At 64.3% G+C, this 57671-nt stretch carries 49 protein-coding genes (2 of these 49 only partly in view); 20 read left to right on the top strand and 29 right to left on the bottom strand.

Annotation, left to right across the window (positions count from 1 at the left end; translation table 11 throughout):
- Positions 1-341, bottom strand: partial view of a gamma-glutamyltransferase family protein gene (locus tag CFB41_RS34565; protein WP_089459720.1) — the start only. It extends 1645 nt beyond the left edge of the window; the window shows 341 of its 1986 coding nt (coding positions 1-341); the start codon lies at positions 339-341; the stop codon falls past the left edge of the window.
- 222 nt (positions 342-563) lie between these two features.
- Positions 564-1520 (bottom strand): LysR family transcriptional regulator, encoded by a 957-nt coding sequence (locus CFB41_RS34560; protein WP_089459719.1) that lies wholly within the window; start codon positions 1518-1520, stop codon positions 564-566.
- Between the two features lie 102 nt (positions 1521-1622).
- On the opposite strand from CFB41_RS34560, the gene CFB41_RS34555 reads away from it, so the two are divergent.
- The 4 genes from CFB41_RS34555 to CFB41_RS34540 all read left to right on the top strand — a co-directional run bounded on the left by CFB41_RS34555 (position 1623) and on the right by CFB41_RS34540 (position 5979).
- Positions 1623-2747, top strand: a complete 1125-nt coding sequence (locus CFB41_RS34555; protein WP_089459718.1) for an aryl-sulfate sulfotransferase — start codon at positions 1623-1625, stop codon at positions 2745-2747.
- Between the two features lie 58 nt (positions 2748-2805).
- Positions 2806-4161 carry a uracil-xanthine permease family protein gene (locus CFB41_RS34550; protein WP_089459717.1) on the top strand — a complete coding sequence of 452 codons (1356 nt, stop codon included), beginning with the start codon at positions 2806-2808 and terminating at the stop codon, positions 4159-4161.
- A 285-nt stretch (positions 4162-4446) separates the two neighbouring features.
- A complete protein-coding gene (locus CFB41_RS34545; RefSeq protein ID WP_089459716.1) occupies positions 4447-4959 on the top strand; it encodes a DUF2165 family protein in 513 nt (170 codons plus the stop codon).
- Between the two features lie 81 nt (positions 4960-5040).
- Positions 5041-5979 carry a tyrosine-type recombinase/integrase gene (locus CFB41_RS34540; RefSeq protein WP_089459715.1) on the top strand — a complete coding sequence of 313 codons (939 nt, stop codon included), beginning with the start codon at positions 5041-5043 and terminating at the stop codon, positions 5977-5979.
- Positions 5980-6020: 41 nt separating this feature from the next.
- Here CFB41_RS34540 and CFB41_RS34535 read toward each other — a convergent pair whose 3' ends face one another.
- From CFB41_RS34535 to CFB41_RS34520, 4 genes are all read right to left on the bottom strand, one after another.
- On the bottom strand, positions 6021-6500 hold the full coding sequence (locus CFB41_RS34535) for an RES family NAD+ phosphorylase (protein WP_089444625.1): 480 nt from the start codon (positions 6498-6500) through the stop codon (positions 6021-6023).
- Complete coding sequence (locus CFB41_RS34530) at positions 6497-6952, bottom strand: antitoxin Xre/MbcA/ParS toxin-binding domain-containing protein (RefSeq protein ID WP_089444624.1); 456 nt, start codon at positions 6950-6952, stop codon at positions 6497-6499. Before CFB41_RS34530 ends, CFB41_RS34535 begins: the two co-directional genes overlap by 4 nt.
- Before the next feature lie 362 nt (positions 6953-7314).
- The gene (locus CFB41_RS34525) at positions 7315-7518 is read right to left on the bottom strand and encodes a DUF1289 domain-containing protein (protein ID WP_089459714.1); all 204 of its coding nucleotides are present in this window, start codon (positions 7516-7518) and stop codon (positions 7315-7317) included.
- Between the two features lie 393 nt (positions 7519-7911).
- Positions 7912-8553 carry an HD domain-containing protein gene (locus CFB41_RS34520; RefSeq protein WP_011349307.1) on the bottom strand — a complete coding sequence of 214 codons (642 nt, stop codon included), beginning with the start codon at positions 8551-8553 and terminating at the stop codon, positions 7912-7914.
- A 214-nt stretch (positions 8554-8767) separates the two neighbouring features.
- On the opposite strand from CFB41_RS34520, the gene CFB41_RS34515 reads away from it, so the two are divergent.
- The 4 genes from CFB41_RS34515 to CFB41_RS34500 all read left to right on the top strand — a co-directional run bounded on the left by CFB41_RS34515 (position 8768) and on the right by CFB41_RS34500 (position 12844).
- Positions 8768-9733: a GlxA family transcriptional regulator gene (locus CFB41_RS34515; protein ID WP_089459713.1), complete on the top strand. Its 966-nt coding sequence runs from the start codon at positions 8768-8770 to the stop codon at positions 9731-9733.
- A gap of 319 nt (positions 9734-10052) precedes the next feature.
- Entirely contained in the window at positions 10053-10364 is a 312-nt protein-coding gene (locus CFB41_RS34510) for a DUF4148 domain-containing protein (protein ID WP_219847010.1), read from the top strand.
- Positions 10365-10687: 323 nt separating this feature from the next.
- Positions 10688-11401: a dienelactone hydrolase family protein gene (locus tag CFB41_RS34505; RefSeq protein ID WP_089459711.1), complete on the top strand. Its 714-nt coding sequence runs from the start codon at positions 10688-10690 to the stop codon at positions 11399-11401.
- Positions 11402-12001: 600 nt separating this feature from the next.
- Positions 12002-12844, top strand: a complete 843-nt coding sequence (locus CFB41_RS34500) for a hypothetical protein (RefSeq protein ID WP_089459710.1) — start codon at positions 12002-12004, stop codon at positions 12842-12844.
- Between the two features lie 113 nt (positions 12845-12957).
- On the opposite strand, the gene CFB41_RS34495 is transcribed toward CFB41_RS34500, so the two are convergent.
- The 4 genes from CFB41_RS34495 to CFB41_RS34475 form a co-directional block, all read right to left on the bottom strand.
- Positions 12958-14301, bottom strand: a complete 1344-nt coding sequence (locus tag CFB41_RS34495; RefSeq protein ID WP_089459709.1) for a hypothetical protein — start codon at positions 14299-14301, stop codon at positions 12958-12960.
- Between the two features lie 101 nt (positions 14302-14402).
- A complete protein-coding gene (locus CFB41_RS34490) occupies positions 14403-15683 on the bottom strand; it encodes a hypothetical protein (RefSeq protein WP_089459708.1) in 1281 nt (426 codons plus the stop codon).
- A gap of 564 nt (positions 15684-16247) precedes the next feature.
- A complete protein-coding gene (locus tag CFB41_RS34485; protein WP_089444616.1) occupies positions 16248-17189 on the bottom strand; it encodes a LysR family transcriptional regulator in 942 nt (313 codons plus the stop codon).
- 299 nt (positions 17190-17488) lie between these two features.
- On the bottom strand, positions 17489-18787 hold the full coding sequence (locus tag CFB41_RS34475; protein WP_089459706.1) for an adenylosuccinate synthase: 1299 nt from the start codon (positions 18785-18787) through the stop codon (positions 17489-17491).
- A 139-nt stretch (positions 18788-18926) separates the two neighbouring features.
- Here CFB41_RS34475 and gcvA point away from each other — a divergent pair, with 139 nt between their 5' ends.
- Positions 18927-19832: a transcriptional regulator GcvA gene (gene gcvA / locus CFB41_RS34470; protein ID WP_089444614.1), complete on the top strand. Its 906-nt coding sequence runs from the start codon at positions 18927-18929 to the stop codon at positions 19830-19832.
- A 177-nt stretch (positions 19833-20009) separates the two neighbouring features.
- Here gcvA and CFB41_RS34465 read toward each other — a convergent pair whose 3' ends face one another.
- A complete protein-coding gene (locus CFB41_RS34465) occupies positions 20010-20318 on the bottom strand; it encodes a hypothetical protein (RefSeq protein ID WP_046547226.1) in 309 nt (102 codons plus the stop codon).
- A 2607-nt stretch (positions 20319-22925) separates the two neighbouring features.
- On the opposite strand from CFB41_RS34465, the gene CFB41_RS34460 reads away from it, so the two are divergent.
- Entirely contained in the window at positions 22926-24242 is a 1317-nt protein-coding gene (locus CFB41_RS34460; protein ID WP_039369202.1) for a replication initiation protein, read from the top strand.
- A gap of 94 nt (positions 24243-24336) precedes the next feature.
- On the opposite strand, the gene CFB41_RS34455 is transcribed toward CFB41_RS34460, so the two are convergent.
- The 4 genes from CFB41_RS34455 to CFB41_RS34440 form a co-directional block, all read right to left on the bottom strand.
- The gene (locus CFB41_RS34455; protein WP_089444612.1) at positions 24337-25368 is read right to left on the bottom strand and encodes a ParB/RepB/Spo0J family partition protein; all 1032 of its coding nucleotides are present in this window, start codon (positions 25366-25368) and stop codon (positions 24337-24339) included.
- On the bottom strand, positions 25361-26056 hold the full coding sequence (locus CFB41_RS34450) for a ParA family protein (protein WP_011350423.1): 696 nt from the start codon (positions 26054-26056) through the stop codon (positions 25361-25363). The genes CFB41_RS34455 and CFB41_RS34450 overlap by 8 nt, the downstream gene beginning before the upstream one ends.
- 1680 nt (positions 26057-27736) lie before the next feature.
- Positions 27737-28453 (bottom strand): AraC family transcriptional regulator, encoded by a 717-nt coding sequence (locus tag CFB41_RS34445; RefSeq protein WP_256941366.1) that lies wholly within the window; start codon positions 28451-28453, stop codon positions 27737-27739.
- 9 nt (positions 28454-28462) lie between these two features.
- Entirely contained in the window at positions 28463-29587 is a 1125-nt protein-coding gene (locus CFB41_RS34440) for an MBL fold metallo-hydrolase (RefSeq protein ID WP_089459705.1), read from the bottom strand.
- Between the two features lie 83 nt (positions 29588-29670).
- Between CFB41_RS34440 and CFB41_RS34435 the strand changes: the two genes are divergently transcribed.
- Both CFB41_RS34435 and CFB41_RS34430 read left to right on the top strand, forming a co-directional pair.
- Positions 29671-30324: a TetR/AcrR family transcriptional regulator gene (locus tag CFB41_RS34435; protein ID WP_089459704.1), complete on the top strand. Its 654-nt coding sequence runs from the start codon at positions 29671-29673 to the stop codon at positions 30322-30324.
- A gap of 198 nt (positions 30325-30522) precedes the next feature.
- Positions 30523-31014: a flavodoxin family protein gene (locus CFB41_RS34430; protein ID WP_089459703.1), complete on the top strand. Its 492-nt coding sequence runs from the start codon at positions 30523-30525 to the stop codon at positions 31012-31014.
- 112 nt (positions 31015-31126) lie between these two features.
- On the opposite strand, the gene CFB41_RS34425 is transcribed toward CFB41_RS34430, so the two are convergent.
- Positions 31127-31711: a DUF2889 domain-containing protein gene (locus tag CFB41_RS34425; RefSeq protein WP_089444608.1), complete on the bottom strand. Its 585-nt coding sequence runs from the start codon at positions 31709-31711 to the stop codon at positions 31127-31129.
- 728 nt (positions 31712-32439) lie between these two features.
- Between CFB41_RS34425 and CFB41_RS34420 the strand changes: the two genes are divergently transcribed.
- Positions 32440-33105 (top strand): ProQ/FinO family protein, encoded by a 666-nt coding sequence (locus CFB41_RS34420; protein ID WP_089444607.1) that lies wholly within the window; start codon positions 32440-32442, stop codon positions 33103-33105.
- Positions 33106-33604: 499 nt separating this feature from the next.
- Positions 33605-34666, top strand: coding sequence for a DMT family transporter (locus CFB41_RS34415; protein ID WP_089459702.1), 1062 nt, complete (start codon positions 33605-33607; stop codon positions 34664-34666).
- 205 nt (positions 34667-34871) lie between these two features.
- Here the strand turns inward: CFB41_RS34415 and CFB41_RS34410 are convergent, their stop codons facing one another.
- The 6 genes from CFB41_RS34410 to CFB41_RS34385 all read right to left on the bottom strand — a co-directional run bounded on the left by CFB41_RS34410 (position 34872) and on the right by CFB41_RS34385 (position 40814).
- Positions 34872-35297 carry a molybdopterin-binding protein gene (locus CFB41_RS34410; protein WP_089459701.1) on the bottom strand — a complete coding sequence of 142 codons (426 nt, stop codon included), beginning with the start codon at positions 35295-35297 and terminating at the stop codon, positions 34872-34874.
- A 189-nt stretch (positions 35298-35486) separates the two neighbouring features.
- On the bottom strand, positions 35487-36986 hold the full coding sequence (locus tag CFB41_RS34405) for an efflux transporter outer membrane subunit (RefSeq protein ID WP_089459700.1): 1500 nt from the start codon (positions 36984-36986) through the stop codon (positions 35487-35489).
- Positions 36983-37957: an HlyD family secretion protein gene (locus tag CFB41_RS34400; RefSeq protein ID WP_089444603.1), complete on the bottom strand. Its 975-nt coding sequence runs from the start codon at positions 37955-37957 to the stop codon at positions 36983-36985. The genes CFB41_RS34405 and CFB41_RS34400 overlap by 4 nt, the downstream gene beginning before the upstream one ends.
- A 1-nt stretch (position 37958) precedes the next feature.
- Positions 37959-38171 (bottom strand): DUF1656 domain-containing protein, encoded by a 213-nt coding sequence (locus CFB41_RS34395; protein WP_011350409.1) that lies wholly within the window; start codon positions 38169-38171, stop codon positions 37959-37961.
- A gap of 34 nt (positions 38172-38205) precedes the next feature.
- On the bottom strand, positions 38206-40338 hold the full coding sequence (locus CFB41_RS34390; protein WP_089459699.1) for an FUSC family protein: 2133 nt from the start codon (positions 40336-40338) through the stop codon (positions 38206-38208).
- Positions 40335-40814: a MarR family winged helix-turn-helix transcriptional regulator gene (locus CFB41_RS34385; protein ID WP_089444601.1), complete on the bottom strand. Its 480-nt coding sequence runs from the start codon at positions 40812-40814 to the stop codon at positions 40335-40337. Before CFB41_RS34385 ends, CFB41_RS34390 begins: the two co-directional genes overlap by 4 nt.
- Positions 40815-41128: 314 nt before the next feature.
- Here CFB41_RS34385 and CFB41_RS34380 point away from each other — a divergent pair, with 314 nt between their 5' ends.
- The 3 genes from CFB41_RS34380 to CFB41_RS34370 all read left to right on the top strand — a co-directional run bounded on the left by CFB41_RS34380 (position 41129) and on the right by CFB41_RS34370 (position 43008).
- Complete coding sequence (locus CFB41_RS34380) at positions 41129-41989, top strand: MaoC family dehydratase N-terminal domain-containing protein (protein ID WP_179250290.1); 861 nt, start codon at positions 41129-41131, stop codon at positions 41987-41989.
- A gap of 211 nt (positions 41990-42200) precedes the next feature.
- Positions 42201-42488: a DUF1330 domain-containing protein gene (locus tag CFB41_RS34375; protein WP_039369252.1), complete on the top strand. Its 288-nt coding sequence runs from the start codon at positions 42201-42203 to the stop codon at positions 42486-42488.
- A 58-nt stretch (positions 42489-42546) separates the two neighbouring features.
- On the top strand, positions 42547-43008 hold the full coding sequence (locus tag CFB41_RS34370) for a hypothetical protein (protein WP_144029991.1): 462 nt from the start codon (positions 42547-42549) through the stop codon (positions 43006-43008).
- Positions 43009-43155: 147 nt separating this feature from the next.
- On the opposite strand, the gene CFB41_RS34365 is transcribed toward CFB41_RS34370, so the two are convergent.
- Positions 43156-44856, bottom strand: a complete 1701-nt coding sequence (locus CFB41_RS34365; protein ID WP_089459697.1) for a dihydroxyacetone kinase family protein — start codon at positions 44854-44856, stop codon at positions 43156-43158.
- A 621-nt stretch (positions 44857-45477) separates the two neighbouring features.
- Here CFB41_RS34365 and CFB41_RS34360 point away from each other — a divergent pair.
- Together CFB41_RS34360 and CFB41_RS34355 are read left to right on the top strand one after the other, a co-directional pair.
- Complete coding sequence (locus CFB41_RS34360; RefSeq protein ID WP_089459696.1) at positions 45478-47751, top strand: LamG-like jellyroll fold domain-containing protein; 2274 nt, start codon at positions 45478-45480, stop codon at positions 47749-47751.
- Positions 47752-47897: 146 nt separating this feature from the next.
- On the top strand, positions 47898-50144 hold the full coding sequence (locus CFB41_RS34355) for a dockerin (protein ID WP_256941356.1): 2247 nt from the start codon (positions 47898-47900) through the stop codon (positions 50142-50144).
- A 292-nt stretch (positions 50145-50436) separates the two neighbouring features.
- On the opposite strand, the gene CFB41_RS34350 is transcribed toward CFB41_RS34355, so the two are convergent.
- From CFB41_RS34350 to CFB41_RS34325, 6 genes are all read right to left on the bottom strand, one after another.
- Positions 50437-52506, bottom strand: coding sequence for a phosphocholine-specific phospholipase C (locus tag CFB41_RS34350; protein ID WP_089459694.1), 2070 nt, complete (start codon positions 52504-52506; stop codon positions 50437-50439).
- A 972-nt stretch (positions 52507-53478) separates the two neighbouring features.
- Complete coding sequence (locus CFB41_RS34345; RefSeq protein WP_089459693.1) at positions 53479-54066, bottom strand: hypothetical protein; 588 nt, start codon at positions 54064-54066, stop codon at positions 53479-53481.
- A gap of 86 nt (positions 54067-54152) precedes the next feature.
- Positions 54153-54578, bottom strand: a complete 426-nt coding sequence (locus CFB41_RS34340; RefSeq protein WP_071333800.1) for a nuclear transport factor 2 family protein — start codon at positions 54576-54578, stop codon at positions 54153-54155.
- Between the two features lie 299 nt (positions 54579-54877).
- Entirely contained in the window at positions 54878-55924 is a 1047-nt protein-coding gene (locus tag CFB41_RS34335; RefSeq protein WP_089459691.1) for a DUF3445 domain-containing protein, read from the bottom strand.
- Positions 55925-55936: 12 nt separating this feature from the next.
- Positions 55937-56902, bottom strand: coding sequence for a PDR/VanB family oxidoreductase (locus CFB41_RS34330; protein ID WP_089459690.1), 966 nt, complete (start codon positions 56900-56902; stop codon positions 55937-55939).
- Positions 56899-57501: a dimethylamine monooxygenase subunit DmmA family protein gene (locus CFB41_RS34325; RefSeq protein ID WP_089459689.1), complete on the bottom strand. Its 603-nt coding sequence runs from the start codon at positions 57499-57501 to the stop codon at positions 56899-56901. Before CFB41_RS34325 ends, CFB41_RS34330 begins: the two co-directional genes overlap by 4 nt.
- Between CFB41_RS34325 and CFB41_RS37935 the strand changes: the two genes are divergently transcribed.
- Positions 57500-57671, top strand: the 5' portion of a protein-coding gene (locus CFB41_RS37935) for a hypothetical protein (protein WP_144029990.1). Its footprint extends 59 nt past the window's final position; the window shows 172 of its 231 coding nt (coding positions 1-172); its start codon is at positions 57500-57502; the stop codon falls past the right edge of the window. The genes CFB41_RS34325 and CFB41_RS37935 overlap by 2 nt on opposite strands.

Here is a 57671-nt window from a genome sequence, read left to right as displayed (position 1 = left end):
TGCACGGCGACTGCCGCGTCGGCGGCCGTGCCGCCCTTCTTCAGCACCGCGCAGCCGGCCGCGCTCGCGTACGCGTTCGACGTGGCCACCAGATAGGTCTTCGCATAAACCGGCTTCATCCCGGTGCGATAGCCCGACGACGCTTCCGGCAGCGACGGGTCGCCCGGCTGGTTCGAGCCCACCACGACCGTCGCGCCGCTGTTGTCGACCGCGAGGCAGCTCGCATCGGTGGAAGGTGTCGGCGTGCGGCCTGCTTCGTTCTCGACGTCGCCGCCGCATGCCGTCAACAGGGCGGCCGCGAGCAACGCGGACGCATACGGAAAAATCGCTGTTCTGTTCATTGTCTGCCGATGTTCTCGTAGGTCGTTGCGATGGACATCACGCTGCCCGCGACCCCCTCGGTGCGCCGGCAACGCGTTCGATAGTCCCACGAACAGAATTTTTTCCGCAATAAGGGATTGGCGTCGCGCGGCCGGATGTTGTGTGCGCAACGTCACTGCTTACGCACACGGGTTCGCGTGCTGCACTGCATCGCAGTGCGATGCGCCGCGCGGCCGATGGCGTTACTTTGCTGCCCGACGGCGCTTGCCGGCTGCGCCACCGTCGCGCACGAAGCCGCTCTCCATCGCTTCGATCGCCTCGGAGAAGAACTCGAGAAACATCGTCATCGCAACGGTCGCGCTCATGTCGGCCCGCTGATAGATGCAGCTGAACGAGCGCGCCCCCGCATCGGCAAGCGGCGTCCACGCGAGCCGGCCGGCGGCCACGTCGTCCGCGACGTTCTCGGCGATCAGGAAGCCGACACCCGCGCCTTCGGCCGCGAGGCGCCGCACCATCGGTACCGAGCCCGTCTCGATCAGCGGCCGCACGTTGCGCGGCTGCCGCGCATCGATCTGGTCGAACATTGCGCGCAGTTCCGTGTCGGGCGTCATCAGGATCAGCGGATGCGCGAAACAGTCGCGCAGCCGCACCTTGCCGCCGGCCGCCGCAAGTGGGTGGCCGGGCGCCGTGACGACACCCAGCGGCTGAGCGAATGCGCGCACCTCGACGACGCCCGCCGCCGTGCGCCGGCGCAGCGCATAGCCAATATCGGCCTCGCCTGTCTCGACCCAGCGCACGATGCTCTCGCCGTTTCCCGAACGCACGCTGTACGTGACGCCCGGATAGCGCCGCATCGCAGCGAGGATCGCGTCGGGCACGAGCCTTTCCGCGGTGGATGCGGGCACTGCCAGGTTCACGTGCCCGCGACGCAGCGCACGCAGGTCCTCGACTTGCGTGAGCGCGTTGTCGAAGTCGCGCTGGCCGCGCCGCACGGCCGCGATCACGATCTCGCCGGCGAGCGTCAACTGCATGCCGCGCGGCAGCCGGTCGAACAGCGGCACGCCGACCTGGTCCTCAAGATTGCGGATCTGCTGGTGCACCGCCGCGGCGGTCAGGTACAGCGCGTCGGCCGCCTTGCGAATCGAGCCGCGCCTCGCGACCTCGTCGAAACAGCGGAATGTCTGCGATATCGAACGCATGAAAGGTCCGTTAGATTTTTCCGAACAGGGCGTCAAGAATAATCCAGTTTTACTGACTGTCCGGATCGTCTAGATTCCGCTGCATCCCCGCATCCGATTCGAATGGAGACTGCAGTGACAACCGTCGACCAGATTACCCAGCGCCGCCGTGGCATCGGCCTCATCGCCCACGATCCCGCCCTGTCCGCGGGCGGCTATACGCTCATCGCGCCGCAGACGGCCGACGGGAACGTCTATCTCGTCGGCATCGACGGCGAAGTCGTGCATCAGTGGAAGATGCCCGTGCGCCCCGGCCGCCATGCGGTGATCCTCCCGAACGGCAACCTCGGCTACAACGGCAACCATCCGCAATCCGAATCGCGCTATGCGCCGTGGTCGATGTGGCATGGCGGCGACTTCTACGAAGTCACGCCGCAAGGCGAAACCGTCTGGCGTTACGAGGATCCCGCGCACCACCACGATGCGCAGTGGCTGCCGAACGGCAATCTGCTCTACGCCGCGTGCGAGCCGGTCGACGCCGCGTTCGCGAGGCGCGTGCCGGGCGGCACGCCGCACGGCGACGACGAGGTGATGTATGCGGACGTGATCCGCGAAGTGAACCGGGCCGGGCAGATCGTCTGGGAATGGCATGCGCGCGACCATCTGCGGCCCGAGGATTTCCCGATCGCGGCCGGTTTCGGGCGCTATCACTGGCCGCTCGTCAACGGCCTCGCGGTCGATGCGAACGGCCGCGTGCTGATGAGCCTGCGCACGACCTCGGGCATCATCGGCGTGAATCGCTCGACCGGCCGCGTCGACCTGCGGATCGGGCCCGACGTCGTTTCCCACCAGCATGCGCCGGTGCCGCTTCCGAACGGCAACATCCTCGCGTTCGACAACGGCAATTTCCGCCACGGCGCGCACGTCGTGTTCTCGCGCGTCGTCGAGATCGATCCGGCGACGCAGCGCGTCGTGTGGTCGTATGCGGATGATGTCGTGAACCTGTTCTACACGCCGTTCATGGGCAACGCGCAACGCTTGCCGAACGGCAACACGCACATCACCGAATCGTCGACGGGCCGGCTGTTCGAAGTGACGCCCGCCGGCGAGGTCGTCTGGGAATACGTGATTCCGTGGTTCGCCGAATACCCGGATGAAGCCGCGCGCAAGACCGGCCCCGGGCAGCTCAACAGCGTATTCCAGACGTTCCGCTACAGCGCCGCGCAACTGCCCTGGCTGCGGGCCTGACCGTTCGTTCACCGTCGGTTTCCGGCGCTCGTCGCCGTTCGCTTCGAAGGGGCCTGCCGTGTCGCACGATCCGATCTCAACACCCGTCGACGCACGGCTGCCCGCCTGGCAGCTCGCGCTGTTCGGGCTGCAGCATGTGCTGTCGATGGCCGCGTCCCCGATCACGGCCGTGTTCCTGATTGCAAAAGTGCTCGCGCTGCCGGCGGACCTGACGGTCCAGCTGATCGGCGCGACGTTCTTCGCGTGCGGGATCGGCACGCTGGTCCAATCGCTCGGCGCCGGGCCGATCGGCGCACGCATGCCGTTCGTGATGGTGCCCGGCGGTGCGCCGACGATGCTGTTCGCCGGGATCGCCGCGCAATCGGGCCTGCCGACGGCGGCCGGCTCGGCGTTGCTGGCCAGCGCGTTCTACTGGGTGCTGTTGCCCGTCTTCACGCGCTGCCTGCGGCTCTTTCCGCGCGTCGTCGTCGGCGCGATGCTGCTGCTCGTGTCGGTCAACCTGATCCGGATCTACGCGGCGATCGTCGTCGGCCAGCCCGGTTCGGCCGACTTTGCCCAGCCGCGCGCGCTCGGCCTCGCGCTGGCCACGATCGTCGCTACCGTCGTCGTGGCCGGTACGTTTCGCGGCACGCTCGGGCGTCTCGCGGTGCTGATCGGCCTGATGGCCGGTGCGACGCTCGGCTGGGCGCTCGATGCGATGCCGGCGCTCGCCGACGTGTGGCGGGGCCCGCTGTTCACCCATCCGGTATGGCTGCCGTTCGGGATGCCGCGCTTCGACGTGCTGGCCGCGCTGCCGCTGCTGATCTTCACCGCGATCTCGATGGCCGAGGCCACCGCGCAGACGGTCGCCGTCGGTGAAACGTGCGGCAAGGCAATCTCGCTGTCGCGCGACGTGCCGAAGACGATACGCGGCGATGCGCTGGCGTCGCTCGCCGGCGCGCTGTTCGGCACGCCGTTGATCGTGACCAGCGCCGAGAATATCGGTGTCGTGCAGACGACCGGCGTGCGCTCACGCTACGTGACGGCTGCCGCCGGCGCGATCCTGATCGTCATCGCGCTGTTCGCGCCGCTCGCGCGGCTCGCGTATGCGATTCCGGCCGCCGTGGTCGGCGGCACCGCGCTGGTGGTGTTCGCGATGATCGGCGTGATGGGCATCCGGCTGCTCGCCAGCGTCGACCTGCACGCGCGCGCCAACCAGTACACGCTCGCGGCCGCGCTCGTCGTCGGCCTCGCGCCGATCCTGGTGCCGAACCTGTATCGCCATTTCGGCGCACCGGTGCAGATCGTGCTCGGCAACGGCATGGCGGCCGGCACGCTCGCGGCCATTGCAACGCAACTGGCGTTCGCTGCGCTGGCGCGACTGAGCGGACAGGCGGGAACGGCAGCGGCAACCGCGCCTTCGCGCGACGCCTGACGGCGCCGGCCGGCAGCGCGACACGCGCGCGGGCCCCGCTTGACGGCTCCCGTCGTTCGACCGACAATCCCCGCTCCCTCCTGGCGCGGGCACTCGATCCAGCCGGCGCGTGCGTCTCCTCGACGCCGCCCCGGCTTCAGGTTTTCCAGTCCCGATCTCCGCGCCGCCGTGCCACGCACGCAAACCGCCGGCCCCGCCGGACACGCCCACGCAGGTATCGCCCCGAACGCCGGCTGATCGCCGCGCGGTCGCGCTTTCGCCTGCCCATTCATTTCGGAGTCCATTATGATGGTTCGTCTCTCCAAGTCAGCCATGGTGCTTGCCATGGCCTTTTTCGCCTCGCTCGTCGCGTTCGGCAACCTCACCGACTACGCGACGAATTTCGCGTTCGTGCATCACGTGTTCCTGATGGACACGACGTTCCCCGGCAACGGGATCATGTATCGCGCAATCGGCACGACATGGGTTCATCATGCCGGCTATATCGGCATCATCTCGATGGAAACGCTGACGGCCGTGCTGTGCTGGATCGGCGGTGTCCGCCTGCTGCACGCGCGACGCGCCGGCGATACGGCATTCCGCGCGGCCAAGGCGTATGCGATTGCCGGCCTGACGCTCGGCTTCCTCACGTGGCAAGTCGCCTTCATGTCGGTCGGCGGCGAGTGGTTCGGCATGTGGATGTCGAAACAATGGAACGGCGTGCCGGATGCGTTCCGCTTCTTCATCACGCTGCTGCTCGTGCTGGTCTACCTGACGATGAACAACGACGGCATCGACGACACGCGTACCGCGCACTGACACGTCGCTTGCATCGGGCCGGGCGGCCAATAGGACATCGGGACGATTGCCGGCGTGACCGCGTCCGGCTATAAATCGTGCATGGATACGAATCGCTGGATTCAGGACCCCGTTGGCGCCTTCCGCACGTGGCAGGAAACCGCCGCGACCGGCGCCGATCGCCGGCCGTTCGCGCCGCGATCGGTCGTGCAGCATGTCGCGATGTTCGAACGGTTCCTGCGTTATCTGATCGCACGACGCGTGTCGCTGGCCACGTTCGGCCCCGACCACGTCGCGGCCTTCCTGGCGGAACTCGAGCGCACCTGCGCGCCCGGCACGTCGACCCGCGTGCGCTACGCGAAGCTGATCGACCGGCTGGGCCGGCACCTGGTCGAAATCGGCGTGCGCACGATCCATCCGGCCGGCCGGACGACGCGCGATCTCGCCTGGCCGGAAGGCGAACCGGAGCCGTGCTATCTGCCGCCCGATGCCGACGCGGCGCTGCAGCGCCACGTGCAGCCGCAAGCAAACGACACGCTGACCGACTGCAGGAATCGCGCGATCGTCGCACTGCTGCTTGCGAGCGGCATCACGTCGGCCGAGATACGGGCGGCGACCTGCGACGCGCCCGATCTCGACGCGCAGCCGCCTGCGCTCGCCGTGCCGCGCGATCGGGCGCGGCCGGCGCGTCGAATCACGCTCGCCGAATTTGCGCTGGCGCCGCTCGCCGCATGGCGGACGCGCTCGGCAGACACGCCTCCCTCCGCGTTGCTGTTTCCCGCGCCCCGCGGCGGCGGCGCGATGAACGACATGTTCCTGCTGCTCGTGGTGCGCGACGCGCTGACCGCGATCGGTTTCCACGCGGCGGACATGAGCCCGCGCGTGCTGCGCAATACGTATGCGCGCCGCCAGTTGCTTGCGGGCCACGCGCATGCCGACGTCAGTGCGATGCTCGGTCTCGTCAGCACGCGGACGGTCACGCGTATCCGGCAAACGCTGCCGCCCGATGCGGCCGCGGATCGCGCCGCGCACGAGCGCTGAACCCGCCCGCGCTCGGCGCGGGCCGCGTGACGTTCGACGCCCTATTCGCCCGGCGGCGACTGGATCAGCCGCAGAATCCGCGTGTCGTACGGCGAATGCATGACTTCGGCGATACGGACCTCGGAAGCGGCCGGATGGAGCGGATTCAGCAGGAAGTTGTGCGCGTGCGGCACGACGACGCTCGGCACGCGCAGCAGCGCGCTCGGCTGCGTGTGCAGCCATTCGGTGCCGGCGCTGCGTGTCCAGTCGACGTTGGTTCGCCAGTCGTCCGGCGCGTCGCCCTCCGCGATTTCGGCGATATCGACCGAATCGGCCACCTCGATGCGAAGCAACTGGTATCCGCTCGGCAATTGCGCGACCGTGGCGATTTCGAAATGAACGAGCGTCTCGAGCAGGGCGAGCGCCGGATGCTCGGCGAGATACACGACGGGCTGCCCGGCAAAATGCCAGCGCCCGCCGGCGCGCAACCCGCCGATCCCTTTCAGGTCGGCGAAATTGCTGATCCGCCACAGCGTCGTCAAGCGAAGTACCCCTCGTCGATCTGCGTGAGGGCTTCCTCGACGAGCCGCGCGCCATGCTCGGTGCTCGCCATGTCGAGCGACGTGCGGCCACCGAAGCGCTGAAGCCCGTTGCGCAGCCACGCCATCGCCTTCTCCTGGTCGCCGAACGTGGCGGTCGCCTGCGCGACGATGCGCGCGAGACGGATCGCCTTGTCGGACTCCTCCTGCGACAGGCGTTCGTGCGCCTGACGACGATGGCTCAGCGTGCGACGCGGAATGATGAAGGCCAGCTCGTCGGATTTCAGCCCGCGCTCGGACAGACGGTCGATCACCGAGACGTCGATGCGGGCGCTCGCCAGCTCGGCAAGATCGGCCCCCGATCGGACAGGGATCGCCAGCAGCTGTTCGAGAATCGTGAATTCGGCCTGACGCGGATGCGCGACGCCCGAAGGATGGAAAGCAATGGTGCTCATGACCTCTCCCGGCAATTTGCCCAATCATTATAGGCGTTTTGCCGACAACCTGCGGATGCGGACGAGGGGCGTGCCTGCGGTGCTCGTCGGGTGCCTGCGAGGCGAGGACGACGTGCCCCATCCATATGGATGGCAAGCTTCTGTGGCCGCGAATCGAAGATTCGCCCGGGGGATGGGGTGTAATTATTCAGTATATAAAGTCCAGACAAACGTCGTACGGTTGTCACGTAACAACTTTTTAACTGATTTCGTTTTCTCCAATTTGGCCGGCTCATCCTTCCCGGCAAGGTCGATCGGTTCGATCAGAACAAGTGGACGTTCTTCAAGCGTGCCGCATCACCCGGAACGCCGCCCCCGGCGATTCACCGTCCATCGCGACGGAACCGCATCGCCGTGCACTCGTGCCGGATACGCTCCCATATCGCGCGTTTCTCGTCATCATTCATGAACACCCAGTGCGAGACCTCGTCGGCCGTTCGGCCGCATCCCTTGCAGACATCGTCGAACAACGTCGAGCACACACCGACACAGGGGCTGTCGGGTAAGTCATCAAGTGTGGAATTCATCGGAACGTTCGTATCGGTTGAAAATCCGGCAGCGTTACGAATTACGCTCCCATACACGGGTACCTTTCGGTCCGCGACGCGGCCGATGCCGCAACACGAACCCGCCCCCGCTTGCCTCGACGCCGCCGCCAGCCGAACCTGCGTCGTCGCGATGCCCGCGCCATGAGGATCACTGCGCGATCGCGCCAGACGTCCTGCACCGGTGCGGGGCCGCCCGCGCCGGCTGTCCGAATGATGGCGTTATCGCCGGACGGTGCCGCGTTCACGTGTGCCCGGGTTCGATCGTGCGGTTGCCATATACAGTCGCACGACTTGGCCATTCAGGAGCCCCGATTCACTTTTCGCGCACGACCGCCCCTCAATATCCGGGATCGTGCGCCATACCGCGAGCAATCAGCCGGCCCACGCGGACGACCGGATCACGCTGCAGAAATTGCCTGCGTGGAAATGCGGATCCTTGTCGGCGAGCACGTCGGCCTTCACGTTGCCGAACGTCGTGTCAGGCTTGTGCTTGATCCCGTCGTAGAACGCCTGAATGATGTCTTCCTTGAAGTGCGGCGTACGCGGATGCGCACGAACGACGGCCTCGCGCTCCACATCGCTGTATTCCGGATACGTCAGGCCCAGCACATCCATCTCGACGCCTGCGGTGACGAGCGCGATCACCGGATGCATGTGCTGCGGGATGCCCGGCGTGGTATGCAGCGCGATCGAGGTCCACACGACGTCGATATCCTGCTGCGAAATGCCCTTGCCCTTCAGGAAATCGCGTGCGGCGTTGGCGCCGTCCACCTCGAAACGCTCGCATGCGCTGCTGTGTTTGTGCGTGAGCCCCATGTCGTGGAACATGCAGCCGCAGTAGAGCAGCTCGGGATCGTATTTCAGCCCGCGCCGCTGGCCCGCAAGCGCCGCGAAATAGAACACTCGGCTGGAATGATGGAACAGCAACGGAGACGCGGTATCGCGAACGAGCTCGGTGATTTCGCGCGTCAATTGGCTATCGGGAATGGTGATGCCTGCAACGTTCTCAGTCATGATCGACCTCCATTGAAAACACCCTCGATTCTCCGGCGTCCGACAGCTGTCTCCAATAGACGTGTTACGTCAAATCCTGCCATTTTGCGCGACGAACGGACACGGTGCCCGCGCAGGAGGAAGAACGCCGGAAACAGGTCCGTCTGCGAGCATCGCGCGCCGCTGGCGCCTCTATACTGCTACCCGTCACGTTCGACACGACACACCATCGATCATGCCGAAGGTCGTAGGAATTTTCGCCGTTCCGGGCGTTCAACTGCTCGATGTCTCCGCACCGCTCGACGTCTTCGCGCAAGCGAACGCCGAATGCGGGAAGCCGTTCTATACGTTGCGGATCATCGCCAGCGAGTCCGGTCCGATCCGCAGTTCGTCCGGTGCGCAGTTGCTGCCCGACTGGATCGTTCCCGACATTCCTGAACGCATCGACACGCTGCTGGTCGCCGGCGCGCCGAGCGCCGGCCGGATCGCACTGCGCACCGACGTCCTCGCGTGGCTGCGGGCGGCGGCCGTGCAGAGCAAGCGCTACGGCTCGATCTGCACCGGCGCGTTCATCCTCGCGGCCACCGGCCTGCTGAAAGGCCGCCACCTGACCACGCACTGGGCTGCGGCCGATGCGCTTGCCGAAGCGTATCCGTCGCTCGCCGTCGACGCGGACGCACTGTACGTGCGCGACGGCAAACTGCGCACCGGCGCCGGCGTCACGGCCGGGCTCGATCTCGCACTCGCGCTGGTCGAGGAAGATCTCGGCCGCGAGATCGCGCGGCGCGTCGCCGCACAACTGGTCATGTTCTTCAAGCGCCCGGGCGGACAACTCCAGTTCAGCCGCAGGGGCGAGGCGCGCCCCGCCGGACGTTCGGTACTGCAGGAGGTTCAGCGCTGGATCGCGGCGAATCCGGAACTCGAGCATTCGGTAGCGGAAATGGCGAAGCATGCGGGCATGAGCCCGCGCCACTTCGCACGCCTGTTCCGCGCGGAAGTCGGCATGACGCCGGCCGCATGGGTCGAGGCGACCCGCATTTCGGCCGCCCGCCATTTGCTCGAGAACGGTCACGACACGCCGAAACAGGTCGCCGCGAAATGCGGCTTCGCGAATGTCGATACGCTCAGGCGGTCGTTCACCCGGCACGTCGGCATCACCCCCGCTGAATACCGGAAACGGCAGGCAGTCCTGGTCGAGTGACGCGGCCGTGTGCCACAAATACGGCACGAGCGATAGAAACAGCCTCACGCAAATACTTCGGAATGCGATTTAACTGATCATTTTGTGGCCCCGACCGATCGACGGCATCGCCCCACACATGGCTCCGTCCGCAGTTCCTATCAAGCGCCGGACAGCCTCGCAATCATCAGATGAAATCCCCGCCGCCCCGGATCGTTTACCCAGTTGCAATAATTATTCGCTGGAACGCGTATTTCCGACCGGTAACGCGATCGCTACGATGCAATCAACCGCTGAACGCAACAAGCGAAGCGCGAAATCAATGAAACCGGAGGTCATCATGAAGTCGTTCATCTACGCTGTCGTCGCCGCAATCGCCCTGTCCGCCTCGTACGGCGCGTTGGCACAATCGAATCCGTCGGGCCAGCTGACGCGTGCCCAGGTCCGCGCGGAACTCGTCCAGCTCGAACAGGCCGGCTACAAGCCCGAAGTCTCCGATCAGTATTACCCGCGCGCGCTGCAGACCGCCCAGGCCCGCGTGACGAACGCCGATGAAACCGGCTACGGCGCACAAGCCGCCGCTGGCGTACGCGCCGGCCGCGCGATCGCAGTCAAGCAGGATGGCCGCGACTCCGTGTATTTCGGCCAGTAAGCCGGACACGCGACCGCGTATTCCGATACGCGCGCAGCAAACGAAACACCCCGCTCCCGTTCGTCGGGGCGGGGTGTTTCGTTTTCCGGTCGGCCGCTCCCGAAGCGGATTGCGCGCCCCGATCGATGCGATCTGGCGAGTCGCGTGCCGCGCGGCTTCGTTCACGACGGCAGCCGGTGTTTGCGCATAGAATGGCCGCGTGGTCGGCGCCGGCCGAAACGAACGCGAGCGGAACCACGACGCCCGGCTTGCCCGATCGTCGCCGCGCCCGCAGGCCGGCCCCGATGCCGCACTCATCGCATTTTTCGAAAAGGAGCGGTTTCATGTCTCAAACATCCGGTTCCATGATCACGTTTCGACGCCCGGACGGCCAGGAACTGCAGGGCTATCTCGCCACGCCGGCGAAGACCGAAGGCGCACCCGCGGTCGTCGTCATTCAGGAATGGTGGGGGCTGAACGACCAGATCCGCGGCGTCGCGGATCGCCTCGCGCGCTGCGGCTACTTCGCGCTCGTGCCCGACCTGTATCGCGGCAAGTCGACGGTCGAGGAAGAGGAAGCGCACCACCTGATGACCGGGCTCGATTTCGGTGACGCGGCCTCGCAGGACATTCCGGGCGCCGTGACGCATCTCAAGACGCTTGCCTCTCGTGTCGCGGTGACGGGTTACTGCATGGGCGGCGCACTCACGCTGCTGTCGCTGCAGTTCGCCGATGCGGACGCGGGCGTCACGTGGTACGGCCTCCCGCCGCTCGACTACCTGGATCCGGCGAAGCTCAAGGTGCCGCTGATGGGTCACTGGGGCACGCAGGACGCGTTCTTCGCGATCGACCAGGTCGATGCGCTCGAGAAGAAGCTGACCGATGCGAAGGTCAATGTCGAATTCCATCGCTATCTCGCGCATCACGCATTCGCGAACGAAACGGCTGTCGGCCCCGGCCGCATCGCCGGCACGCAGTTCGATCCGGTGTGGTCGCAAATGGCGTGGGATCGCACGCTGACGTTCTTCGGCCGCACGCTTTGGGAACAGCAGGGGTAACGTAACGCCGCCTCCCACGCGAGCGGCTACGTAGACTGCGGAAAAAGGAAACGGAAACGCCACGGATTTTCATTCGTGGCGTTTTCGTTTTCGCGTCGGGCAACCGCCGCGACCAGGGGCAACGGCTTCCCCCTGCACGTTGTCTTGCTTACCCGTTCGTCGCCGTTGCCGACGCAGGCGCCGGAGCAGCCGGCTGCATCGTGATGCCCGCCCTCCCCGAGCAACGCTTCACGGCTGCACCGGATACCGACGTGCAAACGCCTGCACGACCGATTCATGTCCATCGCAAAGCCGCGAGTCGTGGGGGGTGCTGAAAGCATGCAAAAGTATCGTCGACACGCGCCCCGGGTCATCCAGGCTGCGATCGATCTCTCGGGAGACATACGAAGCGCGCTCTTCCGGTATCGCAACGCACCGTTGCGGACGCCCGACTACAAGAGCGCTGAACGGGCGGCCACGATGAAAATTACGCTTGCCATATTCATACTCCCACTCACAGGCACGCTATGATGTGATCCTAATCAATACGCCGCGCATTCGCCCAAGCGCCCCATCGCCGCATTTTCCGACGCGCCTCCTCATCCCGAGAGAACGAGAAAAATGGACCACGCACAGTACTTCAACCAAAGCTCGATTCAAGCCGCGAATCTTCGGCTGCACTATCTGTCGCAGTTGCTGCGTGAGCAGACTGGCTCGATTGTCCAATACGGCATCCTTCGCGGGTATCCCGTCGGTGTCAGTCAATGGGCGGAGGTTGCGGTCGGCGGCTACCTGCTCGGCACCTACGAGATCGCCATTTGCGCGATTCTCGAAGCACTCGGATCTCCCGAAAAGGTGCTGGTGGACCTGGGGGCGGCCGACGGGATTTTCGGCATCGGCCTGGTCAGAAACAACGTCTTCGCGCGCAGCCTGTGTTTCGAGATGGACGAACAGCGCCGCCAGGCCATCCAGCATCGGGCAGCGGAAATGGGGCTGGCGGACCGGGTCGCCGTCTACGGCCAGGCCGATCGCAACCTGCCGGCGATCCTGGCGGAACACGGCGGCACGCCGGCCGAGCGGGTCATCCTGTGCGATATCGAGGGCGCGGAGTTCGAGCTGTTCGACGATGCGCTGCTGGAACAGCTCTCCGGCAGCCACGTCATCATCGAAATTCACGATTTCCTGCTTTCCGACCCGGAGCAAGCCGCACGGGCGTTCGATGCGTTGTGCCAGCGCGCCGGCGAGCATTTCCACGTGTACGAGATTCGCGACGGGTTGCGCGACATTCGCAACATCCCGTTGCTTCGCCACTGGTCGGACTGGGACGCGTGGCTGATGTGCGTCGAGGCGCGTTACCGGATGATGCGATGGCTCTGGCTCGAGCCGAAAAGCCAGCCGCGACGCTCCAGCCACGACGTCGATCAACTGATCCTCGACTACCAGCGCCGGATTTTCGCCGTCTAACGCACGCGAACCGACGCGCCATTCAAGCGCGTCGGATACCGGTGTGCAACGCGGCCGCCACTCCCGCGGCGCCGGAACCGCGGGAAGCGTGGGCAGGCAGTGCGTCCCGCACCTCAACCACGATTACGACGGTCGATATCCGACGCATCCGATCGCATCACGACTGCGCGGAAGCGATCCGGATAGCCCATGTAGTGAATCATGAAACTGTCCGCATCATAGAGAGACGGATGCGAGTTCAACGAGACGCAGTCCGACAGCGGAATCGTTGCGTTTCCACCCGCGGCCTCCCACGTGGACACAAATGCCATCTGGTCTCCACCCGACGAGTAGACGCCAAGTTTATCGGGCACGGCATCGATGGTCGCTTGAACCCGTTCGAGATACGCGCGACATTCGAGTGTGTTGGAGAAAACCATGAAGCCGCTGTTTAGCCGATGGTTGGAAATGTCCCGCACCAGCGTGAAAGATTGCTTGCTTGTGACTTCGTGAATCGGGTGTTGAGGAGTATGAATCAGAATATCCGCATCGATCCACCCCACCTGCTGGTGGGCATCGAAATGATGAAGCAGCAATGCAGCCTTGTTCCAGTTGCCCGTTACGTTGCGATCCAGATGAGCCGGCGTATCCCGGTAGATGTAGTGCGTGTAGCCGTGACGCCGGCAGTAGGCGGTGATGTTGCGCTCGGAAATGACGGCGTACAGCGAAATGTTCGGCGTATAGCTCGTGATCAACGCGAACGGCTGGCCCGGGTTGACGACTTCGAACGGCGCGCCGGAAACCGGTGTCATGTCGACGTCGTCGTACAGCCGGCCGCCACGTGCCTGGACCGTATTGAGGTAGTCGACAAGGCGGCTCGTGACTCGATCGTCGTGGACGTTCTTGTGTACGCTCGGATTGAGCGACAGCACGAAGGCCGAGTGTTCGGGCAGATGGTGGCCGAAGGGGATGAAGAGCAGGCTGCTCCATGCGGCGCCATCGAGAGGCTGGTCGTATGGTGTTGCCGGAATACCCTCCAGCTCGAAGTGGTTCCAGCGGCTTGCACCATATTCCGCTTCATGGTCGCGCAGCACGTCGAGAACACCGTCGAGCCACTGCAGTGCAGCGGGACCTGCTCGAAGCATGAAGAAGCACCCGTCCGGGCGATTGTGGACCGCACATTGGGCAATCCAGTACGTCGCGTCACCGATCACGCGATCCGCGGCAAGCGGCTCGTACATGACCGCCGAATCGTCGGCAAAGATCAGCAGCGTATCGGCTCGCGCCGCGACCACCGCCTTTCTCGCCAGGCTGTACTTGTATAAAAGACGGATGCGATCGCTATTGCCCGGACTGCCGATCGCATGCGCCGTGTGCGTATATCCATGCCGTGCGCAGTAAGCGCGATGATTGTCGAGTACGGCATCGGCCGGGTGAGCCAACAGAATCGAATGAAAGGAAATGTGATCGCAACTCATGCGGTAGATCCGGAACTTGTACGACGGGGCAGGTTTGGTGTCTTCATCGCGTCATCCCAGCCGCCCCGACACCTGATGTGCCAATGCCCTTCGTTGCGACATCATGCGTTCGCCTCCCGCATCACGATATCCCATGCGGCATGACACGCCTGCCCGGGCAGCGAGCGCGCACTCAGCGCCACCCGATCGTTCTGCTTCACGTCGAACTTGAAACTGTGAGGCAGTGCCAGCGGCTGCATTTCGCCGTTGTGTTCGATCCAGGCGCACATGGCCGACGGCTGTCCGGTCAGGTGCGACAGGCTGACGTCGATTTCCGCCCGCTCGCACGTCACCGCGAACTCGACCCGGTGGGGCGCCCACGCATTGAGTGAGCAGCCGTGCGGATTCCGGAACGAGACGCCTGCGGCAAGACGCGGCAGGTTCGGCAGCACGTCCTCGTGCGCGGCGACGAGCGCCAGCCCGATCGCGGCGAAACGCTCGACGTGCGGCGCATCGAGCGCGGCCGGTTGTTCCCGGGCGTCGGCTTCGAGCGCCAGCGCAAACGCCTGCCCGAGTTCCATCGCGCGCTGCGCATCGCGGCTCAGATAGCGCCAGCGGTTCAGGTAACGGATGTCTCCGGTCATGTGCAGGCCGCGAATGCGCGCGCCGCGATGCTCGAGCACGACCTCCCCCGTATCGAGATCGTGCCGCTCGTGAAGCCCCCACTTCGTGACGAAGTTGTGCTCGCAACCCACGAGCCGAACATGACCGAGCCCGCCCCATAAATGCAGGAACGTCGTATCGAGCCCGTAGATCGCGGCAAAGTCCTGGCCGATCTTTCCCGCCTGTTCGTGAACGTGCTGCGCGAACCGCGCCCAGGCCACGCGGCCGCCCACGACGAGCCCCGCCTGCAGCGGATGCTTCAGCCGGTCGAGTACGTCCTGAATGCATTGGCGCTTCAACGCCTCCTTCCGCTCGCCGACGATCGGGCTCGTCACGAATTCGCAGAAGTGTGCGTCGGGCGCGACATGCAGGTGATCGTCGTCGGGGACGACGTCGAAGATGTCGAAGTGCGGTCCGGGAAACCAGATGTCGGCGTCGTAGAGTGCGAGCGTGCGCAGCTCGGGGCTCGTGTCGAAGACCGCGGCCGCCGAGATGTAGCGGTCGTAGGGCAACGCGCCCGCCCCGACCCCGGTGTAGACCTCGATACCGTTGTCCAGCAGCCGTTGCTGCTTGTCCGCGGACAGGCCGTAGCCGATGACGCCGATACGGCCCCGGTAGTCGGTCGCGCGCAGCGACACGATGAACGGGATGACCATCTCGTACCAGGCCTGCCTGTTGTCGTCGATCGCCAGGGCGACGAGGTGGCGACGATGCGGCTCACGGTTGTCTGGTGTGCTCATAGGTGTGATCTGGCATCGAGAGCCATGGGTGCCGCGGGCTCCGCGAGGGGTTTTTCGTCGCGAGAAGCGGTGATTTGATTCACGCCGGCGCGCAATTTTGCCGACTGCCCCTCGATAGAATCCTCGGAGGAAATGATTCGAAACCCCGCCCTACGCGCATTTCGGTTGGCGCAGCTTGGCTGATTGTAATGGAGTTCAAATGCACCCGGTGGGGTCGGTGGAACCGACCCCGAACCGGAATGAGTCGCGCTTGGAACGGGAGATTTCCGGCCTGGTTGAATGGTCAGGCGAGGCGGATTCCGTTGCCTGACAGGCGAATTCGGCGGGCGTCATCCGCTGCACTGCGGCAGTGGAGACGATTCTCGTTTTTGAAGTCCACGACGAGTGGCCGTTTCCGACGACAGCTGGCGGCGTTATCGGGAACGCGTTCGGCACGCCGGTCACCCGGGCGTCATTGCCCGGGTCGACCTCGAGGATGCAGCCGATATCCGCGAAAAATACAGGACTACGTATTATTTACGTGATTGATGCGCGACGTCGTACTCACACACCGAAGGTTCGACTTCAGGACTTGCAGGAAGCATGCAGTGCGGCCTCGTCGGTGGCCAGCATTTCGGGCACGCATTCGCGCAGGAAATCGACGAACGTACGGATCTTCGCGTCGAGATACTGCCGCGATGCGTACAGCGTGTAGACCGTCAGCTTCTGCAGCCGGTAGTCGGGCAGCACGCGCACCAGCGAGCCGCTCGCCAGCGCGGGCAATGCCGACGACATCGGCAGCGAACCGATGCCAAGGCCGGCGCGCAGCGCCGCGCCGAGTGCATCGGCGATGTTCACCTGGAAATCCGGCAACGGCAGGTCGAATGTCTCGGGGCCGTCAGGACCGTCGAGGTGCCAGCGGTCGCGCGGAAACACGGGCGTGACGATCTGCAGGCACGCATGGCCGTCGAGCTCGCGCACCGTGCGCGGCGTACCGCGCTCCTTCAGATACGCGGGCGACGCACACAGCACGCTGTGCACCTCGCCGAGCCGCTGCGACACAAGCCCCGAATCGGGCAACTCCGTCGCGCTCAACTGCAGCGACACGTCGTAACCTTCGTCGATGATGTCGGGCACGTGCTGCGATAGCGTCAGCTCGACCGCGACCGATGGATAGCGCTGCCGGTAGCGCACCACCGCGGGCACCACGTAGGCCTGGCCGAAGCTCGTCGTCGCATGGACATGCAGCCGCCCGGACGGCTTTGCCTGTGCGTCGGCCGCCTCGGCTTCCGCTTCGTCGATATAACCGAGGATGCGCTGGCAGCGGTCGAGATAGCGCTGCCCGGCGTCGGTCAGCGCGATGCGGCGCGTGCTGCGGTTGAGCAGGCGCGTGCGCAGGTGCGTTTCGAGCTGCGCGACCGACCGCGATGCGTAAGCCGTCGTGATGTCCAGGCGCTGGGCTGCGCTCGTGAAGCTGCCCTCTTCCGCCACCCGGACGAAAATGCGCATCATCTGTAACGTGTCCATCGACCTGTCCCCGGGATTGAGATCACGTCGCGCCACCGCGCGGCCATGGTGCCGGCAGCGCCGGCGCAGGCCGGTCTGGCGCGAATTGTGCGGAACAGTACAGCAGCAGTGCAGACGTGTCCAGTTCGCCGTATGCGGCGTGATCCGGACGCCGAATCGTGTCGCCGAGCCGCCGCGCGCGCGGTGTCCGGACCGCGCGCATACGCGCTCCGGCGCACCGGCGCACGACCGGCATCGGATCGGCAAAAACTACCCGCCAACCCCGATGCCGCCACGCGATTCACGGCATGTACGACGTATCAGGCCGCGGCGGCCGCATCGAACGGATGACGCAACACGATCGTGTCGTCGCGCTCCGCGCCGGTCGTGATCATCGATACCGGTGCGCCGGCGACCGCTTCGACGCGCGCAATGAAATCCTGCGCGGCGCGCGGGAGCGCCGCACGTTCACGTACCCCCTTCACGGTGCCGCGCCAGCCGTCGAACCGCTCGTACACGGGTTTCGCTCGCGACTGGGCATCGAGGCTCGCCGGCAGGTGATCGACCCGCACGCCATCGAGTTCGTAGCCGACGCACAGCTCGATCGACTCGAAACCGTCGAGCACGTCGAGCTTGGTGAGCGCCAGCGAATCGATGCCGGAGATCCTGACGGCCTGACGCAATTGCGCGGCGTCGAGCCATCCGCAGCGGCGCGGCCGGCCGGTATTCACGCCGAACTCCTGCCCGCGCGCACGCAGCGTTTCGCCGGTCGCGTCGGACAGCTCGGTGAGGAACGGGCCGCCGCCGACCCGCGTCGCATACGCCTTCGTGACGCCCAGCACGTGGCCGAGCTTCGACGCACCAAGCCCGGTACCGGCCGCCGCCGCCGAGGCAACGGTGCCGGACGACGTCACGAACGGGTACGTGCCCCAGTCGATGTCCAGCATCACGGCTTGGGACCCTTCGAACAGGATGCGCTCGCCGCGGTCGGTCGCGTCGTTGAGATCGGCCCAGACGGGGCGCACGAACGGCAGGATCCGCGGCGCAAGGTCGACCAGCGTCGCCAGCATCGCGTCACGGGAATACTCGTCGAGCCCCAGGCCACGGAACCACGCGTTGTGATGGTCGACGAGCACATCCAGTTTGGCGGCGAGCTGGCCTGGTTCCGCGAGATCGCCGACCCGCAGCCCGCGACGCCCGACCTTGTCCTCGTAGGCCGGGCCGATCCCGCGCAGCGTGGTGCCGATCGGCTCGCGGCGCAGACGCTCCTGAGCCTGGTCGATCGCGCGGTGGATCGGCAGCACCAGCGTTGCGTTCTCGGCGATCGACAGGTTGTCCGGCGTCACCGACAGCCCGAGCTCGGCCATCCGCCCGATTTCCGCGAGCAGCGCTTCCGGATCGAGCGCCACGCCGTTGCCGATCACGCCGCGCTTGCCGCGCACGACACCGCTCGGCAGCAGCGCAAGCTTGTACGTCTTGCCGCCCACGACCAGCGTATGACCCGCGTTGTGGCCGCCGTTGTAGCGTGCGACGAGATCGGCCTGTGCCGCCAGCCAGTCCACGACGCGCCCCTTACCTTCGTCGCCCCATTGGGCGCCCACGACCACCACGTTCGGCATGCTCCGCTCTCCATGTGAGAAATTCAGACAATCGTTCGGCCGAGCCGGCCGTTTGTGTGCCATATTGGCGGAGCTTGAGCACCCGATCAAACGATTAAACCTGAACCATTGTGTGAGTAAATATCACACGAAAGATGCAATGGCCCGACGACTCCCTCCGCTGAATTCGCTGCGCGCGTTCGAAGCCGCCGCGCGTCTCGGCAGCTTCACGCTGGCCGCGGACGAACTGTGCGTGACCCACGGCGCGATCAGCCGGCACGTACAACAGCTGGAAGCCTGGCTCGGGCGGCCGCTGTTCGAGCGCCATAACCGGCGGGTCGAGCTGACCGACTCGGGTCGCGCGTATCTCGCCGAGGTCGGCGCGTCGTTCGACCGGATCGCGCTCGCCACCGCGCAGCATTTCGGGCACGCGCAGCAGCGCGTGTTGCGCGTAAGCGCGCCTGCGACGTTTTCGTTGCGCTGGCTGGTGCCGAAGCTGTCGTCGTTCCAGGTCGCCCATCCGGCCATCGAGGTGCGGCTGTCGACGTCGAACGAGCCGATCGACAAACTGCGCGATAAGGTCGACCTGATCGTTCGCGGCGGCCCGCAGGCCATCGACGGTTACGTTGCCGAGGAATTCCTGTCCGAAGTCCGGCTGCCGGTGTGTGCGCCGAAGCTGCTAGAGGGCCGGCCGTTGCATACGCCTGCCGATCTGGCGGCCTTCACGCTGCTGCACGCTGCCACCTATCCCGGCATGTGGCCTGAATGGCTCGCGGCAGCCGGACAGCCGAATCTCGTGCCGCGCCACTCGCTCACGCTCGAGCATTTCTACCTGACGCTGCAAGGCGCACTCGACGGGCTCGGCGTCGCGATGGGTCCGATCGCGCTCGTCGCAGACGACATCGCAGAGGGGCGGCTGGTACAGCCGTTCAGCGAACCGGCACTGCCGCCGTGGCGCTACTTCACGTACGTGGCCTCGGCACGCGCGAACGACGATGCGGTGCGGGCATTCAAGGACTGGTTGAAGGTGGCGGGAAATACGGCCGCGCCGGGCGTGCGGAATTGACTGCGTCGGTGTGCGAAGCGCGCGCCAAGACAGACAGGAATGCGAAACAAATAACGCAGGCGCCTGCATCGCGTTTGCCTTCGTCGATGCCGGGAATGCTGTATTCGATGTGCGCCGCGGAGCCGCGACGCACGCGGCAAGCCGCGGATCGAACCGTGGCTTGCCGCCGGACGGCGCTTACTGGCTAGCGCCGGCGGCTTTCTTCTCCGCGTTCTGCAGGTTCTGCGGATAGTTCGGATCATTGGCCGCGGGCTTGTAACCGGCGTCTTCGAGTTTCTTCAGCTCGGCGTTGTTCTTCGCACGCGCTGCCTTGTGCTCTGCCTTGCGTTGAGCCCGGGCCGCCTTGCGTGCCTGGCTCTTCGCTGCCTTCGCGTCCTGTGCCGCGGGTGCGCTGGCGTCGGTCTGCGCGAACGCAGGAACTGCCGAGCCGAACAGGAACGCGGCTGCGGTAGCAGCCAGCGTGAGTTTTCTGATCTGGATTTGCATCGCTGAACTCTCTTTTCTGGTTTATCACGGATTGAAAGACCATCGAGATACCGCCCCTGCCCCGATCGGTTGTCATGCCGCGTTCGGGACCTGTGCATCATAACCGCGCCGCGAAAAATGTGGCGCCAACGTGAGAACGGAGTTGGGGATACACGTATGGGAGAAAACGTGGATACCGGTCGACGGTCACGGACAGGACGAACTGTGTCGCATGGAGCGATGCGTGTGCCGATCGCGCTACGGCGGCGACAGGAAGCGGTCGATGGAGCCGCGATTCAGCGCGGAGGATGGACCATGTACGCGCGGTACCATGCGAGGCGAGTTATCCACGACTGTTTCACAGGTGGTGTTGCCGGCATGCTCGCGCCTGATGTGACTGTTATCAGGCCAGTCGCGATCACAGCATCAGCAGGCGAACTGTGTGCTGTGTTGCCAATCGATGCGGCTCAAGCGGCGGTTCCTCCCATAAACGGCCACGATTCGGTTTTGCAGCGATCAAGGTATGCACGATTGCATCTCCACGGCGCACAGCATTCGCGATCCGGCAACCAATCGCCGCACTGTGATGCCGAGCGTTACCTGAGCCGGTACAACGCGTCACCGCGTGGTCCTGTGGTCCGTATGACGAATGGTGTGAACTCATTTCGTGCGGTGAAGGCAACGGCGGGATTCGCTTCACGGCTGCGCCGACAGTGCGGCACCCATGTCGCTGCGCTCGTCTGGTGACCGTGGCACGTTGGGTTGCGATGTCGCGGCAACGCTTGTGAGCCGTCCGATTCTGCTCAGGAACGCATCGCGCACGTTGCGCGAGTCACAGGCTTTTCATTCCGCAGCTTGGGTTGCCCGGCGTCCCAGACGGGTGACGGTGCCTGCACAGCATGTCGATTCCTGTGGCCTTGCCTGATTGGTGAGCTTTTACAGGATTCAAAACTGTCGGAAGGTGAGCATGTTCGGGATCATCGCTCGAATTCGATTGCGGTGAGCTTCTTGGTTGCCCACATCTTCACGTTGGTTCGCGGCGTGCCCTGGATCGACCCAGGAGCCGGCGACGCGTGCCGACAGTGCGATCCACCCGGTTCATCTGCGGGAAGCCGTTCCAGGGCCTCTCCTTGTGACCGTGGCGCACAGCATCGAAATTCGGTTGATGGCGCCAAAGGTAGAAAGTTGGAAGACCGCCGAGGCAGACAAGCGAACGACACCTGTTTCCTCCGTACACGGTCCACAGGCTAAATTTGACGAGAGACGCGCGCGGGCGAACGGAAAAACTTGTCCATGGACAGCGAAGCACGAGTGCAAAAAACCCTTCAGCTGCCGTCCCGGATGATTTCAAACTGCTGTGAACGAAACCAGCGAGATTGGTGTTTCCGGATCGCTGATCTGCTTTTCGGGTCGACAACGGACGCAGTGGCGGTCACGGAGCCGCTTTTTGGATCCCATAAATGGGAACCTGTACGTGGAAACGGGGCGTTTCCACCGTTTTTCTCCCATAAGTTTCTACGTTTCAGGCTCATGTGAGTGTGTACTCACCTCTTTTGGAAGCCTTGTCGGGCCTGAAGCCTGTGTAGAACAGGGTGCCAAGTCATTGTTTCCAGGCGCGAATCGAGGGGTTGAGATGCCAGGGACACCATAGACGGCTCCCATTGGTAGCGGTTTATGGGGTTCGTCTTTCTGTGGAAGCACACGTGTGTTTACATCTTTTGTAAACCACGTTTACTTCTTTAACTACTTTTAGACGGCTCACAGCCTTATCTGACAAGGGTTTGAGGGGTGTTCGGTACCCATTTATGGGAGCACAGGTGTAAGGGCTTGGGAGTTAAGGTCTGTGGATTTGGGGATTCGGGTACCGCGTTGTGGGGGATCGGGGTTGTGGATATGGGGCGAGCGTACCCGGTTATGGGAAATCGGCCCGGAAACGCATTGGGTAGTCGTCTATGGGGATGTCGCTGGGTAGCCTTTTATGGGGCGCCTTTTGGGATCCGTGAACGCAGGGTCGTACAGTGATTTTTCTCGGGTAGCCGGTTATGGGGCTCCTCAAAGGTAGCCAGTTATGGGTCACATTTGGGGCGGCTCGATTGCCTTTCTCAAGGATTTCCTGCGGCACGCTCCTACGGACAGGATCGATGGGACAGACAGGTAACCTTTTATGGGGAAAACAATGGGTTGCCGTTTATGGGAGCGATGGTTGCCTTCAAGGCTGAAATCAGCGCAGGCATCGCAGCCGGAACCTGTCGAAAGGTACCCTCCTGTGGGAATCGGTGAAGGTAGCCAGTTATGGGAAGAAACCTGGTCTGTGCTGCGGAGCACCACGAATTCACCCAACGATCCCGATTCTCCACATTTGCTTCCCATGGATGGTTACCTTGCCAAGGGCAAATCTCATGCCGGGTTTCCACGTCCGGGCATGAAAGGTAGCGGCTTGTGGGAAGCATTTTTGTCGAAAGGTAGCTGGATATGGGGTCCCGCACAAATCTTCTGATTGAGAATTTTCCTTTTATATCGGGAGGTTAGCGGAGACAGTGCAAGTAAAGCCGGAACAAGGACGTTGCTCCTCGGCGGGAAAAGGTATAAAGTCCGCTCTCAACAAGGTCACCTTATCCGGACATTACGATGCCGCGCAAGCCCGCAAGCAAAGGCTCAGACAAACAGGTTTCACTGTTTCAGACACCCGAGCCTCCCGACTTGCTGCGCAAGGCGGTCCAGGCGATTCATATCGCGCCCAAGTCCGGAAAGATCGGCCTGCAGCAGCGCAAGATGTTCAGCTCGCTGATCAAGAACGCGCTTCGACAGGAGGCCTTCGAGCCAGGCCGGACGAGCTTCTCGATTTCGCTTGCGTCGCTTTCGCACGAGAGCGGGTTGAACAGCAACAATACGAAGTACGTGAAGGACACGGTCAACTCGCTGATCAGTACCGTCGTCAACTGGGACTATCTGGCCGCGGATCGGTCGACCGTCTGGAAAGCGTCGGGCCTGCTCGCCGGCGCGGAGCTCGAGCAATCGGTGCTGAAGTACAGCTTCTCCGACCAGATTCGCAGCGAGTTGCTCAACCCCGAGATCTACGCACTGATCGATATGCGGATCGCCCGCGAGTTCCGGCGGTCGCACTCGCTCGCGTTGTGGGAAAACACGGTGCGCTACGAGGGGATCGGCATCACCGCGAAGATCCCGCTGCCGAAATTTCGTGACCTCATTCTCGGCCAGGACAAGGCGTCGCAGTCGTACAAGGAATACAAGCTGTTCAAGAGCAAGGTCCTGGTGCCGTGCATTCAGGAGGTGAACGAAGTTTCGGATCACACGCTCGAGTTGATCGAACACAAGTCCGGCCGAAGCGTGGAGGCGGTTCAGTTCAAGGTGACGCGCAAGCAGAGCACCGATACGGTGGAGGATGGCGACGTCAAGAATGAAGCGCTGGTCGAGGAGGTCGCGAAGTTCGGCATCCCGCGCTCGGAAGCGCGCCGGCTGATCACGCAATATGGCGTGCAGCGCATCAAGGCGGCGATCGCCTATACGCTCAATCGGACTACGAAGAAGAATGCGGCCCCGGTCGACAACGTGGCCGCGTATTTCCGCAAGGCGCTGACGCACGGCTACACGCTGTCCGACGGGCAGGGAACGGAGGCGGCGGCTCCGGCGAAGGAATCCGCGCAGAGCAAGCAGGAACAGATTCGCGACAAATATCTGGCGGCGAAGGTCGAGGAAGCCGGCGCGTATTTCCGCGAACTGGAGATCGACGACCAGACCAAGCTGATCGAGCGTTACAACGAGACGGTGGCAGGCTCGAAGGACCTGACGCTGTCGCCGAAGAAGAAGGCGAGCAAGCTCGCGCAGACCAGCTTCTTCCGATGGCTCGCGCTGGATACGTGGGGCGAACCGACCTCGGACGACTTGCTGGAATTCCTGCTGAAAAGCAGTCTCGCCGGCAACTGAACCAGGCCTCGCAGCCGGATGTGCGTCGCGCGCCGGACGTTGTCGTCCGGCTTCGTGGTGCAACGCGGATGCGAGGCCTTCTGCCTTTCGCGCGTTACTGTTGAGTGGTCGTTGCCAGTTCGGCAACGTACGCGTCGATGACGGTCTTGAGCTTGTCGGCGAGCGCTTCCTGATGCGATGCGTCGACGCCCTTGAGTTGCAGATCCAGACGCCCGTCCGGATAGGTTTTCAACTGGCCGATCGCTCGCGATTCGAGCGCGAAGTCATGGCGAACGCTGTAACGCGTACGTCCCGCTTTCTTGCTGCCGTCGCTTTGCGCACGCAGGAAATTCTCCAGATCACGAACCGATTTTTTCCGGTCGATCACGGCCGTTAGCAGCCGGTCGGCAGTCGGCTCGCCCAGGCGTTCGAAGATCAGCTTCAGGAAGTACGCCGCCTGCAGGCCGACCACGTCGTTCGCGCTCGCCATCCGTTCCAGGAGTGTGTTCGGGAGTGCGTTGAGCGACAGCGTCTTGCTGATCGATGCCTTGTCCTTGCCGATCTTTTCCGCCAGCGTGTTCTGGTCGGAAAAGACTTTCTCGTCGAGGAGACGCTTCCACGCGACCGCATCGTCGAAGATCGTCTGGCGTTCGTGGTCGTGGTTCGCGCGATACGCGATCGTGTAGAGCTGCTCAGGCGTGTGATCCGTGCGGAACGTGGCGTTGATGGTTTCATCGCCGTTGATGCTCGTCGCGCGGAGCCGGCGTTGCCCGTCGATCACCACGAGCTTGCCGGGAAACTCCGGGAGCCGCGTAACCTTGATCGGCTCGATCTGCCCTTCCCGTTTCAGCGTCAGGGCGAGCTCGTGCAGGCTCGACTCCGAGTAGAACACGCGCGGGTTGAACGGGTTCGGAATGCAATCCTTGACCAATACCTTCTGAGGCGCGCCAAGATCCGGTGCGCTGGCCGGCGTGGCCGCGGCCGGCCCGACGGCGGGCGCCGTTTCGCCGACGACGTTCGGTGCGGCCGCCGGTTCGGGCAGCCGCGTTTCGAGTGCCGCATTCTCCTGCGCGAGTCCGCGCAACAGGCCGGCTGCGAGATGCAGGTTGCCGGTCGGCTTCTTGTCTTTCGATGTGTCCTTAGCCATGGGCGGCTCCGGTAGCGCGCGTCGACGCGATGTATTGGGCCATTTCCGTGACCAGCTTTTCGATTTCTGCACGGGCTTCTTTCAGGCCCTTCAGATAGCGATTGTGGTGATGGATCGTGGTGCCGAGCGCAAACGTCTGACGGTAGACCTCGCGCTGCGCGATCTGGCTGTCGAGCAGATGCTCCCCTATTTCTTCAGCCCTTAGAATTTTTAAAATTTCTTCACGCATTTTAGTTTTTCCATTAACGCTATTCAGCATTAATGCGGAAGAAAGATTTGGGTTACGGACGGATCGCATCGACTCGATCATGCGGATCATCGCGACCGTGCTGTAGAGATCGGCCGGCGACGGTGACAGCGGCACGAGGCAGAAGTCGGCGACCTCGAGTACGGAGGCGATTCGCGGGTCTTCGAGGTTGCCGGGGCAGTCGACCACGATCACGTCGAAGTTCGCGTCCTGCTTCTTGATCTCGCCGCCGATGCCGCGACCGGCAGGGGCCAGAGAGAGAACCGTCATCGGCAGCGTGTTCTCGCCGCTCGTCACCCACCGGACCGACGTGCCTTGAGGGTCGGCATCGATCAGCGCGACCTTGTTGCCACCGGCTTCGAATGCAGCGGCGATATTGACGGAGATGGTTGTCTTTCCAGTCCCACCTTTTTGATTACTGACGGCGATCTTGAAAGCCATTAAATTCCTCCACGGAGTTTTGCGTAATATATGCAGTTATTGCAAAAATGTCCAGAAAAGCCTTCGACGCGGTGTATGTCTTAAGGATCGATGCGGTTGTCACGTGACAAGTGGGCCGAATGGCTAATGACTCAGTCGTGATTGACGGTCGAGTAAAAATAAAATTGACGACCGAAATTGAAAAGTACGTCCGGGGACTGAGAAGAAATTCGATGAATCTCAATCTCAATGTCAATGGCTGCGTTGGCAAATGGAGACTGGGCGCTGGAGGTCGTGGTGTTTGCGGTAAAAATCACCTCGATTTTCGTTAGTCGGTTCATGGCCGTCGCAAGGGAAACTTGGTTGTCACGTGACAAGTAGCAGGGATTTGCTCCTTCTCGACATAATCCGGCGCCAGGTCATCTCTCCTTCGATTGCACCTAAGGCTATGGGGAGATCATTCGACGCTCGAAATCTGGATTTTGGTTTGGGCATGACTGCGTCTGACGCGATGAGTTGTCACGTGACAATCGGTTCAGAGCGGGAAGTCGCGTCGGTGCCGAATCGCCTCCGGGACGACTTCTCATCGGACTTCATAGAGCATGAGCGTATGGATCGACAAAGAAGAGATTCGCATTGCGGTCCCGTCGCGACATGCAGTTTCTCGGGTGAACTGGCTGGGGCGTTGTCACGTGACAACTGAAGTGTTGTATCGGGGAGATTGCGTGTCGAAGCGGCGGGACGCGCCGCATATCGCGCGGGGCGCCTATGTTGAAGAGCCTTATCATCAATAGGTCTGCAGACACCGAGGACTACATCGCTGACTATTTGCGATCGCGTGCGACAAGGAAGACGCCGGTCAGCTTGCTGCGTTGTGCCCACAAATGAGTATAATGGGCGTCGTCGATATGACCCCATTTATTCAGGATGATCTGTCCGCCATAGAGAGTGTGCTGTTCGGAAGGGGAGGGGTTAGGGCTTTGCCGCGGGGATCCCTGAGTTGCGTGACTAGTGCAGCCGAGAGCTTCGGCGCTGCAGCTATGCAAATGAGGCTCAGATTTGCAGCGAACTCGATGGATGACCACATAACAACTCAAACGGGCCGGATCGTGAAACATTTTCCAGAAATTCGGTGTTCGCGGAAATCCTTATCTGGCAATGGGTTGCGCTATATTCTTCATGTTGTTTCACGCAAAATCACCGAGATCAGCCCCGTAAATAGGGGCGAATGGTGAATTCGCATCACTCGAGCCAGAGGCGGTGCGAATACGGGTCATTGTGTAGTTAATGATACGTAAAATGTTGTATTTAAAACGTAGCCGGTCGATTTTGATGCCGAGATAAGCCGAACTGAGGCGAATCAGATGCATCTGGGCAGGGCATCGAGCGCCTTCTTAGGCGCCTGCGCGGATCTAGCTGCGAGAGTTGTCACGTGACAACGCACACTCTCACCGCGCAAATCGAGGGTTCGCAGCGTGGCGCGAGACTCCAAGCGCTGGAGCGTTTATGGACGAGCGTCCGGAGGGTACTAAGACGACTTGGTTGCGGAGACGGCATAGTCCTCATCAGTTCATGAACTCGATATGAGACGACTTGCCTCTAGCCGATGAACACATGCGATTGCGGATACAGGTCCGACGCCGCGAGGCGCCCACGCACCGCTCGATACTTAGTTTGAATTCGCGGAGGGCTGTCGAGCAATCAATCCGGAGTTGGCAACAAGTGCGCATCTCGCTGCGCTCGGCTCAAGTGTGTCGCCCCTTCACGCGTGAAGGGGCGACACAAGCATTCCTCGGATACCTGCGCCGCCAGATCGTCGACCCGAAGCGACTCGTCGTAATGGGTCCGCAACCGCTGGATCGCCCGCGGCACACGGTTGTCCTGACTGCCGGCGGACGCAATCTGACGCAGAAGGGCACCCTGGTCGCTCGTCAACAGCGGGTAATAGATTTCCCGCTCGACGTACGGAGCGAGAACTGCGATGGCGTTCGGGTCATCCAGCAACGCCAGCAAGCGGTTCACCGCGTCGTAGAGCAGTTCGTTCATATCGCCGACGACGAGGCCGCGGCCTGCCGGGGTTTCCTCGTGATCCGCTGCGACCAGCGCCATCAGTTCAGCCGTGACGCGAAAATCAAGCTTGAGCCCGATTCCGAGAAATAGCCTTTCGCGGCTGGCTTCGATGACCTGTGTCGAACCGGGCAAGTCGAGGGACGTGATCAGAAAGCGGTTGGCGTCGCAGAGATACACGTCGCCGCTCTGAGTGGGCCGCATCGTGCCCTGGACGACGAGACCGAAGCTCGGCTCGACCATGCAGTTCATCGGCTGCGTTGTCGCCTCCCGTCGATGTGCGGGTACGCCGGCAACGCGCCTGCCGGAGTCGCGGCCTTGCCGCGCTCCGAGGAAAAAATGGCCGACGATCGGCGGGTTCTACTTCGTGGCCTGCGACGCGCAAAGCGTCCAGCGGCGCGATTTCGTCGCAACCGACGTCACGCGCTCGTCGACCGTGCGCCACCACCGCTCGCCGCGATGCGGTTCGTCGAGTGCGAGGCGCTCGCCCATCCTGGGCGTCGACAGATCGACGCCTCGCACGATCGCCAGTGCCGTGACGCGCTCGAACGGCTCCTGCCAGCGATGCATCGCGAGATCGAACGTGCCGTTGTGAATCGGGACCAGCCAGCGTCCGCGCAAATCGATGTGCGCCTGCACGGTCTCTTCCGGCTGCATGTGCACATACGGCCATTGCGCGTCGTATGCGCCTGTTTCGATCAGCGTGACATCGAACGGCCCGAGGCGCTCGCCGATCGTCCGGAAACCGTCGAAGTAACCGGTGTCGCCGCTGAAGAACACGCGCAAGTCGTCGTCGACGATCACCCAGGACGCCCACAGCGTGCTGTTGCCGTCGAACAGGCTGCGTCCGGAAAAGTGCTGGGCAGGGGTCGCGGTCAACGTCAGGCCGGCTACGTCGACGCTTTGCCACCAGTCGAGCTGGCGAACTTTCTTCGCGTCGATGCCCCATTCGATCAGGCGGTCGCCGACCCCCAGCGTCGTCACGAACACGCCGGTGGTGGCCGCAAGCGCGAGCACCGTGTCACGGTCGAGATGATCGTAGTGATCGTGCGACAGGATCACGCCGCGCAGCGGCGGGAGATCTTCAAGCGCGATCGGCGGCGCATGAAAGCGCTTCGGGCCGACGCGCCGAAACGGCGACGCGCGCTCGGCAAACACGGGATCGGTCAGCCAGAATTCGCCGCGCAGCTTGAGCAGCAGCGTCGAATGGCCAAGCCGGTACAGGCTGCGATCGGGGGCCGCGTCGAGCGCCGCGCGCGTCAACGAATCGACGGGTAACAGCCCTGTGGGCACGGTATTGCGCGGCTTGTTGAACAACATGTTCCAGGCGATCCCGAGCGTTTTGCCCAACCCCTCGACCGGACGGGGCGCGACATTGCTGAAGCGCTCGCCATTGTGCTGCGGCGAGCCGCCGGACAGCGCGCGGCCGCGCCGGGCGGCCGCCAAACCCAGAATGCGATGAATCAAAACGAGAGGCGATGCCATGTCGGTTCGTCCGGAAGATAAAGTACACTAAACAGTGTAGTTTATTTCTGGGATAAGTAAACTACCCGGTGTAAAATTTCTGAATGGATCCCAGTACTCCCCCTCAGCGCCTGACCGATCGAAAGCGCGCGGCCATCGTCGATGCGGCCATCGAGGAATTTCTCGCGTCCGGTTACGACGCGACCAGCATGGACCGCATCGCTGCGCGTGCGGACGTGTCGAAGCGCACGGTCTATAACCACTTCCCGGGCAAGGAAGCGCTGTTCGCCGCCATCCTGCAAAAATTGTGGGATGCGACGCGGACAGGCAGTGCGCCAATCTATCGTGCCGATGTGCCGCTGCGCGAGCAATTGCTCGCATTGCTGGATCGCAAAATGCGCCTGCTCAGCGACGAGGCATTTCTGTCGCTCGCACGCGTCGCGATCGGCGCGGCGATCCATTCGCCGGAACGTGCGCGTGACATGGTCGAGCGCCTCGGCGAACGCGAGGAAGACATGACGGTCTGGGTGCGGACGGCCGCGGCGGCCGGACGCCTGTCCGTCACCGATCCCGTATTTGCCGCGCATCAGTTGCACGGTGTCGTGAAAGCATTCGCGTTCTGGCCACAGATAACGATGGGCCAGCCGCCGCTCGCGGAGCCGGAGCAACAAAAAGTCGTTGAATCCGCCGCCGACATGTTTCTCGCGTACTACGCGCAGCCGGAACATGCCGACGCATCGCGCGGCGTAACGGACTGACCGTATGTGTATCCGGTCGAACTTGCGCGAATCGAACCTGGCGCAACGCGCATGATCGATGCGTGCCTCGCACCGGCGAACGGGCAAGTCGGCAGATCCTCGGCTGCGAACACTGGGTTGCCTCATCGGACCTCTGGCCATTCCGCGGAAATCGGCGAAGCCGTCAGCGCACCTGAAACCGAACGTGAGTCACGACGAATGAAGACGCTGTTGATCGTCTATCACACGATGACCGGAGGCACGCAACAGATGGCCGAAGCGGCCGCCGGCGCTGCGCGCGAGCAAACCGGCGTCGACGTGAGGCTGCTGCGCGCCGATGCGACGAGCGCGGACGACGTACTGGCCGCCGACGCCTATCTGTTCGCAACGCCGGAGAATCTCGCGGCAATGTCCGGGCTGATGAAGGATTTCTTCGACCGCTGCTACTACGCGGCGCTCGATCGCGTGAACGGCCGCCCGTATGCGGTGATGATCTGCGCGGGAAGCGATGGGCAGAACGCGCTGCGCCAGATCGACCGGATCGCGACCGGATGGCGGTTGAAGAACGTGGCGCCGGGCCTGATCGTCTGTACCCACGCGCAGACGCCGGAACGCATCCTCGCGGCGAAGACGATCGACGGCGACGATCTCGCGCGCTGCGCGGAATTGGGCGCCGGGCTTGCAGCGGGGCTCTCACTGGGCGTTTTTTGATCGCCGGCGCTGCAACTGCGATGGCCGGTCGACGCACGATCATGCATGCGACGTGCGCGTCCTCGAGCGGCAACGACCGTATGGTGCGCGGGACTGGCCGAATGCCCGGCCCTTAGCTGCCCTTTGCCGCCTCGGAAGGCCGGTGATATTCGGGCCAAAGACGTTTCACGAGATCGCGCGATGCGCCATAGGCATGGCAGCTGTCGATCTTGAGCGGTTTTCCGTCGCTGTCGCGCGCCTCGAGCGACGACTTCCGCATGCCGACCATCGTCTGATAGGCCGTGGTGGCGATCGGGCCGAGCAACTCCTTCAGGTGCGTGCACGTATCGCAGGACGGCAGGCGCTTGCGAATCTCGCTGTTCCAGCCCGCGCCGATGCTCAATCCGACGAGCGCCTGCAGCGAGTCGCCGCCGCCCGGGCACTGCGCATACGGATGCGACCGGAGGAACGTGGACACGGCGCGCACGACCATGTCGGCGTCGAAGACCAGCGTCACGCCGAGGTCGTGGATCGGCGACAGCGCAGCCACCGTGCGTGTGCCGCCCGGCGGCGTGAAATCAAAGGTTTTGCGGTCCGCGAGGCAGGCCGTTACTTCGAACCGGCCGTCGCTGCGCCGATAGCCGCGCATGTCGATTTGCCGATGGTGAATTTCCTCGCGCGTGATGCCTTCGTGCGGGATGTCGTTTGGGGGAACCATCTCTGTGCTCCGTTTCGTGCAACCGGTTCGTTCTTTTGCAGGCAAGCGGGATGTCGGCGGCTCGCCGGTCGGGCGCGGCGAAACGGGCCGACGCACGCTGCCGACGACATCGATCCGGCCATACTACGCACTTTTCGGCCTCTTCGTGCGCCACGGGATGGGTGCGGACGCAACGAGTCGTGTTGAGGCACCGGTGCTGTCGAACGGGTACGGCACTTGCGCCGCTCCATCGCCGTGATCGTCGATTCGCACGCAGCCGACGCCGCTGCCCGGGATGCAAAATCGCAGCCGGGGCCGAGACGCACCGGTGCGGCGGGATCGCGTTCGACGTCCCGAGGCGGAATGCCCCGTGTCGGGCGTCGATCGGTGCCGCCGGGGCAATCGCAGCACGGAAAACGGCCCCGATTCCAGCCAACGAGCGCGAACGGCGTGACTTCCGGAAACGTATCCATATAATGCGCAACACGACCGCACGGACGCATTTCCGGTACCCCGAATCGGGCCAACGCAGACCAGTGAGTCAACCGGCCGCCGCGCGTACCGGTATACTTCCACTCCTGCCTTGTCCGGCATCGTGGCCGGGTGCCTGAAAACAGAGTGGCGTGCGCGATGCGGCCCCGTAGTGTTCCGCATCGGCGGCAGACGGGTCGCACGCATGGCGGCGAAGCTTGTGCGCCGCGCGGCATGGCCGCACGAACCACACCTTATATTCCTGGTGGATTGAATTTATGGGTTTTGAACAACTTGCCGAATTGCGGGCGCAGCTCGCAGCGAAGGCCAAGCAGGAGCGCAACGCGAAGCGGCCGGCAGCGCCGGCGGACACCGGCGCGAAGCCGAAGTCCGGCGACCAGCCGCAGCGTGGCGCCAAGCCGGCTGCGGCCGGCGGCAAAGCGGCGCACCGCGCGAAGCCAGCTTCGGCGAAGCCGGCGGCGCCGGTCGATCCGGTCATCGTTGCGATCGGCAAACTGCAGCGTAAGTTTCCACGTGCGTTCCCGAAGAATCCGGCCCCCAAAGTGCCGCTCAAGGTCGGTATCTGGGACGACCTCGCCCGTGAAGCACAGGCCGTCGGGCTCAACGAAGCCGAACTGCGTGAAGCGATGTCGACGTGGTGCCGTGGCAACCGTTACTGGTCGTGCCTCGTCGAAGACGCGGTGCGGGTCGATCTGCAGGGTAACGAAGCAGGGCGCGTCACGCATGACGACGCAGCGCGGGCACGCCGCCTGAAGGCTCGTCGCCCCGGCAACAAGGGCGCGGGGCAATCGGCCAAGGGCGCGCCCCAGCAGCCGAAGGCCGAACAGCCGGCCGAGGCCGCCGCAGAGCCGCAACCGGCAAACGTGGAAGCGCAAGCCGACGCAGCGCCGCAGGTCGAGCAGCAAACGGCCGGAAACGCGTAATCCGCACCGCGCCGCTGCATACCGCACGGCGCTTTCCCGCAGGCACATCGCCTGCGGTGGATGACCCGACAGACTGACCTGCCTCGATCGAGGCAGGTCAGGACTGCTCCCTCCGGTGCTCGACGTGCCGGGCTCTCACCTATCCCACCTCGAACAGACCACGCGACCGGACGAAGAAAGTTCGCCGATCGGTGCTGCACGCGCGTTGTTTCGACGTTGTCGTTTGCGCATGAACGGTACGCATGCCGCGAATGCGGCAACGCTTCGTTCGATTAATTCGTTTTCCTAAAGTAACGGCATGCGGAAACGGTCGACTGGCGCGTGGACGATCGCACTCGGTCACCGTGACATGACGCGCGATAATCACGTCGGGGCCGTCAGGTCGCGCAGCAAGCTGGCAGGCTGCCATGCAGCTTTCATTGCGAAAGGGGCGAATAGCCCACCGCGACTCAACCTGCTGCGACGGCCAGCGCCTTTCAACGTCAATTCGAACCGGATCATGCACTCGAGACATTCCGCGATTCTCGTCGCACTCACCGCTGCCGCGCTGTTCGGCGCCGCAACACCGCTCGCCAAGGCGCTGATCGGCGCGATGTCGCCGTTCATGGTCGCGGGCCTGTTCTATCTCGGCAGCGGCGTCGGGCTCGGTATCGGGATCCTGCTTCGCCGGCTGCACAACCGGCATGCGACGACCGCCGACGCGGCGCCGCTGCAGCGTGCAGACCTGCCTTGGCTGGCCGGCGCGATTGTGGCGGGCGGAGTGGCCGGCCCGGCGTTGCTGATGCTCGGGCTGTCGAGCACGCCAGCAGCGACGAGCGCGTTGCTGCTCAATCTCGAGGGCGTGCTGACGGCCGTCATCGCTTGGGTCGTGTTTCGCGAGAACGTGGATTCGCAGGTGTTCCTCGGGATGGTCGCGATCGTCGCCGGCGGCACGCTGCTGTCGTGGACGCCGGGCCATGCAGGCATGCCGGTCGGCGCGTTGCTGATCGTCGGCGCCTGCCTGTGCTGGGCGGTCGACAACAACCTGACCCGCAAGGTGGCCGCAAACGATGCGATGGTCATCGCGTGTGCGAAGGGGCTGATCGCCGGCCCCGTGAACATCGGCATCGCGCTGGCGACCGGCGCGACGCTGCCTGCTGTCCCGGTCACGGCTGCCGCGATGCTGACGGGGCTCGGCGGCTACGGAATCAGCCTCGTGCTGTTCGTCGTCGCACTGCGTCATCTCGGCAGCGCGCGGACGGGCGCATATTTCTCGATCGCGCCGCTGTTCGGCGTCGTGCTGTCGCTGCTGATCTGGCCCGCGCTGCCGCCCGCGACGTTCTGGATCGCTGCCGTGCTGATGGCGCTCGGCATCTGGCTGCACGTTCGCGAACGGCATGAACACACGCACACGCACGAGCCACTCGAGCACACGCATCGGCATCGGCACGACGAACATCACCAGCATGCGCACGATTTTGCGTACGACGGCAACGAACCGCACGCGCATCCGCACGTGCATCTGCCGATCACGCACAGCCATGCGCATTTTCCGGACATTCATCACCGGCACCGGCATTGAGCGCGTCATGAACAGCAGGCGATACGGTGCACAAGGTAACCGTTTATGGGGCGTGCGGCGCATCGCGCGCGCATCTGTTTGCAGCGCCCCGTTGCCGAGCGTGATCGATCGCGGTGCTCATCGTACGCATCCGACCGGTAGCCGCACGGCGTGATTCGTGTGAATGCGCGGTGCCAGCCGGATCGCCATCGCGATCGTCACGCGTTCACTCGACGCCGACGATCACGCTCGACGCCTTGAAGATCGCGGACGCAGCCGTGCCGCTCGCGAGGCCGAGGCGATCGACGCTGTCGTTGGTGACGATCGCGACGATTTCGGCGCCGCCCGCGACCTGGATCACGACTTCCGAATTGACCGCGCCTTTCGCAACCGACGATACGGTGCCCGCGACGCAGTTGCGGGCCGACACCTTGCTGTTGTCGACGTCGACCATCACGATCACCGACGACGCCTTCACGAGCGCGAATGCCTTCGAGCCGGCCGCGAGGCCCAGCGAAGCCGCACTGCCGTGGGTGATCACGGCGACGATGTCGAGGCCGTCCTGCGTGCGGAGCGTGATTTCGTCGTTGACGGCACCGGTCTTGACGGCGCCGACTTCGCCGGCGAAATGGTTGCGGGCGCTGGTTCGCATGATGGATCTCCGGGTGGATGCCGCTACCTGTTCGACAGCGGAAGATGAATGGAAATGCATCGGCCAGTTTACCGTCAACGTTGGTGTTCGTCGTCCTTCTGGCGCTATGGCGCGAATCAGGAAAGCCCACCGCCGCCGAGCGTTTCTCCAGGTGCGCGTGATGTACTGAAGATAACAGCGCTGCCGTAATTACTCGCTGGTCGCGGGCGTCGGGGTGGTGCGCGTGGCGGCGGGACGGGCGTCCGGTGCGGCCGTCGTACCGTCGTCATCCCACCCCCCGCCGAGCGCGAGGAAGAGCCGCACCTGGTCGGTCGCGACCTGGCCTTCGGCTGCCGCCACCTGCGCCTGCGCGCTCGTCAGCGTGCGCGTCGCGTCGAGATCGGAGATGAACGACTCGCGGCCGGCGAGATAGAGGCGATGCGTTTCGTCGGCGGAATTGCGAGCCGATTCATACGCCATACGCAGCGCTTCCGTGCGCTGCACGTCGGCCGCATAGGTCGCGAGGCTCGACTGCGTTTCGCGCAGCGCGTTCAGCACGACGCCGTCGAAGTGCGCGAGCGCGCCACCTGTTGCGGCTTCGGCCTCCCGTACGCGCGCACGCTGGCCGTTGACCGGAAACGACCAGCTGATCAGCGGGCCGAACGACCAGCGATTCGTCGTGGACGAGAACAGGTCGGCGGCGACACCGACCGAGCCGGCCGACGCACCGATGCTGATCGACGGGTATAGCGCAGCGGTCGCCACGCCGATCCGCGCGGTCGCGGCCGCGAGTTGCCGCTCGGCTGCGCGCACGTCGGGGCGGCGGCGCAGCAGCGCGGCGCCGTCGCCGATCGGAATCGGCTGGCGCAGCCTAGGCAGGCGCTCGCATTCGGCAACGGCCTTAGGCAGGTCGGCAGGCGAGCGCGCGAGCAGCGCGGCGAGCTGGTATTGCGCAACCTTGCGGCGGCCTTCGAAGCGCGGGATATCGGCGGCGAGGGTGCGCACCTGCGTCACGCCGCGCGTCACGTCGGTCTGGTTGCCGCGCCCGGCATCGCGCAGCCGCTGCGATAGCGCGACGCGCTGCTTCTGCAGCGCGAGCGACTGCTTCGCGACAGCCAGCTCGTCGCCGGCCGAGCATGACTCGACGTACGCACGCACGACGTCGGCGACGACCGTGATGCGCGCCAGGTCGCCGGCGGCCCTGACGGCTTCGCTGTCCGCGCGCGCGGCTTCGACGCCGCGCCGCAGCTTGCCGAACAGGTCGATCTCGTACGACACGTTGATGCCGACCGCGCCTTCGTTGACGACCGGCAGCTTGTTCTCGAGCAGGTATTGCTCGGCCGACTCCTGGGCGCGCTGCACGGCGGCTTCCGCGCGGCCCGAGAAGCCGCCCTGCTGGCTTGCGACTTCCAGCGCCGCGCGCGAGCGCGCGAGGTTGGCCGCGGCGACGCGCAGGTCGGTGTTCGACTTCAGTGCATCGCGCACGAGCCCGTTGAGGACGGGGTCGTCGTAGAGCTGCCACCAGTTGCCGGGCACGGCGTCGCGCGACACGAGCGTGCCGTTCGCATCGTCGAGCGCATGGTTCGCGAGCGGCGCATTCACGTACGCCTGCTGCGGCAGCGTGTAATCGGGGCCGACTGACTTGCACGCGCCGAGTGCGAGCGCAAGCGGCGCGAGCGTCGCGGCGAGGCGCAGACCGTGCCGCTTCATTGCGATGCTCCTGCCGCGCTGGCGGCCGTGCCGGAAGCCGCCGATACCGGCGCGACGACCGACGACGCGCCGGCCACCGGCTTCGCCTGGTCGTTGCGGCGCGTGTCGGCTTCGCGCATCGAGACGGTCGCGGTACGGCCCGCGATCATCCGGAAATCGTCGGGCACTTCGTCGAGCACGACGCGCACCGGCACGCGCTGCGCGAGCCGCACCCAGCTGAATGCCGGGTTCACGTTCGGCAGCAGGTTCGCGCCCTGCGTGCGGTCGCGATCCTCGATCGCGGCGACGATGCTCTGCACGTGGCCGCGCAGCGCACGCGGCTCGCCCATCACGATGATGTCGACCTGCTGGCCGATGTGGATGCCGCGCAGCTTGGTTTCCTCGAAGTAGCCGTCGACGCGGAACGAATTGCGGTCGACGACCGACAGCACCGCGCGGCCGGCCGGCACGTATTCGCCGACACGCGGCGCGCGGTCGTTCAGGTAGCCGTCTACGGGACTGACGATCGTCGTGCGCTGCAGGTTCAGCTTCGCGGTGTCGAGCGACACCTGCGCATCGGCGACGGCGGCTTCGCCCTGTTCGACGCGCGTGCGGCTTTCCTCGACCTGCTCGCTCGCGACCAGGTTGCCGAGCTGCAGGTTGCGGGCGTACTCGCGCTTCGCCTGCGCGAGCGTCGCGCGGCGCTGCGCGAGGGTGGCTTCGGCGAGCCGCTCCGCGAGCGTGTAGCGGGCCTGGTCGATCACGAACAGCACCTGGCCGCGCTTGACCTCCTGGTTGTCGGCGACCTGCACCGACGTGATGAGGCCCGCCACGTCCGGCGCGACCTGGATCACGTCGGCGCGCACGTGACCGTCGCGGGTCCACGGCGAGAACATGTAGTAGTTGACGATGCGCCACAGCACGACGGCAGCCACGACGACGACGATCAGGGTGAGCAGGATTTGCCCTGCCGAGAGCCAGGTTTTTTTCACGTTAGGTAGCCACGAGATGGTGGGAAACGATCACGACGGCGGCAAACACGAACACGTAGATGCCGAGGTCGAAGATCGAACGGTGCCAGACGAGGCGGTAGAAGCCGACGCGCTCGAGCACGGCGCGCACGACGATGTTGATCAGGTAGGCGATCAGCATCAGCACGAGCGGGGCCGGCACGAATACGCCGAAGATATCGATTTCGCCGATCATGGTCGCGGTCGGAAGGACGGATGGGAAAGCGGGATCATGCGCGTGCTCCGTCCGGCGCCTGCGGCGGCTGCCCGGCCGCGGCCGGATACAGCGACAGGCGCAGGCCGACGAGCGCGTGCAGCGTGTCGCGCAGCCGGCGATGCGTGGCGGGCGTGGCCGGTGCGGCGGGTGCCGCGCCGTCTTCGGCCGGCGCGGCGCCCGGCAGGTTGCGGCCCGCGACGCGTTGCAGGGCGTCGTCGATCGTCGCAAGCAGCGCGGGCGGCGCCGGCTGGCGCGCGTTCGCGGCGGCGCAGCGTTCATAGTGATCGGTGACGCCGGCCAGCACGCGGTCGATCGCGTCGGGTACGTCGCCGGACAGCCGGCGGCGCGAGCGGCGCAGGTCGAGCGCATTGAGCGCGATGCGCAGGTCGCGGAAGCTCTCGATCGACGGGTGGCGGTGGTCGTCGGATGCGCCGAGGCGCGGCAGCAGCTGCGTGACGCGGTCGAGCATCCGCGACGCGTGGTTGCGCTGGTCGTCGAGCGGCTGCGTCGACGCGGAGCGCGCGACGTCTTCCCAGCCCGAGCGCAGCAGGCGCCGCACCGCGAGTTCCGCCCCGAACGGCCGCGTCGCACGCGTCCATACATACGCAAAGAGCAGCCCGGCGACACCCGCGAGGTTGCTGTTCAGGAACACGAAGAAATCCGCGTCGTACGCACCCTGGATGCTGATGAAGGTGGCCGTGTTCACGGCGACGAGCATCGTCACCATATTGAACTGCGGGCGCGGCAGCAGCGTGCCGATCAGGATGAACGGGCCCGCGAACATCACGACGAGCATCGCGAAATCGTGCACGTGCGGCAGCACGACGAACAGGTACAGGCCCGCGAACACGACGCTCGCGGTCGTCGCGAGGAAGAACTTGAACACCAGCGGCGCGGGCTCGTCGAGCGCGGCGAAGAAACTGCACGACACGGCCACGAGCGTGACGGCGGCGGCGCCGTCGTGCCAGCCGGACGCGATCCACAGCCAGCTCGCGAACACGATCGCGGCGACGACGGTCAGCGTCGAGAACAGCATCATCCCGCGATCGAAGAAGCGCTCGGTGCCGCCAAGCCGCCAGTGCCGGTAGCGCGGCTGCCAGACGCCCGCTTCATTGCCGATCAGCGCGCGCAGCGAGCGGCAGTCCTGCCAGATGTCGATGACCTGGCGCAGCCGCCACAGCGCGTTCGACAGCAGTGCGCCGTCCCAGCTCGCCAGCGCGTCGTCGGCCGGCTGCAGCGCGGCGATGCGCTCGCGCAGGCGTTGCGCGACCGGGTCGTCGGCCATGTCGCCATCGGCGCCGGCCTTGACGGCCGGCAGCGGCGCGTCGAACCATTTCGCGGCATCGGCAAGCAATTCGTCGAGCCCGGCCGGCCGGATGTGCAGGTCGCGCATCAGCGCGATCAACGGATCGGCGAGCGACGACATCAGCGGCAGGAACAACTGCATCCGGCCAGCGAGCGCCTGCGCCCGCGCGAGGATGCGCGGGTGCGCATGGTCGTAGCTCAGCTGGCTCAGCAGGAATTCGAGGCCCGTGATGGTCGCCGCGAGGCGTTGCCGGCACGCGGACAGCGCCTTGCCGGCGATGTGCCCGGACAGCGTCTCGCGGCCGTAGAACGCGGCATCCTTGAACCACGCGTCGGTGCGCTCGATCAGCGTCGGCGCGAGCCGGTTCGGGAAGATCGCGCTGCCCACTACGCTCGCGCACACGATGCCGAGCACGATCTCCTCGGTACGTGCGATCGCGACGTCGAACACGGTGGACGGATCGGTCACGGTCGGCAGCGCGACCAGCGGCATCGTGTAGCCGGCGAGCATGAACACGTAGCTGCGCGCGGTGCGATCGGAGATCGCGAGGTAGAGCAGCGTGCCGCACCAGGTGGCGACGATGATCGCGAACAGCAGCGGTGTCTCGACGAACGGCGGCACGAAGAAGATCGCGGCGGCCGCGCCGAGCGCGGTGCCGAGTGCGCGATACAGCGCCTTCGAGCGCGTCGCGCCGACGAACGGGTTCGACACGATGTAGACGCTCGCCATCGCCCAGTACGGGCGCGGCAACTGGAAATACAGGCCGAGATACAGCGCGAGCATCGACGCGGCGAACGTCTTGCCCGAGAACAGCCAGTCGCGAAGGCTCGGGTAGGTCATGACGTGGCGTCGCCGGTATGGGAGGGGCGCGCGGCGGGCGTGTGCGATTCGGACGCATTGAACGCGTCGAGCACGCGCAGCGTCGCCTCGAGATCGGCGCGCGTGACACCCTTGAGCACCTGTGCGCGCAGCACGCGCAGGTCTTCCTCCATCTTCGCGGTGACCGCACGGCCGGCAGCCGTCAGCGAGATCGTTTTTGCGCGGCGGTCGTGCGGATCCTCGTCGCGGCGCGCGAGGCCGGCCGCGCACAGCTGGTCGAGCAGGCGCACGAGCGATGGCCCTTCGATGCCGACGTATTCGGCGAGCGTGCCCTGGCGCACGCCTTCTCCGAGGCGCCCGGCGATCAGCAGCGGCGTCGCGCAGGCCTCGGACACGTTGTACGTGGTCAGCACGCCGTCACTGGTGCGGCGCCACTTGCGCGCGGACAGCACGAGAAGGCTGCTGACGGCGAGGCGGAGGTCGTGCAGATTGGTCATGGGCGAGATGATAGGGGCAAATTAATTCGATAGCAAACTATCGTTTTTGTCACCCGGATGACACGTCGCACGCAGCGCGGCAGGCATCGTCTGATGCAATTTAGGCGGCGTGCCGGGGATGGTCAAGCTGTAAGGTTTTACCGGAACGGGTGGAGCGTTTGGCGGCTGCGATCGAATGGTCAGATGAAAGTCGTCCGGCCGGGCCGCTCGGCAGGTCAGGCCGGTTCGAAGCCGGGGTTCGGGAAATCCGGCTTCGCGAAACGGCGCGCGGCGTGCATATTGAGGCCGTTGCAAGCCACCCGGAGATTCCGCACGTGTCCCTTTCATCCTCGCAGCCCCCTGGCCAGGCATCGCTCGACGCCTGGCTGGGCAAGACCGAAACGCTCGGCGACGACATCACCGCGTTCCCGCTGAACGCGCTCGCCGCCACGCTCGACCGCCCGCCGCCCGGCGATGTCGTGCCGCCGATGTGGCACTGGCTCTATTTCCTGCCCGTCGCACCGTTGGCCGAAGTCGGCCCCGACGGCCACCCGAAGCGCGGCGGCTTCCTGCCGCCCGTGCCGTTGCCGCGCCGCATGTGGGCCGGCGGCCGCCTGACCTTCCATGCGCCGCTGCGCACGGGGCGGCGCGCGACGCGCGAATCGACGATCGAGAACATCGAGGACAAGACGGGCCGCAGCGGCCGGCTCGTCTTCGTGACGGTGCAGCACCGGATCGAGTGTGACGGCGCATTGTGTGTCGAGGAGGAGCACGACATCGTCTATCGCGATGCGCCGCAGCCGGGCGCGCCTGCGCCGAAGCCGGTCGCTGCGCCGGCGGGCGAGACGTGGTCGCGCACGGTCACGGCCGACGCGGTGATGCTGTTCCGCTATTCGGCGCTGACTTTCAACGGTCACCGCATCCACTACGACCGCAGCTACGTGACGCAGGAGGAGGGCTATCCGGGGCTCGTCGTGCATGGCCCGCTGATCGCGACGCTGCTCGTCGATCTCGTGCACCGCGAACGGCCCGGTGCGACGCTCGCGAGCTTCGCGTTCCGCGCGGTGCGCCCGACGTTCGACGGGGAGCCGTTCACGCTGTGCGGCAAGCCGTCGGATGATGGCCGGACGATCGAGCTGTGGGCGAAGGATCGCGACGGCTGGCTGACGATGCAGGCCACGGCGACGCTTGCGTGACGGACCCCGTGCCGGTTATCCGCATGCGACAGGAGTCGTACGCGGGTGACCGGTGTCGCACGCAGCAAGCCGGCCAGATGCGCGCTCGGCCAGCCCCGACGCTCGTCGGCAATCCCCTGTAAGCTGCGGGCAGGTCGCGTGCCGTTCGCCGGACGAGGCGATGCGCGGCCGGCCCTTTCCCTTTCCACGCAGCGCATCAGGAGCACGCATCTTGGCTACCTACATCGTGTTTACACGTGAAAGCATGCAGGACCAGCAGGAATTCGACCTCTACCAGAGCAAGGTCGGCGCCACGCTCGCCGGGCATCCGGTGAAAGTGCTCGCAGCCTACGGGCCGCAGGAAACGCTCGAGGGCGAAGGCCCGGAAGGCGTCGTGATCGTCGAGTTTCCGTCGAAGGAAGCCGCGCACGCGTGGTATCACGGTCCCGAATACCAGGCCGTCGCCCAGCACCGCTTCAAGGGCGCGCGCTATCGCGCCGTGCTGGTCGAAGGCGTCTGAGCGACGTGCATCGGGGATGTCCGGCGGCGCGCCGCGACGCCGGACACCCGTCTCGCCGATGAAACCTTCGACTCCCGCCACCGCGCCCATTCGCCCGCCGATGCGCCGCGCTACGACCGTGCTGCTCGCGATCAGCGTCGCGCTCTATCTGGTTGCCATGTTCACCGCGCCGTTCCGCACCGGCGCGCCCGCCCCGCATCCATGGGCCGACGGCTGGCAGGTGCTGCTGACGGGCTGGATGGGCTTGCTCGACGGCATCTATGCATGGCTCGCGAATCCGTTCGTCTTTGCCGCCTGGCTGCTGACGGTGAAGCGCTACCGCGCGCAGGCGATCGTGCTGGCCGGTCTGGCGTTGCTGTTCGGGATGAGTTTCCTGTCGCAGCACCAGATTGCCGTCGACGAAGCAGGGACCGTCGAACCCGTGCATCTCGACGCGATCGGCTATTGGTGCTGGCTCGCGAGTTTCGCCGTGGCGGCGGTCGGTGCGGCGTTGTTGCCCGGGCGGACGAAAACGGGCTGATCGATTTCGGACGGTTCGATGCGAATGTCGGCGGAGGCGAAGCCGACCGGCATCGCAATGATCCACGGCATCGGCACGTCGCGCGCCATGGCGTCGTGCGTGCCGATGCATTGAAGGCGCACTGTCGCGCCTTCAACCTTCACCCTTTTACGCGATGTGCGCCTGCAACGCACGCAGCCAATACGACACCGCCACCGCGCCGCCGTCCGGTGTGCCGATCGCGCGTTCGCCGAGATAGCTCGCGCGTCCGGCGCGCGGCGTCATGCGGGCGGTTTCCTGCGCGCCGTGCTCGGCGGCTTCGACCGCCGCGGCCCACGCGCTCGCGGGATCGCGATCGTTGTCGAGCGCACGCTCGAATGCCGCGACGGCCGGGACCAGCGCATCGAGCATCGTGCGGTCGCCGGCGTGCGCGCCGCCCAGTTCGCTGATCGAATCCACCGCGCCGCGGAACGCCGCGGCCCAGTCGCGCGCCGACGGCTCGGCGCTATCGGCCAGCCGGCGCGACGCGCGCAGCAGTGCGGTTGCATAGAACGGCCCCGAACTGCCGGCGATCGCGCGGCGCAGCGCGGCGCCGAGCGCCGCGAGTGCGCCGGCCGGCGTGCCGTACGCGGTTTCCGGCAGTGCGAGGATCGCTTCCGCTGCGCGCAGCATGCTCGCGCCGAGATCGCCGTCGCCGGCCGCCGCATCGAGATCCGTCAGCGTCTGTTCGTGATCGGTCAGCGTCTGCGCGACAGCGTGCAGCGCCGGTTGCAGGCGCGCGGCCCACGCGCGGCCGGCCGCATCGAGCGGCGGCAACGGCGCTTCCTGCGCGGCAGCCGAGGCCACGCGGATCTGCGTATTCACCGCGCCGCCGCCCGGCCATGCGCGCGCCTGCGTCGGCGCGTCGAGCAGCACCGCGCGTTCGTCGTTCAGCCGCAGCACCGAGATCGAGCAGCCGGGCATGTTCAGCGCCGACAGGAACGTGCCGGCCCACGCGCGTGCGATGACGATGCCGCGCCGGTGCAGGTGGTCGTGCGCGGCGCGCAGCACGATTGCGAGTTCCATGTCCGGCGTCGCGCCGAGGCCGTTGACGAACAGCGCGACGCGTTCGCCGCGGTCAAGCACGAGATCGGCGGCGATGCTCGACAGCAGCGTGTCGACCAGCGCATCGGCCGGCAGCGGCGCGCGGCGTTCGACGCCTTTCTCGCCATGGATGCCGAGACCGAGTTCGATCTCGTGATCGCCGAGGCTGAAGCCCGACTTGTCGGCGCCCGGGATCGTGCAGCCGTCGAGCGCGACGCCCATCGTGCCGAGTTCGGCCGCCGCGTCGCGCGCGATCGCCGCGACGCGGGCGAGCGGCAGCCCGCGCGCGGCGGCCGCGCCGGCGAGCTTGTGGATCAGCACGGTGCCGGCGATCCCGCGCCGCTGGCCGCGCTCGACGCGGCCGCGCAGCGATACGTCGTCGGCGACGATGACCGTCTCGACCGGAATGCCTTCGGCGCGCGCGAGTTCGGCGGCGAGCCCGAAATTGAGCCGGTCGCCGGTGTAGTTCTTCACGATCAGCAACGCGCCGTTCGGGCCGGCGGTGGCGCGGATCGCGGCGAGCACGGCGTCGGTGGACGGCGACGTGAACACTTCGCCGCAGACGGCCGCGCTCAGCATCCCTTCGCCGACATAGCCGCCGTGTGCGGGCTCGTGGCCGCTGCCGCCGCCGGAGAGGACGGCGACGGGGCGCTGCGCGGGTTCGGGCAGCGGCTGGCGGACGAGCACGTGCTCGTCGCCGAGGATCGCGACATGCGGCGACTGCCGCGCGATGCCTTCCAGCATTTCTCGCACGACATCGGACGGGCGGTTGACAAGCTTTTTCATGGCGACGGGTTCCGGACGGTGAACGAGGCTTGGCCGGGCCCGCACGGGCGCCGGACGGCCTTTCGTGTTGCGCAGGATCGTGCGGGCGCTGTCGCCGGGGGCAGGCGGTCATGGAATGGATGACCTTCCGCACGGGCGAAGCGACGCGCACGCTTCGCGCCACGATACATCAGGTTCGGACGTTGATGTATGGAGTGCGGCGCACGCCCCCACATGTTGTGAGATGCGCGACCTTTGGCCGTGCATTCCGAGCGAGGCAAGAGATGCAAGTTCGGCCGCAGCCGTCAACGCCGAACTTCTATCGGCAGGTGGGTCGTCGGATTCGAGGTGGCGTGCTTCGCTGTGAGCGCGCTACGGACAACAGATCATGCCCAGGCTCGACTTTGTTTTGTTCTACGGCGGTGGCCGGCCGCTTCGCGCATTCCTCAATCCGTGCGTCACATATGTGACAGCTGCGTGTCATGAGTGAATATGTTTTTTTTCGCTTGATTACCTCCCTGTCGCACTGGATAGAATGCTACGCGTTCCTGACGAATACGGAACGGTTCGTACATTTTTTGTCGCTTCGACCATAGCTAAAAAACTGGGGATCCCAACATGCGAGACAACGGAGCATCGACGATGCCATCCGAGGAAATCGTCCCACTCGGCGACATCGAGAATATTGCACGACGCCATTTCGTGATGGGGCTTGGTGCAGCGCTTCTGGCCGGATGCGGCGGCGACGGAAGCGACGTGGTGACAGGCGGTGAGCGACCATCGGCGAACGGCATCGGTCAGGCGTCCCGAGGTGCTCCAGCTCCGGACGGTATCGACGCCGGCGCGACGTCGGCAGGCACTGCCCAAACCCGCGCCTTCACGCATCCCGGCTTGCTGCATACCGACGCGGATTTCGAACGCATGCGCGCTAAAGTCGGCGCCCACGCTTCCCCGTGGATCGACAGCTGGAACGTGCTCGTCGCCAACGGTCACACGCGCCTGACGAACAAGCCGAACCCGCAGGTCGGCATCTATCGCGGCAATGATCCCACGCATGGTCAGAACTACGGCGCGCTCTACAACGACATCGCCGCCGCCTATGGCGACGCGCTGCGCTGGAAGGTGTCGGACGACACACGCTATGCCGACAAAGCCGTGGAGTATCTGGACCAATGGGCCGCGAAGCTGACGACGCTTGGCGGCAGCGACGTGGCGCTCGCCGCCGGCATCTACGGCTACGAATTCGCCAACGCAGCCGAAATCATGCGCGGCTACAGCGGCTGGAGTCCGGCCGGGCTTGCCGCGTTTCAGGCAATGATGCGCAATGTCTTCTACCCGGTCAGTCACGCTTTCCTGACCCGTGTCGACACCGCGATGGACACGCACTACTGGGCCAACTGGGGCCTGGCCAACATCGCGTGCATCCTGGCCATCGGCGTGTTGTGCGACGATGCCGGGCTCGTCAACGAGGCCGTCACCCATTTCAAGACCGGCGGCAGTAACGGCTGTATCCGGCAAGCCGTGTACTACCTGCACCCCGGCAACCTCGGGCAATGGCAGGAAGCCGGCCGGGACCAGGGCCACAGCACACTCGGCATTGCATTGACGGGCGCCATTTGCGAGATGGCGTGGAATCAGGGCATCGACCTGTACGGCTATGACAACAATCGCTTTCTGGCGGGCGCGGAATACGTGGCCAAGGCCAACCTGAAGCAGGCGGACGGCGCGTTCTACACGGTGCCTTTCGTCACGTACCAGAACAGCGCCGGCGTCACCCAGACGCAGTTCGCCGCCGGTGGGCGAGGCGACGCCCTGGGGCGGCCCTGCTGGGCATTGGTGGCCAACCATTACATCAACCGCAAAGGTCTGGCGGCGCCCTATACCAAGCGCGCTGCCGAACTGGTGGCACCGGAAGGTGGCGGCGGCAACTATGGCCCGAACAGTGGCGGCTTCGATCAGCTTGGCTACGGCACGCTCACTTGCACGCTCGACCCCGGCACCCCCGCCGCCACGCCGACCGGCCTGACCGGGTACGCGAGCGCGGGCAAGGCGGTGCTGTCGTGGTGGGGCAGCAGCAACGCCGTCAGCTACAACGTGAAGCGCGCCACCATTGCCGGCGGGCCGTACAAAACCATCCAGAGCGGGATCACCGATCTGCTGACTTATACGGATCTGCCAGCCGCTGCCGGCACGTATTTTTACGTCGTGACAGCGCAAACGATTGCGGGCGAATCGGCGCTCTCCAACGAAGTGAAAGTGATCACGGCGCAGCAGCTGCTCGCGCACCTCACGTTTGATGAAGGCAGCGGCATCACGGCTGCCGATAGCTCGGGCAACAGGCGCAATGGCACGCTCAACGGCGCAACGTGGGCGGCGGGGCACAACGGCAACGCGGTCTCGCTCAACGGCTCGGGCGCGTATGTCGCGTTGCCCGACGATTTGCTGGTCGACGTGTCGGACTTCACCATCGCCAGCTGGGTGTTCTGGAACGGCGCGCAAACGTGGGCACGCCTGTTCGACTTCGGCACGGGCTTCCACCGCTACATGATGTTCACGCCGCGCGCGCAGTTGCGCAACGGCTGGGCCGGCATGCGCTTCGCGATGACAGCCAACGGCCCCGGTGACGGCCCGCCGGAGCAGATCATCGATGCCCCCACCGAGCTGCCGAGCAAGCGATGGGTGCATGTGGCCGTCACGCTATCGGGTTCGACCGGCACGATCTACGTGGACGGCACGCCCGTCAGCACCAACACGGCGATGTTCCAGGCGCCGTTCCGCCTTGGCCCTACCACGCAGAACTGGCTGGGCAAATCGCAATACAGTGCCGACGCCACGTTCCACGGCCTGATCGACGATTTCCGCATCTATCGCGGTGCGCTCAGCGCTGCGCAGATTGCGTCGCTCATGACGAGTTGATCACGCAGGGCCCGACGGCGGGCCTTGAGATGAACCTCTTTCTTTAAGGACTTCTGATGACTGTGTTTTCTCAACGATGGATTGCCGCTGCGGCGATGGCGTGTGCGTTATGGGGCTGTGGTGACGGATCCGATAGCACGACAGGCGTGACCCATGCGGGCGCCAATGCAGCCGCCAATCGTAGCCAGATCGGCGGAAATGGCATCGGCAGCAACCTGCCGGCGGCCAGCTGGACCAGCGTCAAGTGGGGCGGTGGCGGCTACGTCACCGGCCTGATCTACCATCCCGTCAACGCGAGCCTGCTGTACGCACGCACCGACGTCGGCGGCGCGTACCGCTGGAACGCGACCAATTCGACGTGGACGCCCATCACCGACGGCATCGGTTTCGGTGCAGGCGAGGGCGATTTCCACGGCGTCGAAAGCCTCGCGCTCGACCCGAACAACGATCAGCTCGTCTACATGATGACCGGCATTACCGTGACGCAGGGTCACAACGGCCGCATCTACATCTCGAGCAACCGCGGCGACACCTGGACGCACTACGACCTGCCGTTCCCGGTGGGCGGCAACGACAACGGCCGCGCCACGGGCGAGCGCCTGCAGGTCGACCCGAACAATCCGTCGACGCTGTTCTACGGATCGCGCACGGCCGGCATGTGGAAGAGTGCCGATTCGGGCCGCACCTGGACGCAGGTCACGGGTCTGTCCTCCACCGCGATCGGCGGCGGCAGTTCCCCGATCGGCGTCGAACAGGTGATCTTCGATACGTCGGGCAAGGGTAGCGGCCAGCCGACCTGGATCATGTGGGCCACCGTCGCCCCGGATTACGCCAACGCGGCGGGCCTGACGTCGACCTTGTACAAGTCCACCAACGGCGGCTTCTCGTGGACGCCGGTGCCCGTCCCGCCGACGGTGTCCGGCTACTACATCCCGCACGTCGTGCGCACGTCCGACGGCAACTTCTACGTGGTGTTCAACGCGGGCGTCGGCCAGGGCATCGGCGGACCGAGCTATCTGTACAAGTTCGGCGGAAGTAACGACAGCAACTGGACGCTGCTCAACCGCTCCAGCAGCAACGGCTTTGGCGGCCTGTCCGTCTCCGGTCTGGGCGCGTCCGCCCGCATCGCACTGGGCATGACCGGCTGGAGCGACACCAGCAAGACCATCCAGCTATCCGACGACGGCGGCAGCACGTGGCGCGAAATCGAGGCCGGCATGCCGCATACCGGCACTGCCTCGGGTGGCTGCGCCGGCTGGGTCGAGAGCGTCGCCATCGACCCGGCCAATCGCGATCACGTCATGCACGTGCACGGCGGCGGCATCTGCGAAACCATGAACGCCTCGTCGCCCACGCCAACCTGGAGCCCCAAGGTCGACAACCTCGAGGAAACCGTGACGCTGGCGCTCGTCACGGCGCCGCCCGGCGCGTCGTACAACTTCATCAACAGCGCCGGCGACATCGGCACGTGGGTCAATACGGATCTCTCGACGAGGCCGACGAAAGCCCCGTTGAACACGTGGAGCAGCGGCAATTCGGCCGACATGTTGTGGTCCGACCCGACGTACATCGCCGCCGCGGGCGTCGACAACGCCAACGGCCATGCGACCAAGGGCTTCTGGTCCGGCGACAGCGGCAATAGCTGGTCGACGTTCGCGTCGCTGCCCAACGGCGCAGCGGCAAGCCAAAGCAACGTGGGCAACCTGGTGGTCCCGTCCCGCAACAACGTGACCTGGGCACCGCCGGACTCGGTGCCGTCGTACACGACAAACAATGGCGCCAGCTGGACGGCGACCAACCTGCCGGCGTTCGGTGCCACCTGGAACGGCTTCCCGCGTGCCTACCGCCTGGCCGCGGACCGCAAGAACCCGAACAAGGTCTATGCGTACGACTCCGGCGGCGCACCGTGGAGCTGGCAGCGCGGCAAGATCTACGTCTCGAACGACGGCGGCCACACGTTCGCGCTCAGCCAGGGTTCGGTGAACGCGAACCTGGCCTGGAATGCGTGGGGGGACACGTCGATGGTGGTCAATCCGAACGCGGAGGGTGATCTCTGGCTGGCCGACGGCACGGCCGTGTACCACTCGGTGGACTCGGGAGCGACCTGGATGAAGCTCGGCGTCTTTGCATCGACCAATGGCACGCCGGGCGCCACCGTGATCGCGTTGGGCAGGGCGCCGACCGGTTCGTCGTACTCGGCCGCGGTCTACGTGGAAGGCACATTGAACGGCGTCTGGGGTATTTACCATTCCGATGATGGGGGTGCAACGTGGGCGCGCTTCAACGATGACGCGCACCAATTCGGCGGCTCTGGCGTGATGGCCGGCGACTGGAACACGTATGGCAGGATTTACGTCAATGGCGCCGCTCGCGGTCTGATTTATAGCAATTGAGGTTGAGCGACAGGAAGGGGGCCGTTCTCGACGTCTACATCACGGCGCGCTGACCAACGAGCATGGGTGTCCACCGATTGGGGAGGTGGACACCTGTGGACGACAAAGACGCTGCGTTGATCGTTTGCCGCTACGGTACGATCGCCTGCTCAAACGCTGGCCTCGTATAACGCGGGAGAGGGGCTGCCGGCGCGGCTCATAGCCCCCCGCGGCTGGGCATCATCGTGATACCCAGCCGAGCGGAGAGGTTCCCTCCGCCTGCTGGTACGCGGGCAGAGTCACTCGATGTGATTCAGGCCATCGACGGATCGGTGACGCCCGGGGCACCGGTTTCGACATGTCCGGCAAACTGCCGCAGAAAGCGGGCATCGGTATCGCACGTGATGCTGATGTCGTACCACCGCTGGCTTGCCGCAAGAGCCCACGGAACCTGTACCGTCCGACCGGCCTGCACGGTCATGGATTGAGCCGCGAGACCGTAACGGTTGTCCGTGATCGAGAATGTCACGGTGTTTTTTCCGCTGTTGGTCAGGGTGATCTCCAGATCGCCTTGGGTGACCTCATAGCACACGGTGGCTTCTTGCGTACTCGCATTCGAGCCGGATGAGCTGAAGCGTCGTACGAAGCCGTTCGGGGCAACCACAGTAATGTCGTATGCGGCGGCACCCGATCCCGCGGCGGAAAAGCTCCAGTTGTCGGACAGCCTGGTTTGGGCATCGACCGTATAGCGCCTGACGGACGTCGGTGAAATGGCGGAATAGACGGAAAAACCGGCCGCAACGCTTCCGCTGTTCACGAACATGAGCGTCAGGTTTCCGGATCCGGCGTTTTCGGCAGCATTGACAAACAGTTCGTACGGCAGGGCGCGCGCGTTTCGGCTCCCGCGCTCCTGCTGCGTGATCACCTGGGTTACCGGCGCCGCGGGCATCGGTAACGTGCTTTGCGCGGCAGCCGCCTCACTCAATCCCGCGACCGACGGTACGGTAACCGCACTCGTGTCGGGGCTGGTGAAGTCGAAAGCCGACGTCAGGTCGCCGCATATTGCGCGGCGCCATGCGCTGATGTTCGGCTCGACCACGCCGAAGCGCTTTTCGATAAATTTGATGATCGACGTATGGTCGAATACCTCCGAGCACGTCCATGCACCCTTGGACCACGGCGAGACCACGAACATCGGCACCCGGGCGCCGAGTCCGACCGGGCCGGCGGGGTTTGTCGCGCTGCCTGAGTAGAATTCATGCGCGGTTGAGACGTTCGACAGTCCGTCACGGCCGGACGCCGGGGGCGACGGGGGGACGACATGATCGAAGAATCCGTCGTTTTCGTCGTACGTGATGAACAGGGCCGTTTTGCTCCACGTATCCGGATTGGACGTCAGTGCGTCCAGGACGGCAGCGATGTAGGTCGCGCCGTCCGCCGGCGAGCGAGCCGGATGCTCCGAGCACATGTACGGAGGCAAAAGCCAGGATACCTGCGGCAACGTCCCGGATTTCACGTCACGGGTGAAGTCCGCCAAGGTTCGCTTGGTCGTGCCGTTTGCCACGAGTGCCGGGTCCGCATTGTCCGACGTATATGCGTGGAAGAAATTCAGCACGTTGTACGGATTCGGATAATCGACGTTCGTGGACCCCGCGGGATTCGGCTTGAGGGTCGTCTTGAAGGATTCGCTGCCGTCCGATCCTTGATAGACATGCCAGCTGATACCGGCCTTTTGAAGTCGTTCCGGGTACGTCGTCCAGGTGAAGATGTTCGCCGGTGTGTTATCGATCAGAGGCCCGCCGCCGGTGCTTGCCACGTCGATCATGCCCGTCATCAGATGAAGGCGATTCGTGTTGGTCGGCCCCATGCAGGACGAAAAATAGGCATCGCATACCGTGAATGCATCCGCAAGGGCGTAATGGAACGGGATATCACTCCGCGAAAAGTGGCCCATCGTGAGCGCGCCTTTCGCCGCGACCCAGTTGTCCCAGCGACCGTTGTTCCAGGCGTTGTGACCGTCGGGCCATCCGTGCGGAAGCGAACTGATCGTTTGCGCTTTCGTCGAGTTGCTGTCGAGATGGAAGGGGGTGACATACCCACCATTTCCATTCGATTGATTCCAGATGGCGCTTTGATTGTCGACGGGAAGCGTCGACCGGTCGTTAAATCCGCGAAATCCGGCGTGCTGACCGAGATAGTGATCGAAGGAGCGATTTTCCTGCATGAGGATGACGACGTGTTCGACATCGGCGATCGTCCCGGTCTTCGAGGCGGCCGGAATGGCGAGCGCGCGTCGTATGCTCGCAGGCAACAGGGACATTGCCGTTGCCGCACCCAACACGGTTGCAGATTGCTTGATGAAATCTCTACGGTTAACGGTCATGATTTGCGTCGAATGATTGATCAGTTGCCGCAGTGGTAAATCTTCTTGACGGCCGGTGTGGAATTGATCGTGCTGTCGTCGCCACCGCATCCCGGCAGAACTGCGCTCGCCAAAAGCAATAAAAGACAGGTGACTGCTCGCGTTTTTTTCATCTTTGATCCTTGGCCAACTTCGAAGCGTCATGATCCTTGTCGGCCGCGAAGCTGAAATTGAGCTGCCGCTGCTCACACCTGCGTGAAAGCGACGGGAGACGATGCTGTTGAGTTCGAGAACGGCCGTGTGCCGCTCGCCGGTTCCCGGTGTTGGTCAGTGGACGACTCGACGCGAGAGGCAGGGCCATGCCAGCGCGTCGAGCTGAACGCCCCGCACGCCAGAGCACCGAGCGTGTCATCGATCGGAATCCATGCCGGAACCTGGCCGGAGCGATGGCGCAGTGTGCGAGCGTGCGCATTCGAACATTGAAAGATGACGATATGGAGTCGGAAATATTCCGTGCCATTTCAATGAATTTCGGATTGCTTTCGATGGAATTCCGATCGCATGCGTTTCCGGAGGTGTGCCGATGCGTCGGAATCCGCCCCGTCCGTGCGGTATCGAGCGGGGTTTTCTGCATACATGGTCTCGATGAACGGGACGCGATCGAGAGGGAACCGACTCTCGGTGTTGACGTGGGCGAAGGTGGAGATCTCCGGGTTGATCTTCTCGCTTGCAAAGCATGGTGTCGCCCTGATCGTCGGGTCGTCCGATCGAGGCGACGTACCTGGGCTAAATGTGCCGATCGTGTGCGGGTGATCGGCGAAGGCGAGCCGTGCGGTGATTTCGTCAGCCACTCTGCGGTGGGTGTTCGAAGGTTCTACTAACCGTGACCACAGATACCGCTAGCGCGTGAGGTCTCGGTCGCGGCGCCATCTTCCGCTGGCGGTGACACGTTTTCCTGGTCCACGATTACCGGCAGCACTTAGTACTAGCGCTTCAGAGTATGAGATAGCCTCGAGCCAGGGTCCGCCGCAATGACGCTTCCCCGCGAGTGCCGGGGACACTCAGCGACTCGTCGCCGACGTGCACCCCCATTGCAAGCATGTCGAGCAGCGCTCGCAGTCTGCGTTGGCGGGACAGTATTTCCGAGAACGCAGCATTCTCACGGAAGATGCGCGCTTGCAGTGCGCGAACAGTCGTTTCAGTTTGCTCTGCAATGGTCGCCAGCGTCCATCGGTCATGGGGATAGAGGAATATCTTCCGCGCGAGCGCCAGCGAGATCGATGCCGTCTTGGCGTGGGTCGCGAGAGACAGGTCCTCCCAGTCCGTCGCCGTCATCGTCACGCCGCAATCGTACTCGCAAAGAATGTGAACCACCGCCTCGGCTGCGCCGCTGGCATCCGGTTCCAATTGGTAATCGAAGCGTCGACTCACCGGAATCTGAATGCAACGTTGTCGTTGGCTCGGTACCAGATCGATACCTTCGACGTTCTGCAAACCTCGCGCGCATTTGATGAATATATCGAATGGAAAGCTCAGCCCGTAAAGGTGTAGCGAGCGGGTGACCGAAAAGTCGAACTTCATCTTAGGCTAGCCCTGAAACATCGACCAAAGCGTGGAAGGAATTCCCGCGCGAATATCGCGCGGGTAAAGGTCATCGTTCCGACCGTTCAGACGCCGGCGACTGCACCTTTGAAACTCCCTTCAACGTACATCTGTCCTTTGCAGGTCCATTTGCCGTCAATGCGCTCCCAGACGTAGAGCACCTTGTACGGATGAACTTCCTTCTGCCCGTCCGTTGATACGAGTGTGACCTCCGCGAAGTCCCATCCGGCATCACCCACCCGGTGGGCCGAGACGGACTTGGCCTCAAAGGTGTATGCACCGACGAAGTCGGCGTAAAGCGTTTCGATCGCCTTCGCGCCGATGGCCGTCTCCTCTTCCGCACCGACGGACCATGCATCCGGCGTGAAGAATTCGTAGGCGACGGTACCTGCGTTGTTGGTCGCGAAACCGTTGGTCAACACCGCATAATTGGCGGCAATCGCTTGTTGAAACGCTTGGTCCAGTTGCTCTTCAGATTGCGCTTGCGACATGAATGTCTCCTTGGTTAAACGTAACATCGGAAAAGAGCGAGAAAGTCGTCCAGCAGTGGGATGGACGCGAGCACTCGAAGTCGTCACTCGCGACCTTCGCCGTTTCACGTAAGGGTGCCGTGCGTGCGGGTGATGTAGCGCGAGGGCACTCACACAGACTTGAAGCCGCACACGGGTGAAATACGCCGCCGGCAATCAACCGCGGCGCGGGTTTACACGATCCTGATATCGCAATGGAATATTCGCTGCCGGGTACATGGGCAGGCGCCGGGAAACACGCGGCGCCTGCGCAAAGGCGCTTACTCCGGGCCGTTTCCGGGAGAAGTCGGAGCGCCGTCGTCGAACTTCGACAGGTACTCAACCATCAAGTCGTGGTAAAGCGTAAAGCCCTTGTAGTCCCGGATTTCAGGGTTCAGGTCTCGCAAGACGCGGTGCATGCGACGGCCCCACTTCGGGATGGTGCACAGTTCTTCGAGGCTTGCGAAATACGTCCGCACCGGAAACACGATCGCGTTGCTCCGTGGCAGACGGTGCAGCGGCTGCAACTCGACGCGCATATTGACCTTCTTGCCCACGTCGTCGAGCGTGAGCTTCGCTCGGTCGGGGGCCCACTCCGGCAGCGTCTCTGCGGACGTCTCGAGGCGCGGGTTGACGGTAAAAGTCCAGTTGAGACGCCGCACCGGATGGCCGATACGCATGCGCTTGAGGAACTTGAGGCCCCGCTCGAGAATGCCACTGTCGTGCAGCGACGAGATCGTCGGGCCGTGCCACTCCTTCCAACTCATGCCGAGGTTGAAGCGCAACGAGTAGTCGGCGCGCTCGGTCGCCATGGCAGCGGACCAATAGAGGGTATCGTCGCGGTCATCCACGACGATCCATTCACCTTGAGCCTGGCGAGTGATGTATTCCATCGGCTCATACGGCAGGGTCTTCGGGTCGCCGAAGGTGAAGGTGTCCTTGATGTTCAGCAGCTTGTTTTCCCACGTCCACTGCGAGCCGTCAATGCTCAACGTGAAGTACTCCGGATAGTCGGACGCGTACGACTCCATGATCAACTCGAGCAGGTCCCACTGCGCTTGCATCATGTTGGGCAGCGCCTTGAAATGCTGCCCGGGACGCTCCTCCAATGCAATCGCGCGTTCCTTCATCTCCGCGACGTAATGCTCGTCGATGTCGAAGTTGGCGGCGTACACGGTACCGGGAACCTTGACGTGAGGCTCCAGATTCATCGTGTACTCGTACTTGTCCTCGAAGAACGGGAACGGCCAACGCTGGATACTTTCTTTGCTGTTCCGGAACGTGTAATCGTCGCGGAAGGTTTCGGTCGTGTTGAAGACGATAGACATGATTCGCTCCGGTTACAGGTCGAGGACAAGCTTCTTGCATTTGGCGCGGGACACGCAGGGCATCATCTTTCGATTGGATGCCTTGATGTCGTCGCTGAGCCAGATGTCTCGATGTTCAATTTCACCATCGAGTTCGAGCACGTCGGTTTCGCAGTGCCCACAGGCACCACCACGGCAGAGGTAGGGCATGTCGAGGCCGGCGCCCTCGATTGCCTCGAGCAGGCTGAGTTCGGGCGGGACCATGATCCGCTTGTTGGCCTTCTTCAGAAACGCCTCGAACGCGTCTCCAGTCGATGCTTCAACGAACTCTTCCCAGTGAATGTGGCTGTCCGCCCACCCGAGCGCGCGTGCGGAAGCGACAACCGCTTCAATCATCGGAGCCGGGCCGCAAATATAGACATCGGAGCCCAACGGTTGATTGCCGAGAATCGCGTCAAAGTCGATCTGAGCGTCAGCGCTGTCGTAGTAGAGCTCCGTGGACCCGATCTCGTCGCCCGCGATAAATTGCTTCATCCCGTTGTGATCCATATTGCGGACCGCGTAGTGCAGTTCATACGGGACCGAGCCGACCTGCAGGTCGTGAATCTGGGAGATGATGGGCGTGATGCCGACGCCGCCTGCAATGAAGATGTGCTTCAGCGACCGACGGTTAAGCGGGAAGTTGTTGACCGGATGCGTGATGTGAAGCGTCATGCCGACGCGAACATCGTTGTGCATGGCGAGCGATCCACCGCGACCATTGTCCTGGCGACGAACGCCGATTCTGTACGACGTCGTGTCGAACGGCGTGCTCATCAGCGAGTACGGGTTGCGATAGATTTTTCCTTCGTCGGGAATCAGCACAACCACGTGACTTCCGCCGGAGAAGCCGGGAAGCGGCTTGCCGGAAGGGTCCTGAAGGGTGAATACCTTGATGAGCGGGGTGATGTCTTCAATTGCGGTGACAACAACCGGCAACGTACCTGCATGCGCGTTCATGTGTCGAGCTCCTCTGCCGCCGGCATGTTGCCGGTCTGTTCGGCGTCTGCCTTCACGCCCATGAATGCGGCCAGACGGCCCGAGTAATGATCGCGAACCACGAGATCAAGGCCGCAGCCGGGGCACTTGAAAACACGATGCGTGACGTTCTCCGTGTAGGTATCGCAGTGAACACACCAGACACGTCGAACGTATGTGCCGCCGTGCTCGCGCAGCACTTCGTCGCTGTTCAGGTTGAACTTGTTTGCGACTTGCATCGCCGTACCGATGAAGCTCTCCGAACCGGCCAGATAAAGACGCAATCCCGTCTTGGCCGTCGACAAATACGTTTCCAGGTAACCGACGAGTTCGGCGTTCGACTTGAAGAGCCTGAGGTTCTCCGTTTCGATGGCCTGAAGTTCCGCCGAGAAGTCCTTCCCCGAAAACGACTCGGTGGAATAGAAGACGACGGTGCGCTCTGACTTGTCGGACAACTCGCCGAGCAAACGCAAGAGCGCTTGGCCCCCGCTTCCCTGACCCGCTATGACGTGGAGCGCACCGTTGGACATCGGTGCGAGGACGTCATACACCGGACGGCTTTTTATGCCGGTGATTAACATGGTTGAAGCCTCCTTGGACGTTCGTTCGATCCGTCGCCGCGTCGGCGGCCACATCCAGGCAGCCGCAGCAAACGAATTCGCTCTACTGCAAAGCGAGACTCGTGCCAGCAGCCTGAATGCCTTGTCACGCATGGGCTGTCAGGGAAATCCCTACCAAAAAATAACTATCT

It is taken from the genome of Burkholderia sp. AU33803 (genome assembly GCF_002223095.1).
Lineage (GTDB): Bacteria > Pseudomonadota > Gammaproteobacteria > Burkholderiales > Burkholderiaceae > Burkholderia.
The sequence above is the reverse complement of the archived record's forward strand: the minus strand, read 5'-3'. Positions and strand labels throughout refer to the sequence as shown.

Coding starts and splice junctions, on each gene's coding strand:
- CFB41_RS34515 (WP_089459713.1), top strand. CDS start 8,768: ATGCCGAAGGTCGTAGGAATTTTCGCCGTTCCGGGCGTTCAACTGCTC.
- CFB41_RS34365 (WP_089459697.1), bottom strand. CDS start 44,856: ATGAAAAAGCTTGTCAACCGCCCGTCCGATGTCGTGCGAGAAATGCTG.
- CFB41_RS34325 (WP_089459689.1), bottom strand. CDS start 57,501: ATGTTAATCACCGGCATAAAAAGCCGTCCGGTGTATGACGTCCTCGCA.
- gcvA (WP_089444614.1), top strand. CDS start 18,927: ATGGCCCGACGACTCCCTCCGCTGAATTCGCTGCGCGCGTTCGAAGCC.
- CFB41_RS34495 (WP_089459709.1), bottom strand. CDS start 14,301: ATGAGTTGCGATCACATTTCCTTTCATTCGATTCTGTTGGCTCACCCG.
- CFB41_RS34410 (WP_089459701.1), bottom strand. CDS start 35,297: ATGCGAACCAGCGCCCGCAACCATTTCGCCGGCGAAGTCGGCGCCGTC.
- CFB41_RS34370 (WP_144029991.1), top strand. CDS start 42,547: ATGAAACCTTCGACTCCCGCCACCGCGCCCATTCGCCCGCCGATGCGC.
- CFB41_RS34405 (WP_089459700.1), bottom strand. CDS start 36,986: ATGAAGCGGCACGGTCTGCGCCTCGCCGCGACGCTCGCGCCGCTTGCG.
- CFB41_RS34540 (WP_089459715.1), top strand. CDS start 5,041: ATGGATACGAATCGCTGGATTCAGGACCCCGTTGGCGCCTTCCGCACG.
- CFB41_RS34415 (WP_089459702.1), top strand. CDS start 33,605: ATGCACTCGAGACATTCCGCGATTCTCGTCGCACTCACCGCTGCCGCG.
- CFB41_RS34500 (WP_089459710.1), top strand. CDS start 12,002: ATGGACCACGCACAGTACTTCAACCAAAGCTCGATTCAAGCCGCGAAT.
- CFB41_RS34395 (WP_011350409.1), bottom strand. CDS start 38,171: ATGATCGGCGAAATCGATATCTTCGGCGTATTCGTGCCGGCCCCGCTC.
- CFB41_RS34430 (WP_089459703.1), top strand. CDS start 30,523: ATGAAGACGCTGTTGATCGTCTATCACACGATGACCGGAGGCACGCAA.
- CFB41_RS34530 (WP_089444624.1), bottom strand. CDS start 6,952: ATGAGCACCATTGCTTTCCATCCTTCGGGCGTCGCGCATCCGCGTCAG.
- CFB41_RS34485 (WP_089444616.1), bottom strand. CDS start 17,189: ATGGACACGTTACAGATGATGCGCATTTTCGTCCGGGTGGCGGAAGAG.
- CFB41_RS34435 (WP_089459704.1), top strand. CDS start 29,671: ATGGATCCCAGTACTCCCCCTCAGCGCCTGACCGATCGAAAGCGCGCG.
- CFB41_RS34505 (WP_089459711.1), top strand. CDS start 10,688: ATGTCTCAAACATCCGGTTCCATGATCACGTTTCGACGCCCGGACGGC.
- CFB41_RS34385 (WP_089444601.1), bottom strand. CDS start 40,814: ATGACCAATCTGCACGACCTCCGCCTCGCCGTCAGCAGCCTTCTCGTG.
- CFB41_RS34510 (WP_219847010.1), top strand. CDS start 10,053: ATGAAGTCGTTCATCTACGCTGTCGTCGCCGCAATCGCCCTGTCCGCC.
- CFB41_RS34465 (WP_046547226.1), bottom strand. CDS start 20,318: ATGCAAATCCAGATCAGAAAACTCACGCTGGCTGCTACCGCAGCCGCG.
- CFB41_RS34350 (WP_089459694.1), bottom strand. CDS start 52,506: ATGACCGTTAACCGTAGAGATTTCATCAAGCAATCTGCAACCGTGTTG.
- CFB41_RS34545 (WP_089459716.1), top strand. CDS start 4,447: ATGATGGTTCGTCTCTCCAAGTCAGCCATGGTGCTTGCCATGGCCTTT.
- CFB41_RS34345 (WP_089459693.1), bottom strand. CDS start 54,066: ATGAAGTTCGACTTTTCGGTCACCCGCTCGCTACACCTTTACGGGCTG.
- CFB41_RS34425 (WP_089444608.1), bottom strand. CDS start 31,711: ATGGTTCCCCCAAACGACATCCCGCACGAAGGCATCACGCGCGAGGAA.
- CFB41_RS34330 (WP_089459690.1), bottom strand. CDS start 56,902: ATGAACGCGCATGCAGGTACGTTGCCGGTTGTTGTCACCGCAATTGAA.
- CFB41_RS34360 (WP_089459696.1), top strand. CDS start 45,478: ATGCCATCCGAGGAAATCGTCCCACTCGGCGACATCGAGAATATTGCA.
- CFB41_RS34440 (WP_089459705.1), bottom strand. CDS start 29,587: ATGGCATCGCCTCTCGTTTTGATTCATCGCATTCTGGGTTTGGCGGCC.
- CFB41_RS34475 (WP_089459706.1), bottom strand. CDS start 18,787: ATGCCGAACGTGGTGGTCGTGGGCGCCCAATGGGGCGACGAAGGTAAG.
- CFB41_RS34335 (WP_089459691.1), bottom strand. CDS start 55,924: ATGTCTATCGTCTTCAACACGACCGAAACCTTCCGCGACGATTACACG.
- CFB41_RS34450 (WP_011350423.1), bottom strand. CDS start 26,056: ATGGCTTTCAAGATCGCCGTCAGTAATCAAAAAGGTGGGACTGGAAAG.
- CFB41_RS34420 (WP_089444607.1), top strand. CDS start 32,440: ATGGGTTTTGAACAACTTGCCGAATTGCGGGCGCAGCTCGCAGCGAAG.
- CFB41_RS34340 (WP_071333800.1), bottom strand. CDS start 54,578: ATGTCGCAAGCGCAATCTGAAGAGCAACTGGACCAAGCGTTTCAACAA.
- CFB41_RS34490 (WP_089459708.1), bottom strand. CDS start 15,683: ATGAGCACACCAGACAACCGTGAGCCGCATCGTCGCCACCTCGTCGCC.
- CFB41_RS34460 (WP_039369202.1), top strand. CDS start 22,926: ATGCCGCGCAAGCCCGCAAGCAAAGGCTCAGACAAACAGGTTTCACTG.
- CFB41_RS34525 (WP_089459714.1), bottom strand. CDS start 7,518: ATGAATTCCACACTTGATGACTTACCCGACAGCCCCTGTGTCGGTGTG.
- CFB41_RS34560 (WP_089459719.1), bottom strand. CDS start 1,520: ATGCGTTCGATATCGCAGACATTCCGCTGTTTCGACGAGGTCGCGAGG.
- CFB41_RS34390 (WP_089459699.1), bottom strand. CDS start 40,338: ATGACCTACCCGAGCCTTCGCGACTGGCTGTTCTCGGGCAAGACGTTC.
- CFB41_RS34555 (WP_089459718.1), top strand. CDS start 1,623: ATGGAGACTGCAGTGACAACCGTCGACCAGATTACCCAGCGCCGCCGT.
- CFB41_RS34520 (WP_011349307.1), bottom strand. CDS start 8,553: ATGACTGAGAACGTTGCAGGCATCACCATTCCCGATAGCCAATTGACG.
- CFB41_RS34455 (WP_089444612.1), bottom strand. CDS start 25,368: ATGGCTAAGGACACATCGAAAGACAAGAAGCCGACCGGCAACCTGCAT.